The sequence below is a fragment of the Mycolicibacterium houstonense genome (genome assembly GCF_900078665.2).
Classification (GTDB): domain Bacteria; phylum Actinomycetota; class Actinomycetes; order Mycobacteriales; family Mycobacteriaceae; genus Mycobacterium; species Mycobacterium houstonense.
The window spans coordinates 5,208,159-5,255,237 of record NZ_LT546207.1; the positions used below are offsets into that span (position 1 = coordinate 5,208,159).

35 protein-coding genes, 1 tRNA gene and 9 pseudogenes are annotated in these 47,079 nt (G+C 68.2%); 24 read left to right on the top strand and 21 right to left on the bottom strand.

Translation table 11 applies throughout. From position 1 onward, the window contains the following. Window positions 1-291, top strand: a pseudogene (locus tag BN4332_RS26190) (septum site-determining protein Ssd); the annotation flags it as partial. Then, window positions 288-1,250: pseudogene (locus BN4332_RS26195) on the top strand (TadA family conjugal transfer-associated ATPase); the annotation flags it as partial. The pseudogenes BN4332_RS26190 and BN4332_RS26195, both read left to right, overlap by 4 nt. Here BN4332_RS26195 and BN4332_RS35120 read toward each other — a convergent pair. Together BN4332_RS35120 and BN4332_RS26205 are read right to left on the bottom strand one after the other, a co-directional pair. After that, window positions 1,244-2,179, bottom strand: a pseudogene (locus BN4332_RS35120) (PAS domain-containing protein); the annotation flags it as partial. The pseudogenes BN4332_RS26195 and BN4332_RS35120 overlap by 7 nt on opposite strands. Before the next feature lie 277 nt (window positions 2,180-2,456). Further along, on the bottom strand, window positions 2,457-4,811 hold the full coding sequence (locus BN4332_RS26205) for a DNA 3'-5' helicase SftH (RefSeq protein ID WP_066902358.1): 2,355 nt from the start codon (window positions 4,809-4,811) through the stop codon (window positions 2,457-2,459). Window positions 4,812-5,109: 298 nt separating this feature from the next. On the opposite strand from BN4332_RS26205, the gene BN4332_RS26210 reads away from it, so the two are divergent. The 3 genes from BN4332_RS26210 to topA all read left to right on the top strand — a co-directional run bounded on the left by BN4332_RS26210 (window position 5,110) and on the right by topA (window position 8,933). Then, window positions 5,110-5,313 carry a cold-shock protein gene (locus BN4332_RS26210; RefSeq protein WP_003882601.1) on the top strand — a complete coding sequence of 68 codons (204 nt, stop codon included), beginning with the start codon at window positions 5,110-5,112 and terminating at the stop codon, window positions 5,311-5,313. A gap of 97 nt (window positions 5,314-5,410) precedes the next feature. Beyond that, window positions 5,411-6,004, top strand: a complete 594-nt coding sequence (locus BN4332_RS26215) for a hypothetical protein (RefSeq protein WP_066902359.1) — start codon at window positions 5,411-5,413, stop codon at window positions 6,002-6,004. A 103-nt stretch (window positions 6,005-6,107) separates the two neighbouring features. Next, the gene (gene topA, locus BN4332_RS26220) at window positions 6,108-8,933 is read left to right on the top strand and encodes a type I DNA topoisomerase (RefSeq protein WP_066902360.1); all 2,826 of its coding nucleotides are present in this window, start codon (window positions 6,108-6,110) and stop codon (window positions 8,931-8,933) included. Window positions 8,934-8,938: 5 nt separating this feature from the next. Here the strand turns inward: topA and BN4332_RS26225 are convergent, their stop codons facing one another. Next, entirely contained in the window at window positions 8,939-10,543 is a 1,605-nt protein-coding gene (locus BN4332_RS26225) for an adenylate/guanylate cyclase domain-containing protein (protein WP_066902361.1), read from the bottom strand. A gap of 81 nt (window positions 10,544-10,624) precedes the next feature. On the opposite strand from BN4332_RS26225, the pseudogene BN4332_RS26230 reads away from it, so the two are divergent. Together BN4332_RS26230 and BN4332_RS26235 are read left to right on the top strand one after the other, a co-directional pair. Then, window positions 10,625-11,592, top strand: a pseudogene (locus BN4332_RS26230) (DNA polymerase III subunit delta'). A gap of 55 nt (window positions 11,593-11,647) precedes the next feature. Continuing rightward, window positions 11,648-11,723, top strand: a tRNA-Thr gene (locus BN4332_RS26235). Between the two features lie 89 nt (window positions 11,724-11,812). Here BN4332_RS26235 and BN4332_RS26240 read toward each other — a convergent pair. The 4 genes from BN4332_RS26240 to BN4332_RS26255 form a co-directional block, all read right to left on the bottom strand. Then, window positions 11,813-12,178, bottom strand: coding sequence for a carboxymuconolactone decarboxylase family protein (locus BN4332_RS26240; RefSeq protein WP_066902362.1), 366 nt, complete (start codon window positions 12,176-12,178; stop codon window positions 11,813-11,815). Window positions 12,179-12,205: 27 nt separating this feature from the next. Beyond that, window positions 12,206-12,598, bottom strand: coding sequence for a hypothetical protein (locus tag BN4332_RS26245; RefSeq protein WP_160110939.1), 393 nt, complete (start codon window positions 12,596-12,598; stop codon window positions 12,206-12,208). Between the two features lie 116 nt (window positions 12,599-12,714). Further along, complete coding sequence (locus tag BN4332_RS33835; protein WP_200820354.1) at window positions 12,715-14,085, bottom strand: EspA/EspE family type VII secretion system effector; 1,371 nt, start codon at window positions 14,083-14,085, stop codon at window positions 12,715-12,717. A 57-nt stretch (window positions 14,086-14,142) separates the two neighbouring features. Further along, on the bottom strand, window positions 14,143-15,894 hold the full coding sequence (locus BN4332_RS26255; RefSeq protein WP_066902364.1) for a hypothetical protein: 1,752 nt from the start codon (window positions 15,892-15,894) through the stop codon (window positions 14,143-14,145). 56 nt (window positions 15,895-15,950) lie between these two features. On the opposite strand from BN4332_RS26255, the gene BN4332_RS26260 reads away from it, so the two are divergent. The 3 genes from BN4332_RS26260 to BN4332_RS26270 are packed head-to-tail and all read left to right on the top strand — an operon-like array spanning window position 15,951 to window position 19,296. Further along, window positions 15,951-16,892, top strand: a complete 942-nt coding sequence (locus tag BN4332_RS26260) for a GDP-mannose 4,6-dehydratase (RefSeq protein WP_066902384.1) — start codon at window positions 15,951-15,953, stop codon at window positions 16,890-16,892. Between the two features lie 39 nt (window positions 16,893-16,931). Further along, a complete protein-coding gene (locus tag BN4332_RS26265; protein ID WP_066902365.1) occupies window positions 16,932-18,713 on the top strand; it encodes an N-acyl-D-amino-acid deacylase family protein in 1,782 nt (593 codons plus the stop codon). Between the two features lies 1 nt (window position 18,714). Beyond that, window positions 18,715-19,296, top strand: a complete 582-nt coding sequence (locus BN4332_RS26270; RefSeq protein ID WP_066902366.1) for a TetR/AcrR family transcriptional regulator — start codon at window positions 18,715-18,717, stop codon at window positions 19,294-19,296. Here the strand turns inward: BN4332_RS26270 and BN4332_RS26275 are convergent. The 6 genes and pseudogenes from BN4332_RS26275 to BN4332_RS26305 form a co-directional block, all read right to left on the bottom strand. After that, window positions 19,286-19,642 carry a DUF2304 domain-containing protein gene (locus BN4332_RS26275; RefSeq protein ID WP_066902367.1) on the bottom strand — a complete coding sequence of 119 codons (357 nt, stop codon included), beginning with the start codon at window positions 19,640-19,642 and terminating at the stop codon, window positions 19,286-19,288. The two genes, BN4332_RS26270 and BN4332_RS26275, sit on opposite strands and share 11 nt — an antisense overlap. Further along, on the bottom strand, window positions 19,639-20,337 hold the full coding sequence (ppgS, locus tag BN4332_RS26280; RefSeq protein ID WP_066902368.1) for a polyprenyl-phospho-N-acetylgalactosaminyl synthase PpgS: 699 nt from the start codon (window positions 20,335-20,337) through the stop codon (window positions 19,639-19,641). The genes BN4332_RS26275 and ppgS overlap by 4 nt, the downstream gene beginning before the upstream one ends. Window positions 20,338-20,529: 192 nt before the next feature. Next, a pseudogene (locus BN4332_RS26290) lies at window positions 20,530-20,940 on the bottom strand (AMP-binding protein); the annotation flags it as partial. After that, window positions 20,930-21,463, bottom strand: a pseudogene (locus BN4332_RS34685) (polysaccharide biosynthesis protein); the annotation flags it as partial. The pseudogenes BN4332_RS34685 and BN4332_RS26290, both read right to left, overlap by 11 nt. Next, a complete protein-coding gene (locus BN4332_RS26300) occupies window positions 21,460-22,797 on the bottom strand; it encodes a M1 family metallopeptidase (RefSeq protein ID WP_066902370.1) in 1,338 nt (445 codons plus the stop codon). The pseudogene BN4332_RS34685 and the gene BN4332_RS26300, both read right to left, overlap by 4 nt. Next, window positions 22,794-25,295 (bottom strand): annotated as a pseudogene (locus BN4332_RS26305) (Pls/PosA family non-ribosomal peptide synthetase); the annotation flags it as partial. The gene BN4332_RS26300 and the pseudogene BN4332_RS26305, both read right to left, overlap by 4 nt. Before the next feature lie 492 nt (window positions 25,296-25,787). Between BN4332_RS26305 and BN4332_RS26310 the strand changes: the two are divergent. Beyond that, complete coding sequence (locus BN4332_RS26310; protein WP_066902371.1) at window positions 25,788-26,756, top strand: TerC family protein; 969 nt, start codon at window positions 25,788-25,790, stop codon at window positions 26,754-26,756. Between the two features lie 55 nt (window positions 26,757-26,811). Beyond that, window positions 26,812-27,222 carry a hypothetical protein gene (locus tag BN4332_RS26315; protein WP_066902372.1) on the top strand — a complete coding sequence of 137 codons (411 nt, stop codon included), beginning with the start codon at window positions 26,812-26,814 and terminating at the stop codon, window positions 27,220-27,222. Here the strand turns inward: BN4332_RS26315 and BN4332_RS26320 are convergent. From BN4332_RS26320 to BN4332_RS26335, 4 genes are all read right to left on the bottom strand, one after another. Then, entirely contained in the window at window positions 27,201-28,340 is a 1,140-nt protein-coding gene (locus BN4332_RS26320) for a serine hydrolase domain-containing protein (RefSeq protein WP_066902373.1), read from the bottom strand. The two genes, BN4332_RS26315 and BN4332_RS26320, sit on opposite strands and share 22 nt — an antisense overlap. 44 nt (window positions 28,341-28,384) lie before the next feature. Further along, window positions 28,385-29,323, bottom strand: coding sequence for a 2-hydroxyacid dehydrogenase (locus BN4332_RS26325; RefSeq protein WP_066902385.1), 939 nt, complete (start codon window positions 29,321-29,323; stop codon window positions 28,385-28,387). Between the two features lie 42 nt (window positions 29,324-29,365). Continuing rightward, window positions 29,366-29,917: a 2-oxo-4-hydroxy-4-carboxy-5-ureidoimidazoline decarboxylase gene (locus BN4332_RS26330; protein ID WP_066902374.1), complete on the bottom strand. Its 552-nt coding sequence runs from the start codon at window positions 29,915-29,917 to the stop codon at window positions 29,366-29,368. A 105-nt stretch (window positions 29,918-30,022) separates the two neighbouring features. Then, window positions 30,023-30,511, bottom strand: a complete 489-nt coding sequence (locus BN4332_RS26335; RefSeq protein WP_066902375.1) for an inorganic diphosphatase — start codon at window positions 30,509-30,511, stop codon at window positions 30,023-30,025. A gap of 127 nt (window positions 30,512-30,638) precedes the next feature. On the opposite strand from BN4332_RS26335, the gene BN4332_RS35640 reads away from it, so the two are divergent. The 8 genes and pseudogenes from BN4332_RS35640 to BN4332_RS26370 form a co-directional block, all read left to right on the top strand. Next, a complete protein-coding gene (locus tag BN4332_RS35640) occupies window positions 30,639-30,896 on the top strand; it encodes a hypothetical protein (RefSeq protein WP_435405181.1) in 258 nt (85 codons plus the stop codon). Further along, on the top strand, window positions 30,779-31,699 hold the full coding sequence (gene tilS, locus BN4332_RS26345) for a tRNA lysidine(34) synthetase TilS (protein ID WP_200820443.1): 921 nt from the start codon (window positions 30,779-30,781) through the stop codon (window positions 31,697-31,699). Before BN4332_RS35640 ends, tilS (BN4332_RS26345) begins: the two co-directional genes overlap by 118 nt. A gap of 45 nt (window positions 31,700-31,744) precedes the next feature. Continuing rightward, window positions 31,745-32,323 carry a hypoxanthine phosphoribosyltransferase gene (gene hpt / locus BN4332_RS26350; RefSeq protein ID WP_066902376.1) on the top strand — a complete coding sequence of 193 codons (579 nt, stop codon included), beginning with the start codon at window positions 31,745-31,747 and terminating at the stop codon, window positions 32,321-32,323. A gap of 18 nt (window positions 32,324-32,341) precedes the next feature. Further along, a pseudogene (locus BN4332_RS34695) lies at window positions 32,342-32,485 on the top strand (hypothetical protein); the annotation flags it as partial. Window positions 32,486-32,524: 39 nt separating this feature from the next. Continuing rightward, window positions 32,525-34,108, top strand: coding sequence for a D-alanyl-D-alanine carboxypeptidase/D-alanyl-D-alanine endopeptidase (gene dacB, locus BN4332_RS26355; protein WP_268811536.1), 1,584 nt, complete (start codon window positions 32,525-32,527; stop codon window positions 34,106-34,108). Beyond that, a complete protein-coding gene (locus tag BN4332_RS26360; protein ID WP_096867142.1) occupies window positions 34,105-35,169 on the top strand; it encodes an Rv3626c family coenzyme F420 biosynthesis-associated protein in 1,065 nt (354 codons plus the stop codon). Before dacB ends, BN4332_RS26360 begins: the two co-directional genes overlap by 4 nt. Beyond that, window positions 35,148-36,107 (top strand): tRNA lysidine(34) synthetase TilS, encoded by a 960-nt coding sequence (gene tilS / locus BN4332_RS26365; RefSeq protein WP_066902378.1) that lies wholly within the window; start codon window positions 35,148-35,150, stop codon window positions 36,105-36,107. The genes BN4332_RS26360 and tilS (BN4332_RS26365) overlap by 22 nt, the downstream gene beginning before the upstream one ends. A 298-nt stretch (window positions 36,108-36,405) precedes the next feature. Continuing rightward, window positions 36,406-37,814, top strand: a pseudogene (locus tag BN4332_RS26370) (molybdopterin dinucleotide binding domain-containing protein); the annotation flags it as partial. Window positions 37,815-37,893: 79 nt separating this feature from the next. Here the strand turns inward: BN4332_RS26370 and BN4332_RS26375 are convergent. The 4 genes from BN4332_RS26375 to BN4332_RS26390 are packed head-to-tail and all read right to left on the bottom strand — an operon-like array spanning window position 37,894 to window position 41,845. Next, window positions 37,894-38,634, bottom strand: a complete 741-nt coding sequence (locus BN4332_RS26375) for an SIMPL domain-containing protein (RefSeq protein WP_066902379.1) — start codon at window positions 38,632-38,634, stop codon at window positions 37,894-37,896. Between the two features lie 21 nt (window positions 38,635-38,655). Beyond that, on the bottom strand, window positions 38,656-39,666 hold the full coding sequence (locus tag BN4332_RS26380; RefSeq protein WP_066902380.1) for a zinc-binding dehydrogenase: 1,011 nt from the start codon (window positions 39,664-39,666) through the stop codon (window positions 38,656-38,658). After that, entirely contained in the window at window positions 39,666-40,883 is a 1,218-nt protein-coding gene (locus BN4332_RS26385; protein ID WP_066902381.1) for an LLM class flavin-dependent oxidoreductase, read from the bottom strand. The genes BN4332_RS26380 and BN4332_RS26385 overlap by 1 nt, the downstream gene beginning before the upstream one ends. After that, window positions 40,880-41,845, bottom strand: a complete 966-nt coding sequence (locus BN4332_RS26390; protein WP_276079266.1) for an alpha/beta fold hydrolase — start codon at window positions 41,843-41,845, stop codon at window positions 40,880-40,882. Before BN4332_RS26390 ends, BN4332_RS26385 begins: the two co-directional genes overlap by 4 nt. 79 nt (window positions 41,846-41,924) lie before the next feature. On the opposite strand from BN4332_RS26390, the gene BN4332_RS26395 reads away from it, so the two are divergent. From BN4332_RS26395 to ftsH, 4 genes are all read left to right on the top strand, one after another. Then, the gene (locus tag BN4332_RS26395; RefSeq protein WP_066902387.1) at window positions 41,925-42,932 is read left to right on the top strand and encodes an alpha/beta hydrolase family protein; all 1,008 of its coding nucleotides are present in this window, start codon (window positions 41,925-41,927) and stop codon (window positions 42,930-42,932) included. Beyond that, entirely contained in the window at window positions 42,929-44,140 is a 1,212-nt protein-coding gene (locus tag BN4332_RS26400; RefSeq protein ID WP_066902382.1) for a saccharopine dehydrogenase family protein, read from the top strand. Before BN4332_RS26395 ends, BN4332_RS26400 begins: the two co-directional genes overlap by 4 nt. Next, window positions 44,137-44,994: a PaaX family transcriptional regulator C-terminal domain-containing protein gene (locus tag BN4332_RS26405; protein ID WP_066902383.1), complete on the top strand. Its 858-nt coding sequence runs from the start codon at window positions 44,137-44,139 to the stop codon at window positions 44,992-44,994. Before BN4332_RS26400 ends, BN4332_RS26405 begins: the two co-directional genes overlap by 4 nt. Window positions 44,995-45,121: 127 nt before the next feature. Next, window positions 45,122-47,079, top strand: a 1,958-nt coding sequence (ftsH, locus tag BN4332_RS26410; RefSeq protein ID WP_066902388.1) for an ATP-dependent zinc metalloprotease FtsH, incomplete at its 3' end; no start/stop codon positions are given.

A 47,079-nucleotide genomic window follows, 5' to 3' on the forward strand; every position in this document is an offset into this window, starting at 1 on the left:
CCCGCCGATGTCCGGTCCTGTACCGCGGCGTCGGCCGCGCGACCATGGGTGTTGGCGTGCAACCCGAATGCCGGTGTGGTGGTGCGGGGTCCGTCACCGGGCGGGCTGCGGGCAGCCGAGGTGGCCCGCATCGTGGATCTGCCGCTGCTGGCTGCGATGCGCCCACAGGCCGGGATCGCCGAGGTCCTGGAGCGTGGCGGATTGCGGGTGCGGGCACGGTCGCCGCTGGGCTCGGCGGCTCGCCGGGTGCTGTCGGTGCTCGCCGGTCATCCGGTGCAGGAGGCCGCATGAGCTCGTCGCTGATCGATCGGGTGCGTGAGCGCCTGGTTGCCGAATCGTCGTCCCTGAGCCCGGGTGTGGTGGCCGCGGCGATCCGGGCCGAGTCGGGTGGGCTGCTCGGCGACACCGAGGTGTTGAGCAATCTCCGGTTGCTGGAAACCGAACTGACCGGAGCCGGAATCCTCGAACCGCTGCTGTGCGGGCCGACCACCACCGATGTGCTGGTCACCGCGCCTGATGCGGTATGGGTGGACGACGGCGACGGATTGCACCGCAGCACAATACGATTCGCCGACGAGGAGGCGGTGCGCCGGTTGGCGCAGCGGTTGGCGCTGCTGGCCGGGCGGCGGCTCGATGAGGCACAGCCCTGGGTGGATGGTCAACTCACCGACATCGGCGCGTTCACCGTGCGCCTGCATGCGGTGCTGCCTCCCGTCGCCGCCGCGGGCACCTGCCTGTCACTGCGGGTGCTGCGCCCGGCGACGCAGAACCTCGACTCTCTCACCGCATCTGGCGCGATCCCGCCTCCGGCTGCCGATCTGCTGCGCGCGATCATTCGGGCCAGGCTGGCGTTTCTGATCTCGGGTGGCACCGGCTGCGGTAAGACCACGCTGTTGGCCGCGGCGCTCGGGGCGGTCGCCGCCAATGAACGCATCGTCTGCGTCGAGGATGCCGCCGAGCTGGCTCCGGCGCACCCGCATCTGGTCAAGCTGGTGGCCCGCGGTGCCAATGTCGAGGGCGTCGGTGAGATCACGGTTCGCGATCTGGTCAGGCAGGCGCTGCGGATGCGTCCGGATCGGATCGTGGTCGGTGAGGTGCGCGGAGCCGAGGTGGTGGACCTGCTGGCCGCCCTCAATACCGGCCACGACGGCGGGGCGGGCACGGTCCATGCCAACAACCCGGCGGAAGTGCCGGCCCGGCTGGAGGCCCTCGGTGCGCTCGGCGGCCTGGACCGCGCGGCGCNGAGCTCGATCCGGTTGATCGTCATGTGCACCGGCCGCCAACCGTCCTCGGTGCGCATCCGCAGCACGGCGGCGGTGACCCCGCTGCCGAACTCGGTGGTCATCCTGGCCATGTGCCGGGCATCGGTCGGGTGGATGCGGGCCGGCCCGCCGTCGCGGTTGCGCCAGTCGAAGAACGGCGCGGGATCGTCGAGCCATTTCAACAACTTCCAGTTGTCCAGGTCGACGAGGGCCCGGTGCACGCCGGGCCGGGCCAGCCCGTTGAGGATGCGTTGGGCCAGCGTGTCGGGGGCGACCACCGCTTTCTCACGTTCGCTGCGCCAGTTCATCGCCCGGCAGATCAGCCGGTCGGAGCCGTCGTCGCGTGGTTCCCGGATCACTCGGGCCACGAAACCCACCGTGATGAGCTCGCCGTGGTGATCGGTGACGTCCCAGGTGGTGCACAACGTGTTGCCGACCACGGGTTTGATCGTCATGGCCAGCACCTTGGCCTCGCTGCCGTTGAGATCCCTGGCCGGCAGGTCGTCGGCGAAGGCCCGATCGTGGGTGGCTTCGGTTTCCGGATTCATCCCGCTGTTGTGCAGGGATTCGGGCGTGTCGGTGGCCACGCCCGCCGTGAGGTCCCAGACCAGCGGTCCGGGAACGGGGCGCTGCGGCGGATCGACGTCGGTCGGCCCGATCCAGACATGCACCCCGTGGATGTGGCCGTCGGACATCCGCACCACCTCGGTGCGGATCACGCGGTCGTTCTTGGGGGTGATGCTGCTGAGGGCCTGTCCGCCCAGCACGGTTTCCCTGATCGCGCTCTGAATTGCCATCAGGTGCGGATTCCGTCGCAGGAACACACTGATCGGGACGAGATTCTTCGTCTGCAAACCTCGCGCGACCACAACAGGCTCGCTACCCAGTGTCTCCACGAGCAGCCAGTCGTGGGTCATACGCGGCATTTTACCGGCGCGCCGAACGTGGTCGGCAGGCACAACGACGACGGAATCCGCACCTGCCGGCTGCGGATTCCGTCCCCAGATCGGCCGAGTGGGGGCTGCCGGCTTGCAAACATGAGTGAGTTCACGTAATTTTCCTGTGCGCCCGGCCTCCGGGATTGGGAACGGATCGAGTTGTCCGACCGTTCGTCGCAACGTCTGCGTGTTCGGCGTGGCCGGATGCAGCCACGTAGTTGTCGATCCGTGTAGTCGGCCGTCGAGGGGTCGGCCGTCAACACGGTCGGGGGATCGCTGAGGACGTACTCAGCGCGCCGAGCACCAGACGCAGCACTCGCACCGCGCCGGATTTGTCCAGCGGGTCATTGCCGTTGCCGCACTTCGGTGACTGCACGCACGACGGGCAGCCGTTCGGACATTCACACGCCTCGATCGCGTCGGCCGTCGCACCCCACCAGGTGCTCAGGTTGCGGAATCCGCGGTCGGCGAAGCCGGCACCGCCGGGATAGCCGTCGTAGACGAAGATCGACGGCAGGCCGTCCACCGGACCCACGGCCGTCGAGACCCCGCCGATGTCGCCGCGGTCGCAGCTGGCCACCAGCGGCAGCAGACCGATCGCCGCGTGCTCGGCGGCGTGCAGGCTCCCGGGCACCGCCAACGGATCAATGCCTCTGTCCTGCAATGCTTCCGGCGTGATCGTGCACATCACTGCCATGGTGTCCAGGGTGCTCGGCGGCATGTCCAGCTCCACGAAATCGATTACCTCGCCGTCTATTCGGCGACGCAGGTAGCCGACCACGGTATTGGTCACCGACACCGGCACCAGGCCCACCGTGACCGCGCCGAAGCTGCGGCGCTCGCCGGGGCCGGTGACGGAGATGTCGGTGAGTTCCCTGGCGAACGTGCTGTAACCGGGATCGGCGGCATAGACGAACGCCACCCCGTCCTCGAACGACAGCGAGTCGACCAGATAGGTCTCGCCCTGGTGCAGGTACACCGCGCCCGGGTGCAGCGAGGCGGCGGCCCGCCCGGCGCCTGTGCTGCCCAGCATCCGGCCGGTGTCGGCCTCCAGGATCGCGATCTGGCCGCCGCTGGAGCCGCGGATGTCGACCGCCGGGTGCGGGTCCACGCCGGGCGCGGGAAAGTACCCGCCCGGGCGCTTGCGCAGTAAGCCGTCGTCGACGAGGTCTTCGGCCACCGCCTCGGCGTCCCACCCGCGGACCTCGGTCTCGGTGAGCGGCAACTCGGCTGCCGCACAGAGCAATTGCGGGCCGAGTACGTGCGGATTCGTCGGGTCGATCACCACCCGCTCGATCGGTTTGTCCAGCAAGGCCGCCGGATGGTGCACCAGGTAGGTGTCCAGCGGATCGTCGCGGGCGATCAACACGATCAGCGCGCCCTGCCCGCGTCGTCCCGAGCGGCCGGCCTGCTGCCAGAACGACGTGACGGTGCCGGGAAAACCGGCCAGCACCACGGCATCCAGTCCGGCGATGTCGATGCCGAGTTCCAGCGCGTTGGTGGTCGCCAGCCCCCGCAGCCGTCCGTCGGCCAGCGCGTGTTCCAGCTCGCGCCGGTCCTCGGCGAGATAACCGGCCCGGTACGAGGCCACCTTGTCGGCCAGCTCCGGTGCGGTGTCCTCCAGCCGGGCGCGGGTTCCCAGCGCGGTCAGTTCGGCGCCGCGCCGCGACCGCACGAACGTCAACGTGCGCGCGCCCTCGGTCATCAAATCGGCCATCACCCGGGCGGCCTCGGCGCCGGCGGAGCGCCGTACCGGCGCGCCGTTCTCGCCGGTGAGGTCGTCGAGCAGGGCGGGCTCCCACAGTGCGATCGTGCGGGCGCCCTGCGGTGAGCCGTCCTCGGTGACCTCGGCGACGGTCTGGCCGATCAGCTCGGCGGCGGTCTCGGCCGGTGACGCGGTGGTGGCGCTGGCGAAGATCACGGTAGGGCCGACGCCGTCGGGCGCATATCTTGCGCACAACCGCAGCAGCCGGCGCAGCACCATGGCCACGTTGGAACCGAAAATGCCCCGGTAGTAATGGCATTCGTCGATCACGATGAACTTGAGGTGCCGGAGGAACACCGCCCAGCGGGCGTGGTTGCGCAACAGCGACAGGTGAATCATGTCCGGATTGGAGAAGATCCACCGCGACCGTTCTCTGGCGAACCGGCGCACCTCGGTCGCGCTGTCACCGTCATACGGCGCGGGCGCGACGTCGCGCAATGCGTCGACGGTGTCGCTCAGCTGCTGCGCGGTGCGCAGCTGGTCGTGCCCGAGCGCCTTGGTCGGCGACAGGTAGAGCACCCGCGCCTGTCGATCCTCGGCCAGCGTCGACAGAATCGGTAGTTGATAGGCCAACGACTTTCCCGACGCCGTTCCGGTGGAGATCACCACGTGTTGCCCGGCGTGGGCCAACTCGGCCGCCGCGAGTTGATGCGACCACGGCGCGGCGATGCCCCGGTCTCCCAACGCCTGAACGACCTCCGGATGGGCCCAATTCGGCCAGTGCAACGGTTTGCCGTGTCGCGGAGGTAAATCCGCAACATGGCGTAGCGGATCTTCGCCGGCCGGGGTGCCCTCGACAGCGCAAGCGAGCAGCTCACGGCCGAAATCTGACCCCTGATCCAACACTGTTCTTCCTCCTGCGCAGCACCCCGCCGATGTCGGCCCGGTTTTGTAAACGAATTGTTCACCACGCGCCGCATGCCGAGACTGTCGCAGCAGCCCCGAACATGATTGACTGATCACGGTCGCAGCTTCTGTGTTTGTACTCGCACTCGCAGGATCGTCGTTGCGATCGCGGTTCCTGCGAGGGTTGTAGGTCGGGTCAGTTCCGGGCGACTCCACGAAGGTATGGCGGTCGGAACGGGCCCGGTACGCCGGAAGTCGGTGGACCGCACCCGGTTGAAAGAGAAGGAAAGAACAAAAGATGCCACAGGGAACTGTGAAGTGGTTCAACGCGGAGAAGGGCTTCGGCTTCATTGCTCCGGAGGACGGCTCTGCCGACGTGTTTGTCCACTACACGGAAATCCAGGGCAGCGGATTCCGCACCCTGGAGGAGAACCAGAAGGTTGAGTTCGAGGTCGGCCAGAGCCCCAAGGGGCCGCAGGCCACGGGTGTTCGGGCCATCTGAGCCAAACAAACCCAACGAGACGCCCCCGTGTGAGTCCATACCGGACACCGCGGGGGTGTTCTCGTTTTTGCGGCTCGAGCTGGCTTAGTGTCGATTCGTGAGCCAGCTGTCCTTCTTCTCGGCCGAGTCGGTGCCGCCCGCGGTGGCCGACCTGACCGGGGTGCTCGCCGGGCCGGGGCAGGTTGTGCTGGGCGCCAATGGCGGCGAGCAGGCGGCCCGGATTTCGGTGGTGGTCGACGAGCTGTGGCGCGCTCACGGCCTGGCCGAGATGATCAGCGACGCCGGCCTGGTGCCCGAGATCGCCCGGACCGACGAGAACACCCCGCTGGTGCGCACGGCGCTGGATCCCCAGCTGACGCTCATCGCGCGGGAGTGGACCCGGGGTGCGGTCAAGACGGTGCCGCCCGGGTGGCTGCCCGGCTCGCGTGAGCTACGGGCCTGGACGCTGGCGGCCGGGACGCCCGAGGCCGACGACCGCTATCTGCTCGGGCTGGACCCGCATGCACCCGATACGCACGCTCCGCTGGCCGCGGCCATGATGCGGGTGGGAATCGCCCCGACCCTGATCGGGACCAGGGGCTCGCATCCGGCGCTGCGGATCAGCGGGCGACGACGGCTGTCGCGCCTGGTAGAGAACGTCGGCGAAGCACCGGGGGACGCGGCGGCGACGGCCTACTGGCCACGTATTTAATGGTGCACACGCGGAGAGCCGGTTTGCGTAGGCTCGCGCGTAATGCGAAATTGTCAGTTGCCGGGCGTGGCGCGGCAACTATAGAAGTGGAGCGTAAGCACAGTTGGCTGGCGATAGCGGCAGCGGTAGCAAGGGGAACATCCGGCGACTCGTGATTGTCGAGTCGCCGACCAAGGCGCGCAAGATCGCCGGCTACCTGGGCTCCAATTATGTTGTCGAATCCTCCCGCGGACACATCCGCGACCTGCCGCGCAATGCCGCGGACGTGCCCGCCAAGTACAAATCCGAGCCGTGGGCCCGGCTCGGGGTCAATGTCGACGACAACTTCGAACCGCTCTACATCGTCAGCCCCGAGAAGAAGAGCACCGTCACCGAGCTCAAGGACCTGCTCAAGGGCGTCGACGAGCTCTATCTCGCGACGGACGGTGACCGCGAGGGTGAGGCGATCGCCTGGCACCTGCTGGAGACGCTGAAGCCCAAGGTGCCCGTGAGGCGGATGGTGTTCCACGAGATCACCGAGCCGGCCATCCGGGCGGCCGCCGAAAACCCGCGTGACCTGGACATCGCGCTCGTCGACGCGCAGGAAACCCGCCGTATCCTCGACCGGCTCTACGGCTACGAAGTTTCGCCCGTGCTGTGGAAGAAGGTTGCGCCGAAGCTGTCGGCCGGCCGGGTGCAGTCGGTGGCCACCCGCATCATCGTGCAGCGCGAACGGGAGCGCATGGCGTTCCGCAGCGCCGGCTACTGGGACGTCACCGCCGAGCTCGACGCCTCCGTGTCCGATCCGCAGGCCACGCCACCCAAGTTCACCGCCAAGCTCAACACCGTCGACGGCCGCCGCGTCGCGACCGGTCGCGATTTCGACTCGCTGGGCCAGGTTCGCAAGCCCGACGAGGTGCTGGTGCTCGACGAGGCCAGCGCCGGAGCCCTGGCGAGCGGGCTGCGCGGGGCGCAACTGGCGGTCAGCTCCGTCGAGCAGAAGCCGTACACGCGCAAGCCCTACGCGCCGTTCATGACGTCGACGCTGCAACAGGAAGCCGCCCGCAAGCTGCGGTTCTCCTCGGAGCGCACCATGAGCATCGCGCAGCGGCTGTACGAGAACGGCTACATCACCTACATGCGTACCGACTCGACGACGTTGTCGGACTCGGCCATCAATGCTGCCCGCAACCAGGCTCGTCAGCTCTACGGCGACGAGTACGTGCATCCGTCGCCGCGGCAGTACACCCGCAAGGTCAAGAACGCCCAGGAGGCGCACGAGGCCATCCGGCCCGCCGGTGACGTGTTCCAGACCCCGGGGCAGCTGCACGCGCAGCTCGACACCGACGAGTTCCGGCTCTACGAACTGATCTGGCAGCGCACGGTGGCCTCGCAGATGGCCGACGCGCGCGGCACCACGCTGTCGCTGCGCATCGCCGGTACCGCCCGTGGCGGCGAGCAGGTCGTCTTCAACGCCTCCGGTCGCACCATCACCTTCCCCGGCTTCCTCAAGGCCTACGTCGAGAGCCTCGACGAGCAGCAGGGCGGCGAGGCCGACGACGCCGAGAGCCGCCTGCCGAACCTGACCCAGGGCCAGCGCGTCGACGCCGCCGACCTGACCGCCGACGGCCACCAGACCAGCCCGCCGGCCCGCTACACCGAGGCCTCGCTGATCAAGGCCCTCGAAGAGCTGGGCATCGGCCGCCCGTCGACCTACAGCTCGATCATCAAGACCATCCAGGACCGCGGCTACGTGGTCAAAAAGGGCAGTGCGCTGGTTCCGTCCTGGGTTGCCTTCGCTGTGGTGGGCCTGCTGGAGCAGCACTTCGGCCGGCTGGTGGACTACGACTTCACCGCGGCCATGGAGGACGAGCTCGACGAGATCGCCAACGGTCAGGAGCAGCGCACCAACTGGCTGTCGAACTTCTACTTCGGCGGTGAGCACGGAGTCGAGGGCTCGATCGCCCGGGCCGGTGGCCTCAAGCATCTGGTCGGCGGGAACCTCGAAGGCATCGACGCGCGAGAAGTCAACTCGATCAAGCTCTTTGACGATGACGAGGGTCGCGCGATCGTAGTTCGGGTGGGCCGCAACGGGCCGTACCTGGAGCGGATGATTGCCGATCCGGACAATCCGGGCGAGCTCAAGCCGCAGCGGGCCAACCTCAAGGATGAGCTGACCCCCGATGAGCTGACGCTCGAGTTGGCCGAAAAGGCTTTCGCCACACCGCAAGAGGGTCGGGTGCTGGGCGTTGATCCGGCCACGGGGCACGAGATCGTCGCCAAGGATGGACGTTTCGGTCCTTACGTCACCGAGATCCTGCCGGAACCCCCGGAGGATCCGGACGCGGGGACGACGGCCAAGAAGGGCAAGAAGCCCACCGGACCCAAGCCGCGCACCGGATCCCTGTTGCGCTCAATGGATCTGGAGACGGTGACGCTCGACGACGCGCTCAAGCTGTTGTCGTTGCCACGCGTGGTCGGAGTCGACCCGTCCAACAACGAGGAGATCACCGCGCAGAACGGCCGCTACGGCCCATACCTCAAGCGTGGCACCGACTCTCGTTCGCTGGCCACCGAGGAGCAGATGTTCACCATCACCCTCGAGGAAGCGCTCAAGATCTACGCCGAGCCCAAGCGCCGGGGGCGCCAGGCCGCTGCGGCCCCGCCGCTGCGCGAGCTAGGCACCGACCCGGCCTCGGGCAAGCCGATGGTGATCAAGGACGGCCGCTTCGGGCCCTACGTCACCGACGGTGAGACCAACGCGAGCCTGCGCAAGGGCGACGACGTCGCCTCGATCACCGACGAGCGGGCTTCGGAGCTGCTGGCGGACCGGCGGGCTCGTGGGCCGGCCAAGAAGGCCGCCAAGAAGGCGCCTGCGAAGAAGGCCGCCGCCAAAAAGGCCGCTGCCAAGAAGGCACCGGCGAAGAAGGCCGCCGCCAAGAAGGCCTGACGCTTCTAGCCCGTCACGTCGCTTTCGGCCTGGCGCTCCAGGTCGCGCGGCAGCACCAGGTTCATCGGGCGGGCCAGCTGGGTGGGCACGGTGCGGCCGCGCAGTTCCACGATCTCGCCCACGTCCCAACTCAGCGCCTCGGCATCCAGGGCACCGCTGACCGCGATCGCCGAGGCCAGCACGTGGCCCTCTTCCAGCTTCGCGAGCTCCGTGAGCCGCGCGGCCTCGTTGACCGGGTCGCCGATCACGGTGTACTCGAAACGGGCCTGAGCGCCGATGTGGCCGGCGATCGCCCGCCCGGCCGAGACGCCGATACCGAACTCGATGTCGGTGCCCAGCACGCTGAGCAGCTCGTCGTGCAGTTCACGCGAGGCGGCCAGCGCACCCCCGGACGCGTCGGGATGCTCGATCGGTGCCCCGAAGATGGCCAGGGCCGCGTCACCCTGGAACTTGTTGACGAAGCCGCCGTGCCGGTTGACCGTGTCGACGATGACCCGGAAGAACTCGTTGAGCAGGTTCACCACGTCGCCGGCCGGGATTGTCGACGCCAGGTGCGTCGACCCCACCAGGTCCACGAAGAGCACCGCCACGTCGCGTTCCTGACCGCCCAGCTCGGTGCCGCGCTCCAGCGCCCGGCGGGCGACGTCCTCGCCCACGTAGCGGCCGAACAGGTCGCGAAGGCGTTGCCGCTCGGCGAGCTCGCGCACCATGTCGTTGAACCCGGCCTGCAGGAGGCCGAGCTCGCTGGCGTCGTAGATCTGCATGTGCGCGTTGTAGTTTCCGCGCTGCACCTCGCCGAGCGCCCAGCGCAGCTGGCGCAGCGGGTCGGCGATCGACATCGCCACGAGCACGGTGCCGGACAGCCCGATCACCAGCGCCGCGATCGCCAGCAGCAACAGCGGGGTGATCAAGCGGTCGGTGGAGGCGGTCAGGATGGAGAATTTGCTGGCCACCAGGGCCAGCACGATCGCCAGCACCGGCACGCCGGTGGACAGCACCCAGGTGAGCACCTGGCGCAGGATCACGCCCGGTGCGTGGAAGTTCTCCGGCACCCCGCCGCGCAGCGCCGCCACGGCGACCGGGCGCAACACCCGCTCGGACTGCAGATACCCGATGATCGCGGTGGCGGTGGCGCCCAGCGCGGTGGCCACCAGGACCACGGGAGCCGACTTACTGGCCACCGGCCAGCTGGCCACGATGAACACGATCGAGCCCAGGAACCAGTTCGTGACGCTGATCAGGGTGCGGTAGAACGGCATCTTCAGGGCCCGCGCCCGGGCCAGCTCGGTGATGCTGGGGTCCGTTTTGGCAGACAGGGTGTCGCGGCGCTGCCACCGGATCACCGGGATCAGCAGCCGCAGGGCCAGGTAGGCGCCGACGGTGAACGACACGAACAGATACCCCAGGAAGATCGCCAGGTTGAACACCGGCAGGTCCTGGAGCTGGATGCGATCCTCCGGCGGGAGGCCGAACCGGAGGAAGCCGAGCACGAACAGCGCGCCGATGATGTCGGCCTGCAGCATGCCCAGCGTGAACACCGGCCACGGGGTGCGCGCGACCCATCGCGCGAATGCACCGATTCGCGCGACGGGTATGGGCTCCGTGGTCACCCGTTTACCGTATCGGGCCGCGGGGACGTTGAGCGCCGCTGTGACGTGGTTGTGTCGGCTTGACCACTACTGTTGAGTGCGATGAGCGGGGTTTTTTCGCGTCTGGTGGGCCAGCACGCCGTGGAACAGGAGCTGGTGACGGCCGCGATGGCGGCCCGGGGTGATTCGCCACACAGTGGCACCACCGTCGGGACCATGACACATGCGTGGCTGATCACCGGTCCGCCCGGATCAGGGCGTTCGGTGGCCGCGTTGTGCTTCGCGGCGGCGCTGCAGTGCACGTCCGAGGGGGTTCCGGGGTGCGGCGAGTGCCGTGCCTGCACCACCACGATGGCCGGAACCCACGCCGACGTGCGGCGCATCGTGCCCGAGGGGTTGTCCATCGCCGTCAAGGAGATGCGCGAGATCGTCCAGATCGCCTCGCGCCGGCCCGGGACCGGGCGGTGGCAGATCGTGGTGATCGAGGATGCTGACCGGCTCACCGAAGGGGCGGCGAATGCGCTGCTCAAGGTGGTGGAGGAGCCGCCGCCGTCGACGGTGTTCCTGTTGTGCGCGCCGTCGGTGGACCCCGAGGACATCGCGATCACGCTGCGCTCCCGCTGCCGGCACGTCGCGCTGACCACACCGTCGGTGGATGCCATCGCCGACGTGCTGATCTCCGGTGACGGACTGCCGGAGGCGGATGCCCGCTGGGCGGCGTCGGTCAGCGGCGGTCACGTGGGCCGCGCACGGCGGCTGGCGACCGATNGCGGCGGCAGAAATCCCGCCAGACCAGGGCCTCCCGCGACGCGCTCGACCGGGCGTTGATCGATCTGGCTACCTACTTCCGCGATGCCCTGCTGGTGTCGTCGGGAGCCACGGCGGTGACCGCCAACCACCCGGACATGGCCGAGAAAGTGGAGGCCATGGCCGCGCACGTGCCACCGGACCGGCTGCTGCGCTGCATCGAGGCGGTGCTGGAATGCCGGGAAGCGCTGGCCACCAACGTCAAGCCGAAGTTCGCGGTCGACGCCATGGTGGCCACCGTCGGGCAGGCGTTGCGTGGGTGACTTTGGTCCTGGCTGACCTCTGCCGTAGACTCGTGCCGCCCGGTCTGCCGGGTGCGCCACCTTAGCTCAGTCGGTAGAGCAATTCACTCGTAATGAATAGGTCAGGAGTTCGATTCTCCTAGGTGGCTCCATGTTTTAGGCGACCAGCGCGTTGACTTTGAATCCACGCACACCGCTCCCGGCACAACTGCGGCGTCAGCTCAAAGTCAACGCAAAGGCTCTAGTCCTTGCTCAGCGCTTCACGCGCCACGTTGCGGGCGGTATTCGCGGCGGGGAACCCCGCGTAGCCACTGGCGTGATAAATGACCTCGGCGATCTCGTCCTCGGTGAGGCCGTTCCTGAGCCCGATCCGGACATGCGACTTGAACTCATCGGTGGCGCGCAGGGCGATCAGGATGCCCATGGTGACCAGACTGCGGTCACGACGGCTCAGGCCGTCGCGGCTCCACAGCCGACCGAAGACATTGTCGACGCCGATCGCCATCAGTTCATCGCCGAAGGTTCCGTCCGGTTCGACAACGTCGGCCGGCATGTGCGGAACCATCTCCTGGAGGACACGCAGACCCTCTTCGCGTACATCTGTCATGCCTGTCAGCTTGGCATGAGGTCAGGGCTACTCCCCAGTGGCAGTGATGACGACGACCGGTGCGTCCTCGGCAAGGAACGCTTTGGACTTGATTTTGGTGCTGGTGAATGCCGCGTCCAACTGAGGACCGGAAAGGTAGCCGCTTTGCGGAAGCAAATCGTGCAACGACTCCCAGACGTCCGGCCAGTTCGTGGTCGGAATCGGGCGGTACTTCGTCTTCAGATCATCAGCGGTGGACGGCGTCAGCTCAACGATGCTGTCGATCCAATACAAAGACGGTCCAGGGACCTCGGGATCACCCATGTCTCCGCTGACCCACGAGGCGGCGACAGGCGACCCGAGCGCGGGGAAGCGCTTGGTCAACGGTTCCAGCTCATGCCGGACTGGGTTGGAGGTGGTCTTGCCTGCGGGAGCGGTCACGGTTCTCTCCATCTGTTGCCCATCAAGTGAACTGGGGAAACACGCTGAAAGCGCGACAGCGACCAATGTCAGTGGCAGCGCTACAGCGCTAACCCTGCTCACCCCACGAGAATTCGTCACGGCAGCGTCACTCCTCCGGTGTTGCGATTGTTGTCGGGCGGTCGCACGCCACCTGGACTGCCTCTGCCATCCACACGGTCCTCGCGTCCGGGATTGAATTGTGGTTGGCCACCCTGATCGGCGCTCGGCGCATTGCCCAATTCCCAGGTGACGGTTCGGGTGACTTCCCCGTGTGAGTCGAAAGGCCTGGCCCATCCCAGTTCCGTGAATCTGCCATTCTCGTTGTCAGATGCTCCGGTGCCGATATCAGACTGGCCTCGATTGAAGTTGTAGTGGTCTTCGGCATGCACCGTGACTGTCATCGTGACCGTGTTGCCTTCAACCTTGACGTCAGCGCTGCTCCACTGTTGGTATCCGCCAACGGCTTTCTGCCAGTTTTCTGTGGTGGGGTAATTCGCGGTCGGATTTGGATCGCCTGTCATCGAAAACGACGTGTTGCCTGCCCGGATCAATTCCTCGGCTCCGCGCTGCGCGCGGCTGATCTGATCATCGACGTTGGCGCGTATGCCCGGGTCCTCGCGGTAGGCCTCCTCGTAGTCAAATTCGATTGGCCGACCGTCGTTATCCCAATAATGCCGGTACATTTGGGTTGCGTCATCGAGGTCTCCGCGCAGCAATCTGCCACCGGCGAGCTTCGCCTCCCATTCGGCCCGCTTGAGGTAATCGCGCGGGCCGGGCTCAGCGGAGTTGTACTCGAAGTCCTCGTCCCAGTGGATATCGGGTTTCGTAGGGGGGCCGATGACAAACTCTGATCCGCCGGGCTCCCCCGGTTGCGACCCAGGCTCGCCCGGCTTTTCGTCGGATTTCTGCTCATCCCCGGGCTTGTCCTGTGGTGAGCTGCTGCCCTCCTCGTCCCGCGTGAACCTTTGACTCGTCAGCCCGTCGTACTCGTTCTTGATCCCCGTGACTCGAGTGCCGATCCCGAACATGTCCCGGTTGGCGTTCTGCACCGTGGTGTTGACCTGGCTGATGCCCTGGTTGGCGATCGGAATGAGTTTGTTCTCCCGATCTTGGGCGCTGGTCGGCGGCAGCGAGGCGACCATGCTCTCGACCCAGGACTTGGTGGCATCGAGTTGATTGCGTCCGTTGGTTACGACGTTGGCGGCGTTGGTGACCTCGGCGGCCATCCTCCTGTCGAGGTCAGCCAGCTTTTCGTAGACGCCGGCATGCTCTGTGTTGGCAGCGGCATAGGCCTGCGACGCCGTGCCCTGCCAGCGGTCGTCTGGGGCAGCCGACTCGATCATGCCCTTCATTCGTATCAGCTGAGAGGCGCTGCTGTTGTGGTCGTTGCCGTCGGTGGGGGTGCCTTCCCCAAAGGTGGCTCTGGCTTTATTCCACGTGGAGTAGAAGCCATCCAGCGCGCTCACAGAACGTCCCCCTCAAGAGGTTCCCGACAGTTGACCGTCAGTATCTCAGCACGGGAATCATCGGGGTGCCAGGAATCCGACGGGCCCGGGGGAGATGCAGACCGACAGGGCGGCGGTGTTGGCGCTCACCGAAATCGATTGCCCCGCGCCGGGCAGCCGGACGAAGACGCGGTTGAGCCCGGGTCGCACCGGGACCTTCACCTCGGGGCCTTCGGCCAGGGCCATGGTCAACGACCCGTCGCTGTTGGCCAGGTAGTTGATCTCGGCGGTCCAGTCGGCCGGCAGCAGTGGCCCGTCGAGTGGCATGACGGCGGGTTCGTCGGGTTGGATCAGGAATCCGCATTTGGGTGCGGGACCCTCGACGATGGTGCGCACCCAGGTCACTTTCGCCGGAACCAGCGTCCCGGTCCGGTCGAACATGCGCAGATCGGTTGTGGCCGAGGCGAACTCGGGTCGGGGCGAGGCCAGGGCGAACATGTGGCTGGCCAGGTTCTCCGGGGCGGCGACGCGCTGCAGGATCAGCGGGTCGACCTCCTGGTCCAGCAGGGGCGCGGCGGGGGAGGTGGCAGCCAATGACGCCCGGGCATTGTTCAAGTACGCCGGCACGGGGCTGTCCTGCCAGACCTTCAAGAAGGTGAAGGTCGAATACAGGCTGCTCACCACGAAAAGCACTGCTACGCCGACACATATCGCCGACCGGGCCGGCGACGCGGAGAACCGTGCGCTCCGGTTCGGCGCGCAGAATCCGACGGCGGCCAGCAGGGCCAGCACCACCACCAGGTCCGGCAGGTAGCGCAGGGTCTGCGCCAACTCCAACGCGGTGAACCGCGACGAGCGCATCAGATAGATCGGAATCTGGCAGGCGACGGCATAGCCCAACGCCACCACCAGCACCGGCCAGATGCGGGCCTTGCGCACCAGCACCACCGCGATGGCGACGACCAGAACCACCCAGCCCAGCACCGTCACCGAGACGGGCGGCGTGGCCCATGGCGAGGCCGGCGCCCAGCGCTGCCAGGACCATGGCCCGCCCACCAGGCCCGGCACGATGCCGTGGGTGAACGAGCGGCTCAGCAGGTCCCAGGTCATCGCGACGTCGAAGCTCCAGCGCTTCTGGTCGACGACGAGCAGATACACCCCGATCCAGGCGACCAGAAGCGCCAGGGACCCGACCCATAGCCGAAGACCGCGCTGCCAGACCTCGCGCACGGAAAAGGTGCCCGTCACGTACCCGAGCAGCGCCACCACCGCGAAGGCCACGAATGGGATCACGGCGGCCTTCTCGAAGAACAGCAGCCCGCCCAGAAAGACGAGCACACCGACGACCGCGTGCCGGGGGTTCCCGGTCCGCACCAGCAGTACGGCCTCACCGACCACCCACGCCAGCGCCGCCTGCATGGGCAGCGTGTTCAGCCCGGCTGCCCACCACGCGAACCCGGGCAGGGCCAGTGGGGTGAACAGCGCGAAGGTCAGCGGGATCAGCAGCACCGGCCGCCAGCCCAGGATCACCCACAGCGCCCGCAGCAGTGCCAGCGAGGCCAGCAGCTGCAACACCACCAGGCTCAGTGCGGCCAGCACCCAGGAGAACGGTGCCAGCCGGGTGACCGCGCCGGACGCCAGGAACGCCGCGGGCATGACGTGGCCGTCGTGGTCGTCGAACAGGAACGACGGCGACAGCAGATTCTGGGTGCCGGCCCGGCCGATCAGGATCAGATCGTCCCAGTAGAAATAGCCGCCGAATGCGAGGATCGCCCGGATCACCAGGTGCAGCGCGATCAGCGCGGCGGCTGTGCGGGCGATCTTGTTCACTCTTGCCGACTGTACGGACACAGCGGGGCCACACTCGTCGTCGGTATGGTGTGGCCGTGCGAACACTGGTGACAGGAGCGGCAGGTTTCATCGGATCGACGCTGGTCGATCGGCTGCTGGCGGACGGGCACAGCGTCGTCGGGCTCGACGACCTGAGCTCGGGACGGGCAGAGAACCTCAGCAGCGCCGACAACAGCGACAACTTCGAGTTCGTCAAGGCCGACATCGTGGACGCGGACCTGCTGGGCCTGCTCAAGGACACGCAGCCCGAGGTGATTTTCCACCTGGCCGCGCAGATTTCGGTCAAGCGTTCGGTGGACGATCCGCAACTGGATTCCACGGTGAACGTGGTGGGCGTGGTTCGGTTGGCCGAGGCGGCCCGCCAGGCCGGTGTGCGCAAGGTGGTGCACACATCCTCGGGCGGCTCGGTCTACGGCACCCCGCCGTCCTACCCGACGAGCGAGGACGCCCCGACCAATCCGGCGTCGCCGTATGCGGCAGGCAAGGTGGCCGGCGAGGTGTACTTCAACATGTTCCGCAATCTGTACAACCTGGATTGCTCGCACATCGCCCCGGCCAACGTCTACGGTCCGCGTCAGGATCCGCACGGTGAGGCCGGTGTGGTGGCGATCTTCGCCCAGGCGCTGCTGGCCGGGCGGCCCACCAAGATCTTCGGCGACGGTTCCGACACCCGTGACTATGTGTACGTCGACGACGTCGTCGACGCGTTCGTCAAGGCGTCCGGGACCGACGGCGGCGGTCAGCGGTTCAACGTCGGCACCGGGGTGGAGACCTCGACCCGCGAGATGCACACCGCGATCGCGTTGGCGGTCGGCGCGGCCGACGAGCCGGAGATGCACCCGCCGCGACTCGGCGACCTGCGTCGTTCCCAACTCGACATCAGCCGGGCCCGTGACGTGCTCGGCTGGCGGCCGCAGGTGGATCTGGCTGCGGGTATCCCGAAGACGGTCGAATTCTTCCGGAGTAATTCTCAGTAAAAGATTGTGAGTACTCACTTTCTGCTCTAGCGTTGCGTCATGTCCTACGACGTCATCGTTCGCAACGGCCTGTGGTTCGACGGCACCGGCACCCATCCGCGGGTCCGCACGCTGGGTATTCGTGGCGGGGTGGTGGCCACCGTGTCCGCCACGCCGCTCGACGAGACCGGGTGTCCGGACGTCATCGACGCCGGCGGCAAGTGGGTGCTGCCCGGCTTCGTCGACGTGCACACCCACTACGACGCCGAGGTACTGCTCGATCCGGGCCTTCGGGAATCGGTGCGGCACGGCGTCACCACCGTGCTGCTGGGCATGTGCTCGCTCTCGACGGTCTACTCCGACGCCGACGACGCTGCCGATCTGTTCAGCCGGGTCGAGGCGGTCCCGCGTCAGTTCGTGGTGGGCGCCCTGAACCAGCACCGGACCTGGTCGGGTCCGGCCGAATACGTGAAGGCCATCGATGAGCTGCCGCTCGGCCCGAATGTCGCGTCGCTGCTTGGGCATTCGGATTTGCGCGCCTCGGTGCTCGGCCTGGACCGCGCCACCACCCGCGGGGTCACCCCGACCGACGCCGAGCTGGAAACCATGGCGGCCAAGCTCGACGAGGCGCTTGAGGCGGGCATGCTCGGCATGTCGGGCATGGATGCGGCGATCGACAAGCTCGACGGGGACCGGTTCCGGTCCCGCGCCTTGCCGTCGACGTTCGCCACCTGGCGGGAGCGCAGGCGGTTGATCAAGGTGCTGCGCAAGCGCGGACGGATGCTGCAGAGTGCGCCGAGTACGGCCAAAGCCTATGAGGCACTGAACTTCTTCCTGGAGAGCAGCGGCCTGTTCGGCCGGCGCCCGGGCGTGCGGATGAGCCTGCTGGTCTCGGCCGACGCGAAGTCCGCGCCCGCCGCGGTGCACGTGCTGGGCCCGGGCGTCCGGTTGCTCAACCGAATCCTGGGTGCCAAGGTGCGGTTCCAGCATCTGCCGGTGCCGTTCGAATTGTATTCGGACGGAATCGATCTGCCGGTGTTCGAGGAGTTCGGCGCGGGGACGGCCGCGCTGCATCTCAAAGATCAGCTCGAGCGCAACAAGCTGCTCGCCGACCCCGAGTACCGCCGCCGGTTCCGCAAGTCGTTCGACCGGCGCGTGCTCGGACCGACCCTGTGGCACCGTGACTTCCACGACGCCACCATCGTGGAATGCCCCGACCAGACGCTGATCGGCAAGAGCTTCGGGCAGATCGCCGATGAGCGCGGCATCCACCCGCTCGACGCCTTCCTCGACGTGCTCGTCGACAACGGTGAGCGCAACGTGCGCTGGACCACCATCGTGGCCAACAACCGGCCGAAGTACCTGGACCGGCTGGCCAAGGATCCATCGGTGCACATGGGGTTCTCGGATGCCGGTGCGCACCTGCGCAACATGGCCTTCTACAACTACCCGGTGAAGCTGCTCAAGCGGGTGCGTGACGCCCAGCTCGCCGGCCGGCCGTTCATGACCACCGAGCACGCCGTGCACCGGTTGACCGGCGAGGTGGCCGACTGGTTCGGCGTCGCGGCGGGCACGCTGCGCCAAGGGGACCGGGCCGACTTCGTCGTGCTCGACCCGGCCGGCCTGAACGACACCGTCGAGGCGTACCACGAGGAAGAGGTCCCGTTCTACGGCGGCCTGAGCCGCATGGTGAACCGCAGCGACGACGCCGTCGTCGTGACCGCGGTCAACGGGCAGGTGGTGTTCCGCAACGGGCAGTTCCGCGACGGCTACGGTGAGTCGGTGAAATCGGGTCGCTATCTGAGGGCCGGCGCGCAGCAGCTGGACCATACGCCGGTCTGAGATGGCCAGAACGCAACAGCAGCGCCGCGAGGAAACCGTCGCCCGCCTCCTCGACGCCGGTATCCAGACGATCATCGAGGTCGGCTACGCCAAGGCTTCGGCGGCGGTGATCGCCAAGCGGGCCAAGGTTTCCGACGGCGCGCTGTTCCGGCATTTCCCGACCATGAGCGACTTCATGGCGGCCACGGCGCAGGAGGTGGCGCGCCGTCAGCTGGAGTTGGGCAGCAAGCTCGTCGCGGAGATCCCCGCCGACCAGCCGGCGCTACCGGCGGTGCTGACGATCCTGCGGGACATCGCGGGCAGCGATACCAACACCGTGTGGCACGAGCTGATGATGGCGGCCCGCACCGACGAAAAACTGCGGGGCCCACTGCAGACGGTGCTCGCCGAATACATCGACAACATCTACGAGGTCGCCAAGACGACGCCGGGAGTCGATCAATTCCCGGAGGACGTGTTCGCCGTGCTGCTGACCATCGTGGTCAACACGTTCGACGGGGCCGCCATGGTGCGCCGTGTGCTGCCGCTGCCGGAACTGGAAGAGGCCAGGATCGCGGCGCTGACACGGCTGCTCAGTCAGTAGCCCGCGGATCCTCGTCGGGCACCCGGACGTTCTGCAGCGCGACGGCCCGGGCCAGCCGGGCGTAGCGCAGTTCGATGTCCTTGAGCCGCAGGTAGGTCGACAGCGTCACGAACACGAACGCGATGATGAGTACGTACTCCATCAGGTCCGTACCGCGGTCCACCCCAAGCCAATTGGCCACCACGGTGGTGTCGTCGGGACGCAGGATCGCATAGATGCCCGCCGCCACGAACAGCACGAAACCGACCTTCACCCACGCCTTGGACCGGGCGCTGCGCCGTGACCCCAACAGGTAGGCCAACAGCACCAGCACCGAGATGATCAGCAGCGCCTGGATCCAGTTCATCGGGACAGCCTCCTGCGCAACAGCCCGTCGAAGACGATGTTCACCCCGTTGAGCAGCGGCTGACCCTTCGACTTCGAGTAGTCGGTGTAGAGGATCTCGACCGGCTCCTCGACCACGCGCCACTGGTTCTCGTATGCCAGTGAGATGAACTCACCGGCGTGGCTCATGCCGTTCATGGTGAGGTCGAGTTCGTCGGCGACCCGCTTGTTGAACACCCGCAGCCCGTTGTGCGCGTCGGTGAGGCCGAGTGCGCGGCTCTGCGGGCTGAGGAACGCCGCGGCCCGCAGGATGATCCGCTTGAGCGGGGGCGTGTGCGTCACCGCATGGGCATCCCGGCTGGCGAACCGGGTGCCGATCACCAGGTCGACCTGATCGGCATCCAGCCGGTCGATCATCCGGACCACATCCTTGACCTGATGCTGGCCGTCGGCGTCGAACGTCGCGAACACCTTCGCCCCGGGGCGGCTCCGCGCGTACTCGACGCCGGTCTGGATCGCGGCGCCCTGGCCGAGGTTGACCGGGTGACGCACCACGTGTGCGCCCGCGCTCAGGGCCCGGTCGCCCGTCTCATCGCGGCTGCCGTCGTCCACACACACCACGTACGGGAAAACCGAGCGCACGTCGGAGATGACGTCGCCGATGATGCTCGCCTCGTTGAAGGCGGGGATGATGATCCAAACGTCGTGAAAGCGCATGTCGATGGGGCCTAACCTACACGCTCACCGCATGGACAACCTGATGAGCGCGCCCAGGTGAACCGCGATGCCCACCAGTGGTCCGCACAGCAGCGCGATGATGGTGCGCTCCTCCAGTCCGAGCGGCAGCAGCAACAGGCCCACCGCCGCGACCGTGGCGATGATCCAGCCCGCCGCGTAGGCGCGGTGCAGCGCGGCGGCNTGGAAGTAGAGCCCGTCGGCTTCCAGTCGCACCAGGTCACCGCTGCGGTAGGCCCGGCTCCAGCCCAGGGTCGGCATGGCGGCGTACTTCTCGGCGTCTTTCTCGGGATCGAGATAGCGGGCCAGGCCCACGCCGCCGATGACCAACTCGCCGACCTCACCGATCGCCACCGGCAGGCCCTCGGCGTTCACCACCGCCAGATCCCAGCCGGCCAGTGGCAGTCCGATGCTGACCGGGCCCTGCCCGTCCAGTTGTGCGGCGCAGGCCACCACCGTCGCCTCGGTGGGGCCGTAGGTGTTCCACACCTCGCGGCCGTCCACCGCCAGGCGTGCGGCCAACTCGGGCGGGCAGGCCTCGCCGCCGAAGATCAGCAGCCGCACGGCCTCTAGCGCCTCGGCCGGCNGTCGCCGCCGCGACAGCCACCCGGATGCCGGCATCGGTGACCATCAGGGCTCCGTATTCCGTCCACCGGTTCACCCCGGCGAGCATGCCGAGCAGCGTCGCGTGCAGACAGAATCCGGCCAGGCCGACACTGAGCAGTACCACGCTCAGGGCCCGCGACTCGGCGAACACGTGCGAGCTCCACAGCGGCGAGCTGACCGCGATGACCACGGCGGCGACGATGCCGACCAGCCCCGCGATCCGCATGGGGTGGGTGCTCGGCCCGGTGCTCAGGTCGCGATGCCGAGACGAGCGCACCTCACGGGTGGCCTCCTGCAACAGTCCGTTGGCGGCCCCGGTCACCAGGCCGAACGCACCCCAGAACACGCTGAAGATCGAGAAGCCGGCCGGCTCCAGATCCCGGGCGGCCAGGTACAGCACGGCGTACCCGCACAACGCGCTGATCGCCGTCGCCAGCCCGACGCGGGCGACGCTGCTGCGCGTTATGGGTCCTGTGGCCGGTGCACCACCGCCATCGGTCACAGGTCCGGCAGCTCTTTCGAATACAGCCAGGACTGCCAGAACGGCTGCAGAGACTCGTCGGTATAGCCGGCGGCCAGCCCGGTGAAGTCGTCGGTGAAGGCCGTGCTGTGCCGGTAGCGGGCCGTCCAATCTCTCAGCAGGGCAAAGAAATCCCGGTCTCCGATCCGGGTCCGCAGCGCGTGCAGGGTCAGGGCGCCGCGCTTGTACACGCGGTCGTCGAACATGTCCTCTGGTCCCGGGTCGGACAACAGCAGGTCCTGCGGCAGCCCCCGCAATTTCTGGTGATAATGCTCGGCCCACTCGGCGGCGGTGCGGCCCCCGCTGTGTTCGGACCACAGCCACTCCGCGTAGCAGGCGAAGCCCTCGTGCAGCCAGATGTCGCGCCAGCGCCGGGCCGTCACGGAATTGCCGAACCACTGGTGGGCGAGTTCGTGTGCGATCAGCCGTTCGGCGCTGCGGTGCCCGTCGCAGTGATTGGCTCCGAAGATCGAGATGCCCTGGGCCTCAAGCGGTATCTCGAGGTCGTCGTCGGTGACCACCACGGTGTAGCCGTTGGCGAGTGGGTAGGGGCCGAACAGCTTGATGAACAACTTCATCATCTGCGGCTGGTGTTCGAAGTCGTGGGCGAACTCGCGGCGCAACCGGGCCGGCAGCACGGCGTGCATGGGCACCGGTGTCTTGGTCAGGCGCTGACTCTCGTACTGGCCGATCTGCAGGGTGATCAGATAGCTCGATGTCGGTTCGGGCTGCTCGTAGGTCCACACGGTGTGTCCGGCGCGGGCCTTGCGGGAGACCAGCTCGCCGTTGGCCAGCGCGTAATACGGGCTGTCGGTGCTGATCTGGATGCGGTAGCTGGCCTTGGAGCTGGGGTGGTCGTCGCACGGGAACCAGGACGCCGCGCCGTTGGGCTGGCCGGCCACCAGGGCGCCGTTGGACAGCTCTTCGAAACCGACCTCACCCCAAAAGGATTCGATGGGACGCGGGGTGCCGTTGTAGCGGACGACGACGGTCATCGCGGCGCCGGCCGGCAGCGCCGAGGGCAGCGTGATCGACAACTTGTTGCCCGAACATCGGTACTGTGCCGGGCGCCTGCCGTTCACCGAAACCCGGGACACGGTAAGGGCGTCGGACAGATCCAGGGTGAAGGTGCGCAGCGCGGCCAGCGTCACCGCGGTGATGGTGGCCGTCCCGGACAGCCGGTTGATGGCCACCTTGTACTCGAGCTCGAGCTCGTACCGCGACACCCGGTACCCGAAGTTGCCGTTGCGCGGCAGGTACGGATCGATAACGGGCGGTGGGACCAACTTCTTGGCAGCTTTCTTGGATCGGGTCACGCGGCGGGTTCTTCTGTTTTCCTGGCGGTCTTGTCGGTGCCGGCCTTCTCGGCGGCGCGCTTCTTACCGAACATGTTCCACGGCGCGATCGGATTGCCCTGCCATCGGGTGGACGGCGGCACCTCGTCGCCGCGCATCACCAGTGAGCCCGGCCCGACGGTGGCGCCGGCACCCAGCCGGGCCGCGGGCAGTGCCACGCAGTGCGGCCCCAGCGTCGAACCCTCTTCGAGGACAACGCTGTCCAGCCGCATGATGCGATCGTGGAACAGGTGGGTCTGCACGACGCAGCCACGGTTGACGGTGGCGGCGGTGTCCAGGGTCACCAGATCGGCCTCCGGCAGCCAGTACGTCTCGCACCACACCCCGCGGCCGATCGAGGCGCCCAGCCCGCGCAGCCACAGGTTCATCACCGGGGTGCCGCTGGCGGCCCGGGCGAACCAGGGTGCGGCGACGGTTTCGACGAAGGTGTCCGACACCTCGTTGCGCCAGACGAACGACGACCACAGCGGATGCTCGACGGCGCGGATCCGGCCGACCACCAACCATTTCGCGATCACCGCGATGGTTCCGGCCACGGCTCCGGCGACCAGCAGCACCATGCCACCGGTCAGGGTCGCCCACAGGAAGCCGAACCGGATCGTGACCGCCTGCAGCGCGCCGAGCACCGCGATGCCGATCGCGAAGGTGACGATCACCGGGATCAGCCGGCAGGTCTCCACCGCGGAGCGCATGATCTTGAGCCGGAGCGACGGATGGAAGGTGCGCAGCGCATCGGCCGCGGTGGCGTTGCGGCGCAACCGAACCGGTGGACTGCCCAGCCACGACGAACCGGCCTTGGCCTTGTGCGGCGTGGCGGACAGCACGGCCACCAGGCCGTCGTTGGGCACCTTGCGGCCCGGCTGGGTGATGCCCGAGTTGCCGAGGAAGGCGCGCTTGCCGATGGTGGCCTTGGCGACGTGGATCCAGCCTCCGCCCAGTTCGTAGGACGCCACCATGGTGTCGTCGGCCAGGAAGGCACCGTCCTGCACCTCGGTGAACTTCGGGGTGAACAGCGCGGTCGAGATCTCGGTGTCCTTGCCGACTTTCGCGCCGAGCAGCCGCAGCCACCACGGCGTGAGCAGGCTGGCGTAGATCGGGAACAGGTAGTTGCGGGCCGCGTCCATCAGGCGTTCGGTGGTCCACAGCTGCCAGCCCACCCGGCTGCGCACCGGGTGGTAGCCCTCCGAGAGCCGGACGGACAGGATGCGCACCCCGATCACCGTCAGCGCCGCATAGGTCAGCAGCGCGACGACGGCCGCGGCGGGGGTCCAGGCCAGCGCGGGCAGCAGGGCGTCGGCCGGCGATGCGGTGTCGTGCACCCCCCAGACGATCACCGCCAGGCCCGCGGCCAGGGCGAGCAGGGGCAGGCCGGCCAGCAGAAGCGAGGACACCCCGTACACCGCGACCCACAGCGGGGCGCGTTTGGGCCGGTGATCCGGCCACGGGTGGCGCGCCTTGCCCGATTTCACCGCGGGCGAGCCCTTCCAGTACTGGCCGTTCTTGACCTTGCCGACCACCGCGGATCCGGGCGCCACATCGGCGTTCTTGCCGACGATCGCGCCCGGCAGCAGCGTGGTGCGGGCCCCGATGGTGGCGTCGTTGCCGATCGACACCGGGCCGACGTGGAACCGGTCGCCGTCGATCCAGTGGCCGGTCAGGTCCACCTCGGGCTCGACCGAGGCGCGGTGGCCGATCTTGAGCATGCCGGTCACCGGCGGTGCGGAATGCATGTCCACGCCCTTGCCCACGGTGTTGCCCAGGGCGCGGGCGTAATAGACCATCCACGGCGCACCGGCCAAGTTCTCGGCGCCGCTGGCATCGGCCAGCCGTTCGGCGATCCACACCCGCAGGTGCACCGCGCCGCCCCTGCGGTAGGTGCCGGGCTCCAGCCCACCCAGCAGCATGCGGGCGAACAGCACCGCGATGCCCATCCGGCCCAGCGGCGTGACGAACAACACGAATCCGGCCAGCACCCACCACCAGCTCAGCGGGTGCGCCCAGGACACCAGACCGAGTTCGGCGGCCACGTTGTTCAACAGCGCCAGCCACACCACCCACTGCATGCCGGTGAGGGTGGCCAGCGGCAGCGACAGCGCCACCTGGGCGGCCTGGGTGAGCAGCGGGGTCGGTTTGACCTCGCGCGACTGGATCTGCGGTGGCGGCTTGAGCTCGTCGAGATACCCGGCCAGCGAGCCCAGCCGCGGGTGGTCGTACAGGTCGGCGACGGTCACCAGCGGGTAACGCTGGCGCAGCGCGGCCACCAACTGAGCCGCGGACAGCGAGCCACCGCCGAGCGCGATGAAATCGGCTTCGGGTCCTTCGACGGGAGTGCCGAGCACATCGCGCCACAGACCGGCCAGCCAGCCCATGGTGCCGTCGAGTTGGGGGGCGTCCTGGTCGGCGCCACCCGGCGGTGGCCACGGCAGCGCGTTGCGGTCGACCTTGCCCGAGGTGCNCGTAGAGCGCATAGCTGCCCGAGGGCATCCGGATGCCGATCTTGTCGCCGCGGCCGATGCCGCGGGCGGCCAGCCACGCCACGCTGTCGGCGACATCGGCGGTCAACTCGGAGTAGGTGAGCTGCACGGTGCCGTCGTCGAGGGCGGGTGCGTCCGGAAAACGCCGCGCGGTGTCGTTCAGGATGTCGACGAGGGTGCGTGGCTCGGGCGCTAGTGGGGATCGCACGTACTGCGGAGGAATTTCGTGCTCACTGGCCGGGGCTGTCACGACTACAAACTACTAAGCCGTGGCCGCGCCGGCTCGATGGTCGGGGCGGCGTGCCCGTCCGATTTCGATTCGTCCGCCTCGTCAGGCACACTTGTCGGCGGAGGGGAGTATTCCTTCGCTGCGATGTCGTCATCACGTCGATCCTCATGGGTCGATCGGTGTCGCAGACCGGTGCGCGCTGCCGGTGGAAGAGACCTCCGGCGCTTTGACGACCGGAGGATCACTCGATGCAGGTAACCCAGCTGGAATGGATAGTCACCCTCGCTGTGACGATCGCCGTTCTGCTGTTCGACGTTGTCGTGATCGGGCGACGCCCACACGAACCCAGCACTCGCGAAACCGCGACGGCCCTGTCGATCTACATCGGCATGGCGGTGCTGTTCGGGGTGTGGGTGTGGTTGTTCCACGGCAGCCAGTTCGGTCTGGAGTTCTTCGCCGGGTGGCTCACCGAGTACAGCCTGTCGGTGGACAACCTGTTCATCTTCTTGATCATCATGGCCAGCTTCAAGGTGCCGAGGATCTATCAGCAGCAGGCCTTGCTGGTCGGCATCATCCTGGCGCTGATCTTCCGTGGCATCTTCATCGCGCTGGGCGCGGTGGCCATCAACCAGTTCTCCTGGGTGTTCTACATTTTCGGCGCGTTCCTGGTGTACACCGCGATCAACCTGGTCCGTGACACCGACCACGACGACGACGGCGACAACTCCGTCGTCCGGTTCGCGCGCAAGCATCTGCGCACCACCGACAAGTGGGACGGGCTGCGGCTGTGGATCCACGAGAACGGCCAGCGGCTGATGACGCCGATGTTCCTGGTGATCGTGGCCCTTGGCACCACCGACCTCCTGTTCGCGCTGGATTCGATCCCGGCCATCTACGGGCTCACCCAGGAGCCCTACCTGGTGTTCACCGCCAACGTGTTCGCGCTGATGGGCCTGCGGCAGCTGTACTTCCTGCTCGGCGACCTGCTCAAGCGGCTGGTCTACCTGTCCCAGGGGCTGGCGTTCATCCTGGCGTTCATCGGGGTGAAGCTCGTGCTGCACGCGCTGCACGAGAACGAACTGCCGTTCATCAACGGTGGCGAGCCCGTTCACGTCCCGGAGATCCCGACCCTGGCCAGCCTGGGCGTGATCATCGTGACGCTGCTGATCACCACGGCCGCCAGCCTGTACAAGACCCGGGTCCGCGACGCGCGGTAGTCCCTTGGACTCCGCCTGAACGTAACTCTGTTCAGGTGCGGTATCTGCACATAGCGTGGCGGGGGTGCGGCTATTTGTGGTGGAAGCAGGGGACTGGACCGAGCTGACCGACGGTGACCAGCCGACGGCGCGGATCACCGCGCCCGACCTGGCGAAGGCGCGCCGGATCCGGTCCGGTCTCAAGTCCGAGGACGACGCCGTCTCGGTGATCCTCGACGTCACCGTGGCGGTGGCGGGCGACTACCGCTCGGCGCGCTGCGGCCTCACCGTCGCCGGTCCGGACGCCGAGGTGCGCTACGTCGGGACGGTCGACGGCCTGACCGGTTTGATCGCCGACATCGAGGCGGCCGGCGTGGCCGACGGGGTGACGCTGCTGCCTGCCGGTCCGGATCAGGAGCTGCGGGTGCTCGGTGGTGACGTGCTGCGCCGTCTCGAGGCGCGTGATCAGGCGCGCAGAGCCTCGTAGAACAGGTTCAGGTAGCGGGCGGTGCGCTCCGAGCCTTCGACGCCGGGGCCCATCTTGTTCATCACGTAGGCGAACGTGGCGCGATGGTCGGGGTTCATGGTCTCCCAGGAGCCACCCCAGCCACCCCAGAAGCAGATCTTGCCCTCGGGCACGTACGGCACGGTCTCGGTCTGCGGCAGCCCGAAGCCCAGCCCCCACCGCAGCGGGTGTCCGAGCAGGACGACGTCGGGGCCCTCGATCTGCGGTTCGAAGGCCGATTCGACGGTCCCCGGTTTCAGCAGCGTGACGCCGTTGACCGTGCCGCCCAACGAGATCACCGACAGAATCCGGGCCAGCGCCCGGGCATTGCCATGGCCGTTGCCCGCACCGATGTCGGCGGCGCGCCAGGCCGCGGTGTTGGCGATCTCCGGCGACGGCGTGCCCGCGAACGTCTTGAGCGCGATCTCGGGCAGTTGATCCAGCGGAAGATCGAGGGGCTTGTCCGCCGGGATGATGTCGGCGATGCGATGGTGGTCTTCGACGCGTGCGCCGATCTGGAAGTCGGCACCCAGCGGGCCTGAGATTTCTTCGCGGACAAACTCTTTGAGCGTTTTACCGGTGATCCGCCGGAGCACTTCGCCGATGAGGTGGCCATGGGTCAGTGCGTGGTAGCCGGACGCGGTGCCCGGTTCCCACCACGGTGCCTGGGTGGCCAGCGCAGCCGTGGATTTCTCCCAGTCGTAAATTTCTTCGATGGTGAACGGCGGCTCCCATCCCGACAACCCGGAGCTGTGGGTCAGCAGGTGCCGGAACTCGATGTCCTGCTTGCCATTTGCCGCGAACTCGGGCCAGTACTCGGCCACCTTGGCATCGGCGGTGATCAGGCCGCGGTCGATCAGCATGAGCCCGGCCAATGCGGTCACGGTCTTGGTGGACGAGAAGACGTTGACGATGGTGTCCTCGGCCCACGGGGTGGTCTTGGCCGCGTCGGCGTGACCGCCCCACATGTCGACGACGAGTTCTCCGTCGATGTCGATCGCGATGGCCGCGCCGGTCTCCTCGCCCTCGGCTATCGCGGTGGCCAGCGCATCGCGGATGGTGGTGAAGCGGGCATCGCAGTGGCCGTGCACGGTTTCCATCGCCACATCTTGCGCGCCCGGCCGCGGGCCGGCGGCTGAATCCGCTAGGACGGCTGATCCGCCACCGGGGTGACCAGCCGACCCGAGTGCAGGAAGCCGTCCAGGTTCTGCAACACCAGCGCCTCCATCGCCGCCCGGGTCTGCACGGTGCCGCTGCCGACGTGCGGCAGCAGCACCACGTTGTCCAGCGCGGTCAACTCCGAAGGAATGTTCGGCTCGTCGGCGAAGACGTCCAGTCCGGCGCCGGCCAGGCGGCCGTGCACCAACGCGTCGACCAGCGCGTCCTGATCGACCACGGAACCGCGGGCGATGTTGACGAGATAACCGTCGGGCCCGAGAGCGTCCAGCACCGCGCGGTCCACGAGGTGGCGGGTGCCGGCCCCGCCGGCCGCGGCGACCACCAGCACGCGCACCTCGCGGGCCAGCTCCACCGGCGAACCGAGGTACCGATACGGGCTGTCGGGGAGTTGCCTGCGGTTGTGGTAGCTGATCGGACATCCGAACGCGCGCAGCCGGGTGGCGATCGCGCCGCCGATGCGCCCCAATCCCAGAATGCCCACGGGCGATCCTGAAACCTGTTGTGTCAGGGGATAGTTGCCGTCGGTCGCCCACCGTCCGGCCCGCGCATAACGGTCGGCGGCGGACAACCGGCGCATGGTGTCGATCAGCAGACCCACCGCGGTGTCGGCGACACAGTCGTCGAGCACGTCGGGGGTGTTGCTGACGCCGATCCCGCGCGCGGTGGCCGCCTCGACGTCGATGTTGTCGTAGCCGACGCCGAAGTTCACCACGGCCTTGAGGTTGGGCAGCGCGGCCATCAGGTCGGGCTCGACCCGGGTGACGCCGGACACCACGATCGCGGTGATGTCGTCGGCATGGTCGGCGAGGAACGCATCACGCTGGTTGCCGTTGGGCAGGGTGTACGCCTGGTAGTCGGTACGGAGGGTCTCGGCGAGCGACGGTTTGAGCGGGCCCACCTGCATCACGGTTCGCACCGCTTCGATTCTGCGGGAGACGCCGCCGGGCTACCAGTTGTAATAGCCGCCCTCGGGGCCGAGCATGCGCTCCAGCCGGGCCCGGTTGATCCGGGCCAGCTCGTTGCGGACCACCTTGCGCTCGGTCTCGAGGTCGTTGTGCAACCGGTCGGTGATTCCGGCCATGGCGCGGTGCGCGCAGCCGGCGCCCGATGTCGCGGCCGGGGCCGCTCCGTCCTCCACGAACATCACGAAGCCGAACCCGAACCGCTCGACGTACTGCAGCACCCCGGCGTTCAGCTGTGCCATCACCGCCGGGTCGTCGTCCCACACCGAGCACTGCTCGCACACCGACTTCGGGCTGCGCGGGCGCTTCCCGATGTGGGGATAGGCCTGCAGCACCCGGTCGATGGAATCCTCACCGAGGCTGAACAACAGGGCATCGGCCTGCCGGAACAGCGAGTCGTGGTCGGCGTAGGGCCGCCCGCCGGCCAGATCGGTGGCCAGCACCACGCTGTTGCAGCACTCGTAGAGCGCGTGGACGGCCCGCCGCGTCGGCAATGCGTTGAACGCCGGCAACCCCATGCCCTGATGCATCAACACGGGACAATCATCGAACCCGCAGAGCACAGGGGCGTTACCCCGTGTTACGACGGGGCAAATTCAGTGCTGGGCCCGAACTCAGTGGCCATTGGATCGGCCCGCCGATCAGTGACCTTCGGTCTTGAACCGCTCCACCGAGCGCTGCAGCTCGGCCTCGGCCTCTTCGCGGCCCACCCAGTCGGCGGTCTTGACGAACTTGCCCGGCTCCAGGTCCTTGTAGTGCACGAAGAAGTGCTTGATCGCGTCGAGCTCGAACTGCGACACGTCGCCGAGGTCCTGGATGTGGTCCCAGCGCGGGTCGCCTGCGGGCACGCACAGCAACTTGTCGTCGCCGCCGGCCTCGTCGGTCATCCGGAACATGGCCACCGGACGGGCCTCGACGACGCAGCCGGGGAACACCGACTCGGGCAGCAGCACCAGCGCATCCAGCGGATCGCCGTCCTCGCCGAGGGTGTCCTCGAAGAATCCGTAGTCGGCGGGGTAGCCCATCGGGGTGTAGAGGTAGCGGTCGAGCTTGACCCGGCCGGTCTCGTGGTCAACCTCGTACTTGTTGCGCGAACCCTTCGGGATCTCGATGACGACGTCGAACTTCACCGTCGCGGCTCCTTCGCATCTGCGGTCAGTCTTGGGTCGTCGGGCGACGACGCGGGTCAACCCTAATCGAGCGATAGTCTGGCCTAAACGGGTGGCTCGTCCCCACCACCGGCAGAGCAGGAGAAATATGCGGCCCACACGGTGGCGGCAGTCCACCCATGTGGCGGTTGGCGTCGTGGTTCTGGTGCTGGTCGCCGCCGTTGTCGCGGTCGCCGCGGTGCTCACCGGGCACCAGTCCAGTGACGCCGCGGCGGCTCGCCCCGCACCNTGGCGGCGGCCGGCGCGCAGATCGACGGTGCCAGCTGGTGTGTGGCCCTGTCCGGCGGTGCGGACTCGCTGGCGTTGGCGGCGGCCGCCGCGACCCTGCGGCCCACCACCGCGCTGATCGTCGATCACCGCTTGCAGCCGGGCTCGGACGCCGTGGCCGAGACCGCGCGTCGACAGGCGCTTGAGCTGGGATGCGCTGTGGCGCAGGTGATTCCGGTCGACGTCGGTAAACTGGGCGGCCCAGAGGCGGCGGCCCGTCAGGCGCGCTATCTGGCGTTGGGCACCGCCCGCGCCGGTGCGCCGGTCCTGCTGGGCCACACGCTCGACGATCAGGCCGAGACGGTGCTGCTGGGGCTGGGCCGCGGGTCGGGGGCCCGTTCGATCGCCGGGATGCGGGCGCATGACCCGCCGTGGCACCGGCCGCTGCTGGGGGTGCGCCGGGCGGTCACCCACGCGGCGTGCGACGAACTCGGCCTCACGGCCTGGCAGGATCCGCACAACGCCGACCGCCGGTTCACCCGCGCCCGGCTGCGGCACGAGGTGCTGCCGCTGCTGGAGGACGTGCTCGGTGGGGGTGTCGCCGAGGCACTGGCAAGGACCGCCACCGCGTTGCGCGAGGACACCGAGACCCTCGATGCGTTGGGCCGCGAGGCGCTCGCGGCGGCCGTGACCGCCGACGGCGGATTGGACACCGGCCGGCTGGCCGAACTGTCCGATGCCGTGCGCCGCCGGGTGATCCGGGCCTGGTTGCTGGAGGGCGGCGCGTGTGATCTGACCGACATCCAGATTCGCGGGGTGGACCGGCTGGTGACGGCGTGGCGCGGGCAGGGCGGCGTGGCCGTCGGGTCCGGTCTGCGCAAACAGCGGTTGTTCGCGGCGCGGCACGGCGGCGTGCTGCGGCTGCACGCCGAACCCGTCTAGCGAGGCACGTTGGAAAGCGGCCCCCTCACGTGGCACGCTGTTGCAGTGGCTGTCGACTCTGCCGAGCTTTACGCGGGAGACATCAAATCGGTGCTGTTGTCCGAGGAGCAGATCCGGACCCGCACCGTCGAACTGGCGGAGATGATCGCCGAGCAGTACCGCGACGACCTGGGCAACGACGACCTGTTGCTGGTCACCGTGCTCAAGGGCGCGGTCATGTTCGTCACCGACCTGGCCCGGACCATCCCGCTGCCCACACAGCTGGAGTTCATGGCGGTCAGCTCGTACGGCTCGTCCACGTCGTCCTCGGGTGTGGTGCGGATCCTCAAGGATCTCGACCGCGACATCAATGACCGCGACGTGCTGATCGTCGAGGACATCATCGACTCCGGGCTGACCCTGTCGTGGCTGCTGCGCAACCTGGCCACCCGCCGCCCGCGTTCGCTGCGGGTGTGCACGCTGCTGCGCAAGCCCGAGGCCGTCAAGACCGAGCTCGACGTCGCCTACGTGGGCTTCGACATCCCCAACGAGTTCGTGGTCGGCTACGGCCTGGATTTCGCCGAGCGCTACCGCGATCTGCCCTATATCGGCACTCTCGATCCAAAGGTGTACGAGAACGCCTGACAGGCGCAGAATCCGGGTATGGCTGACACCCGGACCGCGCTGCGCATCTGCCCCTTCTGCGAGGCCACCTGCGGCCTGACGCTGACCATCACCGACGACCGGGTGACCGCTGCCCGCGGTGACCGCGACGACGTGTTCAGCGCCGGGTTCATCTGCCCGAAGGGCGCCAGCTTCGGCGAACTCGACAACGACCCCGACCGGCTGTCCGGCCCCCTGGTCCGGCGGGACGGGGTGCTGACCGAGTCCACCTGGGATGAGGCGTACGCCGTCGTCGCCGAGCGGCTCGGCGCGGTGATCGCCGAACACGGCGGCACGTCGGTCGGGGTGTACCTCGGCAACCCGAACGCCCACACCATCGCAGGCAGTCTCTATGCGCCGGTGATCGTCAAGGCACTCGGCACCCGCCAGGTGTTCAGCGCCAGCACGCTCGATCAGATGCCCAAGCACGTGGCGCTGGGCCTGATGTTCGGCAGCCCGATCGCGTTCACCGTGCCGGATCTGGACCGCACCGACTATCTGGTGATCATCGGCGCGAATCCCTTGGTGTCCAACGGCAGCCTGGCCACCGCCGCCGACTTCCCGGGCAAGCTGCGCGCACTGCGCAAACGCGGCGGCAAGCTGACCGTCATCGACCCGGCCCGTACCCGTACCGCCGAACTGGCCGACCGGCACGTCGCGCCGCGGCCCNCGGGCGCCGAACTGTGGGAACAGAACTCCGACGTGCCGATGCAGCCCGCGTCGGTCAACAAGGTGCTGACGACGGCGGCCGCGTTGCTCACGCTGGAGCGCGATGCCCGGCTGACCACGACGGTCCTGGCGGTGGATTCCCAGCCGGGTCTGGTGGTGCTCAAGGGGGGCGGTGACACCACGTTGTCGGCGGCTCCGGACGACATCGACACCTGGTACAAGGGCGCGGCCCGGATCAGCGATCTGGCCGAGCAGGTGCGCAGCAGCGGTGTCACGGTCACCGCGGTGCGGGTGGACACCAGTGCGTACAGCGGGCCGACGATGGCGCCGGGCTGGGATCCGGCCGACATCGAGGGCGGTGACATCGCGCCGATGGAATCGGTGATGCTCGACGGCGGACGGATCCAGCCCACGACGGTGGAATCGAAACGCTCCACGACGCCTGCGCTCGACGCGGGCCGGGCCCTGGCCGCCGCGCTCCGGGTGGACCCGGCCACGGTGACGGTGCTACCCGATGCGGTGCGGGGCGGCAGGCAGATCGCGGCCGTGGAATCGGCCCCGCTGATCGAGCGGCTCCGTCAGATGATGAACGAATCCGACAACGTGATGGCCGAGGCGATCGCGCGTGAGGTGGCCGTCGAACTGCGCGAGCCGCAGAGTTTCGAGGGTGGCGTCGAGGCGGTGCTGAGCCAGCTCAAGGCGATCGGCATCGATACCTCGGGCGCCAAACTGGTTGATTCCAGCGGCTTGTCGGTGGACGACCGGCTCAGCGCCCGGATCCTCGACGACGTGGTCAACATCGCGGCCGGCAGCACCGAACCCGCGCTGCGGCCACTGGTCGACCTGCTGCCCATCGCGGGCGGCAGCGGCACGTTGTCCAACCGCTACCTCGACACCGACGCCGGACGCGACGCCGCCGGTTGGCTGCGGGCCAAGACCGGCTCGTTGACCGGCACCAATGCGCTGGCCGGCATCGTCACCGACGAGAGCGGCCGGGTGCTGACGTTCGCGCTGATCTCCAACAATGCCGGGCCCACCGGCCGCACCGCGATCGACGCGCTGGCCGCGGTGCTTCGTTCGTGCGGATGCGCCACATGACCGAGCGGGTCAGCATGACCGCCGGCCGCGCGGTCGACTGGGATTTCGCCGCGACGGTCGGGGCGAAGCTGGCCCGGCCGGCCCCGGCCGCCACCGACTACACCCGTAACCAGGTCATCGAGCAGCTGTCGGAGAGTTCGAAGGCCGCCGAGCTCCCGGTCCGGGAGGTGACGGGGCTGAACGAGGGTGCCGAGCTGCCCGAGGCCCGCATCGTGGACCGGCCCGAGTGGATCCGCGCGGCCACCCGGTCGATGCGGGTGATGACGACGGGCATCCAGCCCGGAGACGAAACCGATTCGGCCAAACCGGGTTTCATCACCGGACGGGTGACGGGTGCGCAGACGGGCGCGGTGCTGGCGTTCATCTCGTCGGGCATCCTCGGCCAGTACGACCCGTTCGGCCCGAACGGCGGTGAACTGCTGCTGGTATACCCCAACGTGATCTCCGTCGAACGCCAATTGCGGGTCGTCCCAGCAGATTTCCGGCTGTGGGTGTGTCTGCACGAGGTGACCCACCGGGTGCAGTTCCGGGCCAATCCGTGGCTGGCCGACCACATGTCGCAGTCGCTGGCGGTGCTCACCCAGGACGCCGGCGATGACGTCGCCGAGATGGCGGCCCGCCTCGCGCAGTTCGTCCGCAATCAGCGCAACGGGTCGGCGGACCCGAATTCGACCGGCGTACTGGGGCTGATGCGTGCGGTGCAGGCCGAGCCGCAGCGCCGGGCCCTCGATCAGCTGCTGGTGCTCGGCACGCTGCTCGAAGGGCACGCCGATCACGTGATGGATGCCGTCGGCCCGGCGGTGGTGCCCACGGTGTCGACCATCCGGCGTCGCTTCGACGAACGCAGGCAGCGCAAGCAGCCACCGGTGCAGCGGCTGGTGCGTGCGCTGCTCGGCTTCGACGCCAAGCTGAGCCAGTACACCCGGGGCAAGGCGTTCGTCGACCACGTGGTGTCGACCGTCGGGATGGCCCGGTTCAACACGATCTGGTCCGGACCCGACACCTTGCCTCAGCCCCACGAGATCGACGAACCGCAACGATGGATCGACCGGGTGCTCTAGCCGCGCTGCGGCAAGCGGTGGCGGCGGCCGGCGCGCAGATCGACGGTGCCAGCTGGTGTGTGGCCCTGTCCGGCGGTGCGGACTCGCTGGCGTTGGCGGCGGCCGCCGCGACCCTGCGGCCCACCACCGCGCTGATCGTCGATCACCGCTTGCAGCCGGGCTCGGACGCCGTGGCCGAGACCGCGCGTCGACAGGCGCTTGAGCTGGGATGCGCTGTGGCGCAGGTGATTCCGGTCGACGTCGGTAAACTGGGCGGCCCAGAGGCGGCGGCCCGTCAGGCGCGCTATCTGGCGTTGGGCACCGCCCGCGCCGGTGCGCCGGTCCTGCTGGGCCACACGCTCGACGATCAGGCCGAGACGGTGCTGCTGGGGCTGGGCCGCGGGTCGGGGGCCCGTTCGATCGCCGGGATGCGGGCGCATGACCCGCCGTGGCACCGGCCGCTGCTGGGGGTGCGCCGGGCGGTCACCCACGCGGCGTGCGACGAACTCGGCCTCACGGCCTGGCAGGATCCGCACAACGCCGACCGCCGGTTCACCCGCGCCCGGCTGCGGCACGAGGTGCTGCCGCTGCTGGAGGACGTGCTCGGTGGGGGTGTCGCCGAGGCACTGGCAAGGACCGCCACCGCGTTGCGCGAGGACACCGAGACCCTCGATGCGTTGGGCCGCGAGGCGCTCGCGGCGGCCGTGACCGCCGACGGCGGATTGGACACCGGCCGGCTGGCCGAACTGTCCGATGCCGTGCGCCGCCGGGTGATCCGGGCCTGGTTGCTGGAGGGCGGCGCGTGTGATCTGACCGACATCCAGATTCGCGGGGTGGACCGGCTGGTGACGGCGTGGCGCGGGCAGGGCGGCGTGGCCGTCGGGTCCGGTCTGCGCAAACAGCGGTTGTTCGCGGCGCGGCACGGCGGCGTGCTGCGGCTGCACGCCGAACCCGTCTAGCGAGGCACGTTGGAAAGCGGCCCCCTCACGTGGCACGCTGTTGCAGTGGCTGTCGACTCTGCCGAGCTTTACGCGGGAGACATCAAATCGGTGCTGTTGTCCGAGGAGCAGATCCGGACCCGCACCGTCGAACTGGCGGAGATGATCGCCGAGCAGTACCGCGACGACCTGGGCAACGACGACCTGTTGCTGGTCACCGTGCTCAAGGGCGCGGTCATGTTCGTCACCGACCTGGCCCGGACCATCCCGCTGCCCACACAGCTGGAGTTCATGGCGGTCAGCTCGTACGGCTCGTCCNCGTGCGGCGTGGCAGCCGGGGAGATCCGGGAACTGGCCCGCGAGCTCGCGGCGGCACCGACGGCCGCGGTGTACGGCCGGATCGGTACCTCCACGGTCGAGTTCGGCACCGTCGGCAGCTGGCTCGTCGACGTGATCAACGTGCTGACCGGCAATCTCGACCGGCCCGGTGGGGCGATGTTCCCGCTCGGCGCGGCGGCCCACGCGCCGCGTCCGCCGAAACCGGGTCGTGGCTTCAAGACCGGGCGGTGGACCAGCCGGGTCTCGGGCTACCCCGAGGCGTTGTCCGAGTTGCCTGCGGCCGCGCTCGCCGAGGAGATCGACACCGCGGGCGATGGCCAGATCAAGGCGATGATCACCATCGCGGGTAACCCGGTGCTGTCCGCGCCGGACGGTGACCGGCTCGACCGGGCGCTCGACAGCGTCGAGTTCATGCTGGCCGTCGACCCCTACCTCAACGAGACCACCCGTCACGCCGACGTCATCCTGCCGCCGCCCCCACCGTCGCAGACCGCCCACTTCGACGTCGCGCTGAACAATCTCGCGGTGCGCAACAACGTGCGGTACTCCTCGCCGGTGCTGCCGCTGGACGGCCGGCCCGACGAGGCCGAGATCCTGTCACGCCTGGCGCTGATCCTCTACGGGGTAGGGCCCGGCGGCGACCCCGGACTGGTCGACGCCCAGGTGATCGCGACGACACTGGGCAAGGAGGTCGCCGACGCCGATTCACCGGTGGTCGGCCACGACGTACAGGAGCTCACCTCGATGCTGTGGGAGGGCCCCGGCTACGAACGCCGGCTCGACATGATGCTGCGACTCGGGCCGTACGGCGATGCCTTCGGCGCCCGGCCCGACGGGCTCACCCTGGAGCGGCTGAAGGCCAACCCGCACGGTATCGACCTGGGCCCGCTGCAGCCACGGATTCCCGAGGTGCTGCGAACCCCCAGCGGGACAATCGAACTCGCGCCGGAGCCGATCGTCGCCGATGTGGCGCGGTTGCGGGACGCGCTCGGCCGCACCGCAGGCGGATTCCTGTTGATCGGCCGGCGCCATCTGCGGTCCAACAACAGCTGGATGCACAATCTGCCGGCGCTGTCCGGTGGCTCGAACCGGTGCACCCTGCAGATCCACCCCGATGATGCAGCGGATCTGGGTCTCACCGACATCGCCGTCATCAAGGGCCCGGGCGGTGAGCTGCTGGCGCCGGTCGAGGTCAACGACGGCATCCGGCGCGGCGTGGTCTCGCTACCGCACGGCTGGGGGCACGATCGCGGGGGAACCGGTCAGGAACTCGCGGCCAGCCGGCCCGGGGTCAACGTCAATCAGCTCAACGACGGCACCCACCTGGACCCGCTGTCCGGCACGGCGGTGCTCAACGGCATCCCCGTCGACATCGCGCCCGCGGGCTGAGCCTTCTTGTTGACTTTGAGCTGACGCTGCATTTTTGCGGGTGGCGGTGTGCGTGGTTTCAAAGTCAACGGATAGCCGGCTAGGTGAGCTCCCAGATCACCGTCACCGAGAAGTTCACGGTCTGCTGGCCGGGCTCCAGCGGCACCGCCTCCATCGCGGCACGCGGCATCGGGGTGGGTGTCGGTGGCGTCGAGCCGCCGGGTTGTTCGGAGATCGACAGCACTTTGCCCAGCTCCAGCCCGGACAACTCGGCGTACTGCCCGGCCCGGTTCTTGGCGTCCTCGAAGGCCCGCGCCCGCGCATCGTTCACCAGGTCGGAATCGTCCTCGATCGAATAGTTGACCGAGTTGATCCGGGTGGCGTCCCCACCTGTCCCCGCGATCAGGGACAAGGTCTGCGAGGCCTTCGCGGTGTCGCGGATCTTGACGTTGATCGCATTGCTGGCCCGGTAGCCCGTGATAGTGCTGCCTGTGCCGTCGGGGCTGAACTGGGGCTGCACGCTGACCTGGTTGGTGCTGATGTCCTTGCGGTCGATGCCGGACCCGACCAGTGCGTCGATGACGGCCTGCTGCCGCTGGCTGGACTGGTTGAGTGCGGCCGTGACATCCGGCGCGCTGAACTCCATCGCCACATCGGCGGTCAGAGTGTCCGGCACGCCCTGCACCTGGCCCGATCCGACGACGGTCACCTGCCGGGCACCGGCCGGGGCATCGGCGCCGCCGGGCCCCGAACTCGCATCACATGCGCTGGCGCCGACGGCGATCAGACCCGCCGCGGCCGCGCCGAGGACCCGCAACTTCGCATTTCCGGCGATCGGCATGACCGGAACCCTACCGGGACATCACGGCGTAACCAGGACTTTGCAGTGCCGGTCGGGCGAGGCGAGTTCGCCGAACGCGGCGTCGATGCCGTCCAGGCCCACGGTCCCGGTGATCATCGGCGCGACGTCGATGTCGCCCTCGGCGATGGCGCGCAGCGCGGTGGCGAACTCGGCGGGGTCGTAGCCGAACACGAACTGGATGTTGATCTGCTTGGTGATCGCGTAGAACGGGTGCACGGTGTCGGGCTGCATGCAGACCCCGGCCACCACCAGCCGGATGCCCGCGGGTGCGCGGCGCAGCACGTCATCGATGATCCCGGGGGCGCCGACGGCTTCGAACACCACCGCGGGCCGGCACTGGTGAAACGGCGAATCCGTCGCCGGGTCCACTGTGACGTGCGCGCCCATCGTGGCGGCGAGTTCCCGGCGGGCGGTGGAGAAGTCCGAGGCCACAATGGTTTTCACGCCCCGAAGTTTCAGTGCGGCAATGACGGCGATGCCGACCGGACCGCAGCCGATGACGAGGGCTACCGCACCGGGTTCGATGTGTGACGCGTTCACGGCGTGCAGGCCGACGGCCATCGGTTCGGTGAGCGCGGCGTGTTCGGCGCTCAGCCCATTGGGCACCGGGAGCAGCAGTGGTGCCGACAACAACATCTTCTCGGCGTATCCGCCGAGGGTGGTGTTGCTGTACACGATCGGTGCGGCCCCGCCGGCCGAGATCAGCACCGGGACCGAGGTCACCAGGGTGCCGGCCGCGGGCGCCTCGGTTCCCGGTCCGGCATCCAGGATCTCGGCGCTGAACTCGTGGCCCATGAAGACGTCCCCGGACAGGTCGATATCGATGTCCGGCACGCCCTCCAGGTCGGCGCTCGCGGCCAGCATGTCGGCGCCGTGGGTGGCGAAATGCAGATCGGAGCCGCAGATTCCGCAGGCCTTCACCTCGACCAGAACCTGGCCCGGGCCCGGCGCCGGTTCGGGCACGTCATCGCGGACGACCATGCGGCCGTCACGCAGCACGGCGGCACGCATCACGCCTTGCCCTCGGCGCCTTCGGTGGTGTGTTCGGTGATGGCGTTGACGATCGCCTGCCCGGCGCGGCCCAATAGCTGGTCCCGCATGCCCTTGGCCCAGTCGTGCGATGCCCGCGCGGCCGTGAGCTGGCCCTTGAAATGCGGGATCACCTCACGCGCGAACAGCTCATAGGAATGGAAGGTGGCCGCCGGTGGGGCCCAGTCGTGGCCGAGCAGCAGGAACGTCCCGAATCCGCCCGAGCGGTCCAGCAGATCCTGTATGTAGGTGATGGCGTCGGCGGTCGTGCCGATGCAGCAATTTCCTTTGGAGGCATAGCTTTCCACGAACTCGTAGGCAGAGCCGGTGTCCTCGGTCTTCTCGGACAGCGGCACGAAGCCGGCTGCGCCGAAGTAGTTGGCGAAGTCCTGCAGGCCGTACGTGCAGTCCTCGATGGCCTGCTCGCGGGTGTCGGCGAGGTGGATGACGCCCAGCACCCGCCAATTCTTCCGGTCCGGCTCGGGCCGGTCGGACTTGGCGGCCTGATCGCGCACGATGTCCCACGTGGTCTCGATGGCCGCGTAGCCACCGGGTACCGACATCGACAGAGAGAGCAGCGATGTGCCCAGCGTCCCGGCCAGGCGCGGGCCGGACGGCGAAATCATTGCCGCAGTGGATATTTCGGGATAAGGCCAGGTGTAGGGCCGGATGTGCAGTGCGGCTTCGCGCAGGGTGAACCAGTCGGTCTTGCGGTCGATGCGCTCATCAGGCGCGGCCCGGAACAACGCGAGGATCGCCTCGAGAGATTCCTGCATCATCGGCCGCTGGTCCACCGGGTCGATGCCCATCATGTACGCATCCGACGGCAGTGCGCCCGGACCGGATCCGAACATCACCCGGCCGCGGGTGAGGTGGTCGAGCAGCACCCACCGGTCGGCCACCATGAGCGGGTGGTGGTAGGGCAGGGACACCACGCCGGTGCCCAGCCGGATGTGTTTGGTCCGCTCGGCCGCGGCGGCGATGAACACTTCGGGGCAGGCGATGAGTTCATAACCGCCGGAATGGTGTTCGCCGAACCAGGCCTCGTCGTAGCCCAGCCGGTCCAGCACTTCGACCCGGTCCATGTCGTATTGGAGTGCGGTGGTGGGGGATTGGCCGACCGGGTGGAACGGGGTGATGAACACGCCGAAGTTCAACGGACTCACCGCACCTTGTTGGCTCTTCGCGCGAGCGCTCATCGCAGCCCCTCCAGGAACTCCAACAGCACCTTGTTGACCTCGTCGGGGCGTTCCTGCTGCAGCCAGTGACCGGCGCCGTCGATCAGCACCTCCCGGTAGTCCCCGGTGACCAGCTCGCCCACCCGGTCGCGCGGGGTGAAGCTCAGCACCGGGTCCGCGGTGCCGGCCAGGAACAAGGTGGGGGCGGTGATGGTCCGGGTCGCGATCTTCCCCGAGACCGGATCGGTGAGTTCCCAGTTCCGGTCGAAGTTGCGGTACCAGTTCAGCGGCCCGGTGAAGCCGGTCGCGGTGAACGCCTGCACGTAGTGCTCGAACTCGTCGGCGCTGATCCAGTCCGGCAGCGGCGGCACCGGTCGGCCCCTCAGCTCGTCCGGCGGGGCGCTGACGCCTTCCATCGTCATCATGCGGCGCATCGACTCCCGCACGTCGGCGCCCAGGGCGGCATCGGCCTCACCGGGCTCCTGGAAATACAGGATGTAGAAGAAGTTGTCGCCAGCCATGCGGCGCCAGATCTGTGTCGGCGGACCTGATGCCCGGGGGACCGGAGGCACGCTGAGGGCGGCCACCGCGGTGACTCGCTCGGGGAAGAACAGCGGAAAGTTGGTCGCGACGGGTGAGCCCCAGTCGTGGCCGATGAGCACGGCCTGCTCGGCGCCGACGTCATCGAGCAACCCCGCGATGTCGGCGGTCAGCGCCACGATGTCGTAGTCCTCGATCGCCGAGGGCCGCGACGAGCCGCCGTATCCGCGCTGGTCCGGGGCCAGCACGTGGTAGCCGGCCGCGGCGAGCACCGGAATCTGATGGCGCCACGAGTAGGACAGCTCAGGAAATCCGTGGGTCAGCACCGCCACCGGATTTCCGCGCTCTCCCGCCTCGAGCACTTTCAACGTCACGCCGTTGGTATCGACTAACCGTTCGGTTGGTGTGCGCACGGTCCCAGCCAAGCACAGGATCGGCGGCATCGTAAGTCCACCTATCCATAGCTATCGAAATTGAAACGACCGTTTGATGTACGATAGTTTTATGCGTCGAGTCGCCCTCCTGATGATCGCTGTCTGCTGCGTCGTCGCGGCTACGCTCGGTGGGGTCGTGCTCTATCAGAACGACTTCGACATCGCCGAGGAGCGCGTGCAGATCCCCGGTCCGGCGCAGCCGCTCGAGGCGATCCTGGCGCTGCCGAATCACGGCGAGAAGCCTTACGGTCTGGTGATATTCGTGCACGGCGACGGCCCGGCTGACGCGTCCCGCGATTCGTTCTACCGGCCGCTGTGGGAGTCGTTTGCCCGCGCCGGCTACGCCTCGGTCTCCTGGAACAAGCCGGGTGTCGAAGGGGCGCAGGGCAATTGGCTGGATCAGAGCATGCATGACCGTGCCGTCGAGACCGAGGCCGTTCTGGCCTGGGCGCGCGGCCGCCGCGACATCGATCCGCGCCGCATCGGGGTATGGGGCATCAGCCAGGCCGGTTGGGTGCTGCCCGAGGTAGCCGCGAAGCATCCCGAGTTGCAGTTCATGACCCTGGTCGGACCGGCGATCAACTGGTTGCGACAGGGCGAATACAACCTCCTGGCCGAACTGCGGGCGCGGCAGGCCGGCGACAGTGAGATCGCCGCCGCGCTACGGCGGCGGGCCGAATCCCTGCGGCTACTGCGTGCCCACGCCGACTACGACCGGTACCTCGCGGCCAGTGTCGACAACCCGCCGATGTCCGCCGACCGTTGGCGGTTCGTGCGCACCAACTACCTGTCCGACGTGACATCTCAACTTGCGGGGATCAAGATTCCGGTGCTGCTGATTCTCGGTGCGGACGACCGCAACGTCGACGTGGCCGAAACCGAGCGGGTCTATCGCGCGCAGCTGCCACCGAACAAGTTGACCGTCAAGACGTTTCCCGACGCTTCACACAACATCGTGAAGGCGTCCCTGGATCACCATCAGGGCATCCGTGCGTTCCTGGTGGCGGTCTTCGCGCCGCGGTCGCTGTATGCGCCCGGATACCTCGAATTCCTCCGGAAGTTCGTCGAGGGCCAACCCGAAAGGACTGTGCCATGAGAGTTCTCGCCCTAGGTGGCGCCGGAGCGATGGGTGCCGTCGCCGTACGGACCGCCGCCTGCGCCGGCATGGCCGAGCACATCGTCGTCGCGGACCGCGATCACGCAGCGGCGCAACGCCTTGCCCGGGACTTGTCTGCCGCACCCGTGCCGGTCAGTGCTCGCGGCATCGACATCACTTACGACACCGAACTCCGCCGTGCGCTCTCCGAGGCCGACCTCGTGCTGAACACCGTCGGCCCGTATTACCGGTTCGGACTGACGGTGTTGCGGGCGGCGATCGACACCGGGACGCACTATCTCGACATCTGCGACGACTGGGAGCCGACATTGCAGATGCTCGAACTCGACGCGACGGCCCGTGCGGCCGGGGTGACCGCCGTCATCGGCATGGGTGCCAGCCCCGGGGTGAGCAACCTGCTCGCCGCAACCGCGGCGGCCCCACTCGACTCGGTGCGCGACCTGTACACCGCGTGGCCGGTCGACGTGACGGCCGGCGGTGACGAGACGAGCCGCGACCAGCTGATCGGCACGGACGGATCACCCACTGCCGCGGCCGTGCACTGGATGCAGCAGAGCAGCGGCAGCATCACCACGGTGCGGGCCGGCTCGCTGGCCGAACAACGGCCGCTGCGGCCCGTGACGCTCAAGCTTCCCGGCGGCCGCTACGGCACTGCCTACACCGTGGGCCACCCCGAACCCGTCACGCTGCACCGCACCCTCAAACCCACGGGGGACTCGGCCAACCTCATGGTCATCAGTCCATCGGCGCTCGCCTACCTCGACGTGCTGCGCCGGGGCATCGACCGCGGCCGGCTGACCAACGAGACCGCGGCCCGCCGCATCGCCGAACCCGATTTCGCCGGTGTCATCCGGTCGTGGCCGCGCGCCCTGGTCAACAAGGGCCCGGGAAAGCTGCCGCCCTTCTTCGCGGCGGCTTTCGGTGATCGCGGTGGCCGAGCGATGGCCGTACTCGCCCACCTCAACCCGGTGGCCGGAGTCGATGAACTGCTGACCGACATGGCTCGTGCCACCGGAATTCCCTTGGCACTCGGCATGTCCCAGGTCGCTGACGGCGCCGCTCGACGGTCCGGCGTGCACCCCCCGGATGCGGTGATCGACAGAGACCGGTTCTTCGCCGACCTCGACCGCGAACTCGGACGCACCGGTTCGCCACCACTGATCGTGGTGGACCATGAATACCGATGAGTCCTGAGATCCCCACTCGCACCCTGGTGGAGAGCCTGCTGCGGCAGGACGCCACGGTCGATGCGGGCGAGCTCTACGACGTCGCGGGCACCCTCGGGATGAGCGACCAGCAGGTGCGGTTGTGCATCAAGCGTTTGGTCGCCGAGGGACAGTTCGTCCAGGACGGCCGGGGCCGCAAGGCGGTGTTGCGGGCGACGCCGGAGGTGCGCAGCACCATCGAGCCGGATCTGGAGTTCATCCGTTTCATGTACGCCCAGGACCGTGGCCAGGCCGACTGGGACGGCCGGTGGCATGTGGTGGCCTTCGCGATCGGCGAGTCGGCGAGATCGGCCCGCGACTCGATGCGCGACGCGGTCCTGCGACTCGGCGGTGCTCCCGTCCAGGGCGGCCTCTATGTCTCGCCCAACGAATGGGAGCCATACGTGCAGGCCGCGGCCGACCGTTTCGGCGTCACCGATCGCATCACCACTCTCACCACGACCGACCTCACGGTCGGTGGAGTCACCGAGGTACGGGGGCTCGCCGAAGCCCTGTGGCCGCTGGACCGTATCGCCGACGGTCATCGTCGCCTTCTCGCAACCGCGCAGCGCGCCGAACGTGAGCTGCCGGATGCCGACCGAACCACGCGGCTCGGCATCGCGATCGGGCTGGCCGCGGAATTCACCCGGGCAGTAGAGCCGGACCCGCTGCTGCCACCGCAACTGCTGCCGCAGCCGTGGATAGGCGCCACGGCCCGGGCAGCGGTCGCGGACTGCTGGTCGGACCTGCTGCGAGACGATCGGCCCGAGCCCCTGAACCTCTTCCGCTGGTATGCCGATGTCATCGCTGAAGTGGCGGGCATCGTCGGCCAGTAGCCGGCCTGCGGGTGCGGGTAGCCCGGCTAGATAACCGTCGGGAACTGCCGGACGTTGGTCTAGCGGTAGCCTTGATGTCTCAACTGCGCACGTTGGAAGGACCGGGCCGAACTCGGCCAAGTGATCGATGAACCGCAAAAATGTGATCCGCACGCTGACCGTGATCGCGGTCGTGCTGCTGCTGGGCTGGTCGTTCTTCTATTTCAGCGACGACACCCGCGGCTACAAACCCGTCGACACCTCGGTGGCGGTGGCCCAGATCGGTGCTGACAACGTCAACAGCGCCCAGATCGACGACCGCGAGCAGCAGTTGCGCCTCGATCTGAAGAGCGGCAAAGAAGAGACCGAGAACTCCGACAAGGTCATCACCAAGTACCCCACCGGTTACGCGGTGAAGCTCGTCGACCAACTCGAGGCCAAGAACGTCAAGTTCGGTACCACCGTGAACCAGGGCAGCTTCCTGGGCTCGATGCTGATCTACATGCTGCCGCTGCTGCTGCTGGTGGCGCTGTTCGTGATGTTCTCGCGCATGCAGGGCGGCGGCCGGATGGGCTTCGGCTTCGGCAAGAGCAAGGCCAAGCAGCTGGGCAAGGACATGCCCAAGACCACGTTCGCCGACGTCGCCGGTGTCGACGAGGCGGTCGAGGAGCTCTACGAGATCAAGGACTTCCTGCAGAACCCCAGCCGCTACCAGGCACTGGGCGCCAAGATCCCCAAGGGTGTGTTGCTGTACGGCCCACCGGGAACCGGTAAGACCCTGCTGGCCCGCGCCGTCGCGGGCGAGGCCGGGGTCCCGTTCTTCACGATCTCGGGCTCGGACTTCGTAGAGATGTTCGTCGGTGTCGGCGCCTCCCGGGTGCGCGACATGTTCGAGCAGGCCAAGGCCAACAGCCCGTGCATCATCTTCGTCGACGAGATCGACGCTGTTGGCCGCCAGCGTGGCGCCGGCATGGGCGGCGGCCACGACGAGCGCGAGCAGACGCTCAACCAGTTGCTGGTCGAGATGGACGGCTTCGGCGACCGCCAGGGCGTCATCCTGATCGCGGCCACCAACCGGCCCGACATCCTCGACCCGGCGTTGCTGCGGCCCGGCCGCTTCGATCGCCAGATCCCGGTCTCCAACCCCGATCTGGCCGGCCGTCGCGCCGTGCTCAAGGTGCACTCGGCGGGTAAGCCGATCGCGCCCGACGCCGACCTGGACGGGCTGGCCAAGCGGACCGTCGGCATGTCCGGCGCTGACCTGGCCAACGTCATCAACGAGGCCGCGCTGCTCACCGCACGCGAGAACGGCACCATCATCACCAGCGCGGCGCTGGAGGAGGCGGTCGACCGCGTCGTCGGCGGCCCGCGCCGCAAGAGCCGCATCATCAGCGAGCAGGAAAAGAAGATCACCGCCTACCACGAGGGTGGACACACCCTTGCGGCGTGGGCGATGCCCGACATCGAGCCGATCTACAAGGTCACCATCCTGGCGCGCGGCCGCACCGGTGGCCACGCCGTCGCCGTGCCCGAGGACGACAAGGGCCTGATGACCCGCTCGGAGATGATCGCCCGGCTGGTGTTCGCCATGGGTGGCCGCGCCGCCGAGGAGCTGGTGTTCCGCGAGCCCACCACCGGCGCGGTGTCCGACATCGAGCAGGCCACCAAGATCGCCCGGGCCATGGTCACCGAGTACGGCATGAGCTCCAAGCTGGGCGCGGTGCGCTACGGCACCGAGCACGGCGACCCGTTCCTGGGCCGCACCATGGGCACCCAGGCCGACTTCGGTCATGAGGTGGCCCGCGACATCGACGACGAGGTGCGCAAGCTGATCGAGGCCGCGCACACCGAGGCGTGGGAGATCCTGACCGAGTACCGCGATGTGCTCGACACGCTGGCCGGTGAGCTCCTGGAGAAGGAGACGCTGCACCGCGCCGAGCTGGAGGCCATCTTCGGCGACGTCAAGAAGCGCCCGCGGCTCACCATGTTCGACGACTTCGGTGGCCGCGTGCCCTCGGACAAGCCGCCGATCAAGACCCCCGGCGAGATCGCCATCGAGCGCGGCGAGCCGTGGCCGCCGCCGGTGCCCGAGCCGGCCTTCAAGGC

Excerpts from the sequence above, each read along its gene's own strand:
- BN4332_RS26210 (WP_003882601.1), top strand. The coding sequence starts at position 5,110 with ATGCCACAGGGAACTGTGAAGTGGTTCAACGCGGAGAAGGGCTTCGGC.
- BN4332_RS26240 (WP_066902362.1), bottom strand. The coding sequence starts at position 12,178 with ATGACAGATGTACGCGAAGAGGGTCTGCGTGTCCTCCAGGAGATGGTT.
- BN4332_RS26265 (WP_066902365.1), top strand. The coding sequence starts at position 16,932 with ATGTCCTACGACGTCATCGTTCGCAACGGCCTGTGGTTCGACGGCACC.
- BN4332_RS26270 (WP_066902366.1), top strand. The coding sequence starts at position 18,715 with ATGGCCAGAACGCAACAGCAGCGCCGCGAGGAAACCGTCGCCCGCCTC.
- BN4332_RS26275 (WP_066902367.1), bottom strand. The coding sequence starts at position 19,642 with ATGAACTGGATCCAGGCGCTGCTGATCATCTCGGTGCTGGTGCTGTTG.
- ppgS (WP_066902368.1), bottom strand. The coding sequence starts at position 20,337 with ATGCGCTTTCACGACGTTTGGATCATCATCCCCGCCTTCAACGAGGCG.
- BN4332_RS26310 (WP_066902371.1), top strand. The coding sequence starts at position 25,788 with ATGCAGGTAACCCAGCTGGAATGGATAGTCACCCTCGCTGTGACGATC.
- BN4332_RS26320 (WP_066902373.1), bottom strand. The coding sequence starts at position 28,340 with ATGGAAACCGTGCACGGCCACTGCGATGCCCGCTTCACCACCATCCGC.
- BN4332_RS26325 (WP_066902385.1), bottom strand. The coding sequence starts at position 29,323 with ATGCAGGTGGGCCCGCTCAAACCGTCGCTCGCCGAGACCCTCCGTACC.
- BN4332_RS26360 (WP_096867142.1), top strand. The coding sequence starts at position 34,105 with ATGACCGAGCGGGTCAGCATGACCGCCGGCCGCGCGGTCGACTGGGAT.
- tilS (WP_066902378.1), top strand. The coding sequence starts at position 35,148 with ATGGATCGACCGGGTGCTCTAGCCGCGCTGCGGCAAGCGGTGGCGGCG.
- BN4332_RS26375 (WP_066902379.1), bottom strand. The coding sequence starts at position 38,634 with ATGCCGATCGCCGGAAATGCGAAGTTGCGGGTCCTCGGCGCGGCCGCG.
- BN4332_RS26380 (WP_066902380.1), bottom strand. The coding sequence starts at position 39,666 with ATGCGTGCCGCCGTGCTGCGTGACGGCCGCATGGTCGTCCGCGATGAC.
- BN4332_RS26385 (WP_066902381.1), bottom strand. The coding sequence starts at position 40,883 with ATGAGCGCTCGCGCGAAGAGCCAACAAGGTGCGGTGAGTCCGTTGAAC.
- BN4332_RS26390 (WP_276079266.1), bottom strand. The coding sequence starts at position 41,845 with ATGCCGCCGATCCTGTGCTTGGCTGGGACCGTGCGCACACCAACCGAA.
- BN4332_RS26400 (WP_066902382.1), top strand. The coding sequence starts at position 42,929 with ATGAGAGTTCTCGCCCTAGGTGGCGCCGGAGCGATGGGTGCCGTCGCC.
- BN4332_RS26405 (WP_066902383.1), top strand. The coding sequence starts at position 44,137 with ATGAGTCCTGAGATCCCCACTCGCACCCTGGTGGAGAGCCTGCTGCGG.